This is a genomic window from Cupriavidus sp. GW821-FHT02F09 (genome assembly GCF_059421605.1).
Genome location: NZ_JBWKVH010000044.1, coordinates 1 through 55995, shown reverse-complemented (window position 1 = coordinate 55995; position 55995 = coordinate 1). Strand labels below are relative to the sequence as shown.

The 55995-nt window shown below is 59.5% G+C and carries 57 protein-coding genes and 6 pseudogenes (1 of these 63 only partly in view); 40 read left to right on the top strand and 23 right to left on the bottom strand.

Annotated elements, in window-relative coordinates:
• Positions 1-735, top strand: the 3' portion of a protein-coding gene (locus tag AC07XB_RS32245; RefSeq protein ID WP_492831294.1) for a hypothetical protein. It extends 183 nt beyond the left edge of the window; only the last 735 of its 918 coding nucleotides appear in the window; its start codon lies beyond the left edge, outside the window; the stop codon is at positions 733-735.
• A gap of 506 nt (positions 736-1241) precedes the next feature.
• Here the strand turns inward: AC07XB_RS32245 and AC07XB_RS32240 are convergent.
• Entirely contained in the window at positions 1242-1952 is a 711-nt protein-coding gene (locus tag AC07XB_RS32240; RefSeq protein ID WP_492831230.1) for an alpha/beta fold hydrolase, read from the bottom strand.
• Between the two features lie 182 nt (positions 1953-2134).
• On the opposite strand from AC07XB_RS32240, the gene AC07XB_RS32235 reads away from it, so the two are divergent.
• The gene (locus tag AC07XB_RS32235; RefSeq protein ID WP_492831231.1) at positions 2135-2971 is read left to right on the top strand and encodes an AraC family transcriptional regulator; all 837 of its coding nucleotides are present in this window, start codon (positions 2135-2137) and stop codon (positions 2969-2971) included.
• On the opposite strand, the gene AC07XB_RS32230 is transcribed toward AC07XB_RS32235, so the two are convergent.
• Positions 2961-3530: a VOC family protein gene (locus AC07XB_RS32230; protein ID WP_492831232.1), complete on the bottom strand. Its 570-nt coding sequence runs from the start codon at positions 3528-3530 to the stop codon at positions 2961-2963. The two genes, AC07XB_RS32235 and AC07XB_RS32230, sit on opposite strands and share 11 nt — an antisense overlap.
• A gap of 356 nt (positions 3531-3886) precedes the next feature.
• Here AC07XB_RS32230 and AC07XB_RS32225 point away from each other — a divergent pair, with 356 nt between their 5' ends.
• The 4 genes from AC07XB_RS32225 to AC07XB_RS32210 all read left to right on the top strand — a co-directional run bounded on the left by AC07XB_RS32225 (position 3887) and on the right by AC07XB_RS32210 (position 8106).
• Positions 3887-4885: a fumarylacetoacetate hydrolase family protein gene (locus tag AC07XB_RS32225; RefSeq protein WP_492831233.1), complete on the top strand. Its 999-nt coding sequence runs from the start codon at positions 3887-3889 to the stop codon at positions 4883-4885.
• 22 nt (positions 4886-4907) lie between these two features.
• Positions 4908-6065 carry an alpha/beta hydrolase family protein gene (locus AC07XB_RS32220; RefSeq protein ID WP_492831234.1) on the top strand — a complete coding sequence of 386 codons (1158 nt, stop codon included), beginning with the start codon at positions 4908-4910 and terminating at the stop codon, positions 6063-6065.
• A gap of 219 nt (positions 6066-6284) precedes the next feature.
• Entirely contained in the window at positions 6285-7103 is an 819-nt protein-coding gene (locus tag AC07XB_RS32215) for a Bug family tripartite tricarboxylate transporter substrate binding protein (protein WP_492831235.1), read from the top strand.
• Between the two features lie 16 nt (positions 7104-7119).
• Entirely contained in the window at positions 7120-8106 is a 987-nt protein-coding gene (locus tag AC07XB_RS32210; RefSeq protein ID WP_492831236.1) for an NAD(P)H-quinone oxidoreductase, read from the top strand.
• 753 nt (positions 8107-8859) lie between these two features.
• Here AC07XB_RS32210 and AC07XB_RS32205 read toward each other — a convergent pair.
• The 4 genes and pseudogenes from AC07XB_RS32205 to AC07XB_RS32190 all read right to left on the bottom strand — a co-directional run.
• A pseudogene (locus AC07XB_RS32205) lies at positions 8860-10344 on the bottom strand (Tn3 family transposase); the annotation flags it as partial.
• Positions 10345-10681: 337 nt separating this feature from the next.
• Complete coding sequence (locus AC07XB_RS32200) at positions 10682-12019, bottom strand: MFS transporter (RefSeq protein WP_492831237.1); 1338 nt, start codon at positions 12017-12019, stop codon at positions 10682-10684.
• A 120-nt stretch (positions 12020-12139) separates the two neighbouring features.
• Positions 12140-12817, bottom strand: coding sequence for an HAD family hydrolase (locus AC07XB_RS32195; protein WP_492831238.1), 678 nt, complete (start codon positions 12815-12817; stop codon positions 12140-12142).
• Between the two features lie 8 nt (positions 12818-12825).
• Positions 12826-13197: an SDR family oxidoreductase gene (locus AC07XB_RS32190; RefSeq protein WP_492831239.1), complete on the bottom strand. Its 372-nt coding sequence runs from the start codon at positions 13195-13197 to the stop codon at positions 12826-12828.
• A gap of 345 nt (positions 13198-13542) precedes the next feature.
• On the opposite strand from AC07XB_RS32190, the gene AC07XB_RS32185 reads away from it, so the two are divergent.
• From AC07XB_RS32185 to AC07XB_RS32165, 5 genes and pseudogenes are all read left to right on the top strand, one after another.
• The gene (locus AC07XB_RS32185; protein WP_492831240.1) at positions 13543-14085 is read left to right on the top strand and encodes a MurR/RpiR family transcriptional regulator; all 543 of its coding nucleotides are present in this window, start codon (positions 13543-13545) and stop codon (positions 14083-14085) included.
• Positions 14086-14107: 22 nt separating this feature from the next.
• Positions 14108-16039, top strand: a complete 1932-nt coding sequence (locus AC07XB_RS32180; RefSeq protein WP_492831241.1) for a bifunctional 5-dehydro-2-deoxygluconokinase/5-dehydro-2-deoxyphosphogluconate aldolase — start codon at positions 14108-14110, stop codon at positions 16037-16039.
• Between the two features lie 179 nt (positions 16040-16218).
• Positions 16219-16977, top strand: coding sequence for an SDR family NAD(P)-dependent oxidoreductase (locus AC07XB_RS32175; protein ID WP_492831242.1), 759 nt, complete (start codon positions 16219-16221; stop codon positions 16975-16977).
• 1 nt (position 16978) lies between these two features.
• Positions 16979-17806 (top strand): SDR family NAD(P)-dependent oxidoreductase, encoded by an 828-nt coding sequence (locus tag AC07XB_RS32170; RefSeq protein WP_492831243.1) that lies wholly within the window; start codon positions 16979-16981, stop codon positions 17804-17806.
• Positions 17807-17995: 189 nt separating this feature from the next.
• Positions 17996-18879 (top strand): annotated as a pseudogene (locus AC07XB_RS32165) (MurR/RpiR family transcriptional regulator).
• Here AC07XB_RS32165 and AC07XB_RS32160 read toward each other — a convergent pair.
• The 3 genes from AC07XB_RS32160 to AC07XB_RS32150 all read right to left on the bottom strand — a co-directional run bounded on the left by AC07XB_RS32160 (position 18816) and on the right by AC07XB_RS32150 (position 20824).
• Positions 18816-19007, bottom strand: a complete 192-nt coding sequence (locus tag AC07XB_RS32160) for a hypothetical protein (RefSeq protein WP_492831295.1) — start codon at positions 19005-19007, stop codon at positions 18816-18818. The pseudogene AC07XB_RS32165 and the gene AC07XB_RS32160 overlap by 64 nt on opposite strands.
• 357 nt (positions 19008-19364) lie before the next feature.
• On the bottom strand, positions 19365-20225 hold the full coding sequence (locus AC07XB_RS32155; protein ID WP_492831244.1) for a MurR/RpiR family transcriptional regulator: 861 nt from the start codon (positions 20223-20225) through the stop codon (positions 19365-19367).
• 320 nt (positions 20226-20545) lie between these two features.
• On the bottom strand, positions 20546-20824 hold the full coding sequence (locus AC07XB_RS32150) for a DUF6984 family protein (protein WP_492831245.1): 279 nt from the start codon (positions 20822-20824) through the stop codon (positions 20546-20548).
• A 1525-nt stretch (positions 20825-22349) separates the two neighbouring features.
• Between AC07XB_RS32150 and AC07XB_RS32145 the strand changes: the two genes are divergently transcribed.
• The 8 genes from AC07XB_RS32145 to AC07XB_RS32110 all read left to right on the top strand — a co-directional run bounded on the left by AC07XB_RS32145 (position 22350) and on the right by AC07XB_RS32110 (position 27503).
• Positions 22350-22625 (top strand): H-NS family nucleoid-associated regulatory protein, encoded by a 276-nt coding sequence (locus AC07XB_RS32145; protein WP_492831246.1) that lies wholly within the window; start codon positions 22350-22352, stop codon positions 22623-22625.
• Positions 22626-22975: 350 nt separating this feature from the next.
• A complete protein-coding gene (locus AC07XB_RS32140; protein ID WP_492831247.1) occupies positions 22976-23278 on the top strand; it encodes a type II toxin-antitoxin system HigB family toxin in 303 nt (100 codons plus the stop codon).
• Between the two features lie 5 nt (positions 23279-23283).
• Positions 23284-23640 carry a helix-turn-helix domain-containing protein gene (locus AC07XB_RS32135; RefSeq protein WP_492831248.1) on the top strand — a complete coding sequence of 119 codons (357 nt, stop codon included), beginning with the start codon at positions 23284-23286 and terminating at the stop codon, positions 23638-23640.
• 332 nt (positions 23641-23972) lie between these two features.
• A complete protein-coding gene (locus AC07XB_RS32130) occupies positions 23973-24644 on the top strand; it encodes a hypothetical protein (protein WP_494752815.1) in 672 nt (223 codons plus the stop codon).
• Positions 24628-25257, top strand: coding sequence for a hypothetical protein (locus AC07XB_RS32125; RefSeq protein WP_492831250.1), 630 nt, complete (start codon positions 24628-24630; stop codon positions 25255-25257). The genes AC07XB_RS32130 and AC07XB_RS32125 overlap by 17 nt, the downstream gene beginning before the upstream one ends.
• Complete coding sequence (locus AC07XB_RS32120; protein WP_492831251.1) at positions 25196-26260, top strand: RHS repeat-associated core domain-containing protein; 1065 nt, start codon at positions 25196-25198, stop codon at positions 26258-26260. The genes AC07XB_RS32125 and AC07XB_RS32120 overlap by 62 nt, the downstream gene beginning before the upstream one ends.
• 44 nt (positions 26261-26304) lie before the next feature.
• The gene (locus tag AC07XB_RS32115; RefSeq protein ID WP_492831252.1) at positions 26305-26742 is read left to right on the top strand and encodes an Imm50 family immunity protein; all 438 of its coding nucleotides are present in this window, start codon (positions 26305-26307) and stop codon (positions 26740-26742) included.
• Between the two features lie 293 nt (positions 26743-27035).
• Positions 27036-27503, top strand: coding sequence for a hypothetical protein (locus tag AC07XB_RS32110; protein WP_492831253.1), 468 nt, complete (start codon positions 27036-27038; stop codon positions 27501-27503).
• 1004 nt (positions 27504-28507) lie between these two features.
• On the opposite strand, the gene AC07XB_RS32105 is transcribed toward AC07XB_RS32110, so the two are convergent.
• Positions 28508-29032 carry a hypothetical protein gene (locus AC07XB_RS32105; RefSeq protein WP_492831254.1) on the bottom strand — a complete coding sequence of 175 codons (525 nt, stop codon included), beginning with the start codon at positions 29030-29032 and terminating at the stop codon, positions 28508-28510.
• 251 nt (positions 29033-29283) lie between these two features.
• On the opposite strand from AC07XB_RS32105, the pseudogene AC07XB_RS32100 reads away from it, so the two are divergent.
• Positions 29284-29964 (top strand): annotated as a pseudogene (locus AC07XB_RS32100) (IS5 family transposase); the annotation flags it as partial.
• 570 nt (positions 29965-30534) lie between these two features.
• Here the strand turns inward: AC07XB_RS32100 and AC07XB_RS32095 are convergent.
• Complete coding sequence (locus AC07XB_RS32095) at positions 30535-30684, bottom strand: hypothetical protein (RefSeq protein WP_492831255.1); 150 nt, start codon at positions 30682-30684, stop codon at positions 30535-30537.
• A 758-nt stretch (positions 30685-31442) separates the two neighbouring features.
• On the opposite strand from AC07XB_RS32095, the gene AC07XB_RS32090 reads away from it, so the two are divergent.
• The 11 genes from AC07XB_RS32090 to AC07XB_RS32040 all read left to right on the top strand — a co-directional run bounded on the left by AC07XB_RS32090 (position 31443) and on the right by AC07XB_RS32040 (position 40587).
• Positions 31443-31787 (top strand): hypothetical protein, encoded by a 345-nt coding sequence (locus AC07XB_RS32090; protein ID WP_492831256.1) that lies wholly within the window; start codon positions 31443-31445, stop codon positions 31785-31787.
• Between the two features lie 250 nt (positions 31788-32037).
• A complete protein-coding gene (locus AC07XB_RS32085) occupies positions 32038-32424 on the top strand; it encodes a hypothetical protein (protein WP_493688100.1) in 387 nt (128 codons plus the stop codon).
• A 97-nt stretch (positions 32425-32521) separates the two neighbouring features.
• The gene (locus AC07XB_RS32080; RefSeq protein WP_492831258.1) at positions 32522-32800 is read left to right on the top strand and encodes a hypothetical protein; all 279 of its coding nucleotides are present in this window, start codon (positions 32522-32524) and stop codon (positions 32798-32800) included.
• Positions 32801-32814: 14 nt separating this feature from the next.
• On the top strand, positions 32815-34245 hold the full coding sequence (locus tag AC07XB_RS32075) for a TolC family protein (RefSeq protein WP_492831259.1): 1431 nt from the start codon (positions 32815-32817) through the stop codon (positions 34243-34245).
• Positions 34246-34247: 2 nt separating this feature from the next.
• Complete coding sequence (locus tag AC07XB_RS32070; protein WP_492831260.1) at positions 34248-35540, top strand: multicopper oxidase domain-containing protein; 1293 nt, start codon at positions 34248-34250, stop codon at positions 35538-35540.
• Positions 35541-35606: 66 nt separating this feature from the next.
• On the top strand, positions 35607-35960 hold the full coding sequence (locus tag AC07XB_RS32065; protein ID WP_492831261.1) for a copper-binding protein: 354 nt from the start codon (positions 35607-35609) through the stop codon (positions 35958-35960).
• Positions 35961-36029: 69 nt separating this feature from the next.
• A complete protein-coding gene (locus AC07XB_RS32060; RefSeq protein WP_492831262.1) occupies positions 36030-36404 on the top strand; it encodes a copper resistance CopC family protein in 375 nt (124 codons plus the stop codon).
• Positions 36404-37348 carry a copper resistance D family protein gene (locus tag AC07XB_RS32055; protein WP_492831263.1) on the top strand — a complete coding sequence of 315 codons (945 nt, stop codon included), beginning with the start codon at positions 36404-36406 and terminating at the stop codon, positions 37346-37348. The genes AC07XB_RS32060 and AC07XB_RS32055 overlap by 1 nt, the downstream gene beginning before the upstream one ends.
• Before the next feature lie 37 nt (positions 37349-37385).
• On the top strand, positions 37386-37631 hold the full coding sequence (locus tag AC07XB_RS32050; RefSeq protein ID WP_492831264.1) for a hypothetical protein: 246 nt from the start codon (positions 37386-37388) through the stop codon (positions 37629-37631).
• Positions 37632-37676: 45 nt separating this feature from the next.
• The gene (locus tag AC07XB_RS32045; RefSeq protein WP_492831265.1) at positions 37677-38096 is read left to right on the top strand and encodes a cupredoxin domain-containing protein; all 420 of its coding nucleotides are present in this window, start codon (positions 37677-37679) and stop codon (positions 38094-38096) included.
• Between the two features lie 34 nt (positions 38097-38130).
• Positions 38131-40587, top strand: a complete 2457-nt coding sequence (locus AC07XB_RS32040; protein WP_492831266.1) for a heavy metal translocating P-type ATPase — start codon at positions 38131-38133, stop codon at positions 40585-40587.
• A gap of 30 nt (positions 40588-40617) precedes the next feature.
• Here AC07XB_RS32040 and AC07XB_RS32035 read toward each other — a convergent pair.
• The 3 genes and pseudogenes from AC07XB_RS32035 to AC07XB_RS32025 form a co-directional block, all read right to left on the bottom strand.
• Positions 40618-40761: pseudogene (locus tag AC07XB_RS32035) on the bottom strand (transposase family protein); the annotation flags it as partial.
• A complete protein-coding gene (locus tag AC07XB_RS32030; RefSeq protein WP_494752816.1) occupies positions 40760-41092 on the bottom strand; it encodes a DUF6920 family protein in 333 nt (110 codons plus the stop codon). The gene AC07XB_RS32030 and the pseudogene AC07XB_RS32035, both read right to left, overlap by 2 nt.
• Before the next feature lie 340 nt (positions 41093-41432).
• On the bottom strand, positions 41433-41846 hold the full coding sequence (locus tag AC07XB_RS32025) for a pyridoxamine 5'-phosphate oxidase family protein (protein WP_492831268.1): 414 nt from the start codon (positions 41844-41846) through the stop codon (positions 41433-41435).
• Between AC07XB_RS32025 and AC07XB_RS32020 the strand changes: the two genes are divergently transcribed.
• Both AC07XB_RS32020 and AC07XB_RS32015 read left to right on the top strand, forming a co-directional pair.
• A complete protein-coding gene (locus AC07XB_RS32020; protein WP_492831269.1) occupies positions 41845-42288 on the top strand; it encodes an aminotransferase class I/II-fold pyridoxal phosphate-dependent enzyme in 444 nt (147 codons plus the stop codon). The two genes, AC07XB_RS32025 and AC07XB_RS32020, sit on opposite strands and share 2 nt — an antisense overlap.
• A gap of 1037 nt (positions 42289-43325) precedes the next feature.
• Positions 43326-43546, top strand: a pseudogene (locus AC07XB_RS32015) (IS5/IS1182 family transposase); the annotation flags it as partial.
• Positions 43547-43781: 235 nt separating this feature from the next.
• Here the strand turns inward: AC07XB_RS32015 and AC07XB_RS32010 are convergent.
• The 6 genes from AC07XB_RS32010 to AC07XB_RS31985 form a co-directional block, all read right to left on the bottom strand.
• Positions 43782-44867, bottom strand: coding sequence for a porin (locus AC07XB_RS32010; RefSeq protein ID WP_492831270.1), 1086 nt, complete (start codon positions 44865-44867; stop codon positions 43782-43784).
• Positions 44868-44989: 122 nt separating this feature from the next.
• Entirely contained in the window at positions 44990-45328 is a 339-nt protein-coding gene (locus AC07XB_RS32005) for an NIPSNAP family protein (protein WP_492831271.1), read from the bottom strand.
• Positions 45325-45882 carry a VOC family protein gene (locus AC07XB_RS32000; RefSeq protein WP_492831272.1) on the bottom strand — a complete coding sequence of 186 codons (558 nt, stop codon included), beginning with the start codon at positions 45880-45882 and terminating at the stop codon, positions 45325-45327. Before AC07XB_RS32000 ends, AC07XB_RS32005 begins: the two co-directional genes overlap by 4 nt.
• A 45-nt stretch (positions 45883-45927) precedes the next feature.
• The gene (locus AC07XB_RS31995) at positions 45928-46908 is read right to left on the bottom strand and encodes a fumarylacetoacetate hydrolase family protein (RefSeq protein ID WP_492831273.1); all 981 of its coding nucleotides are present in this window, start codon (positions 46906-46908) and stop codon (positions 45928-45930) included.
• 32 nt (positions 46909-46940) lie between these two features.
• Positions 46941-47915 (bottom strand): tripartite tricarboxylate transporter substrate binding protein, encoded by a 975-nt coding sequence (locus tag AC07XB_RS31990; protein WP_492831274.1) that lies wholly within the window; start codon positions 47913-47915, stop codon positions 46941-46943.
• 16 nt (positions 47916-47931) lie between these two features.
• A complete protein-coding gene (locus AC07XB_RS31985; protein ID WP_492831275.1) occupies positions 47932-49065 on the bottom strand; it encodes an Ldh family oxidoreductase in 1134 nt (377 codons plus the stop codon).
• Positions 49066-49130: 65 nt separating this feature from the next.
• On the opposite strand from AC07XB_RS31985, the gene AC07XB_RS31980 reads away from it, so the two are divergent.
• The 6 genes from AC07XB_RS31980 (at position 49131) to AC07XB_RS31955 (ending at position 54538) form a co-directional block, all read left to right on the top strand.
• The gene (locus AC07XB_RS31980; RefSeq protein ID WP_492831276.1) at positions 49131-50042 is read left to right on the top strand and encodes a LysR family transcriptional regulator; all 912 of its coding nucleotides are present in this window, start codon (positions 49131-49133) and stop codon (positions 50040-50042) included.
• Positions 50043-50172: 130 nt separating this feature from the next.
• A complete protein-coding gene (locus AC07XB_RS31975; protein WP_492831277.1) occupies positions 50173-51096 on the top strand; it encodes a VOC family protein in 924 nt (307 codons plus the stop codon).
• Positions 51097-51120: 24 nt separating this feature from the next.
• Positions 51121-51993 carry an alpha/beta hydrolase gene (locus tag AC07XB_RS31970; RefSeq protein ID WP_492831278.1) on the top strand — a complete coding sequence of 291 codons (873 nt, stop codon included), beginning with the start codon at positions 51121-51123 and terminating at the stop codon, positions 51991-51993.
• Between the two features lie 22 nt (positions 51994-52015).
• Positions 52016-53506 (top strand): aldehyde dehydrogenase family protein, encoded by a 1491-nt coding sequence (locus AC07XB_RS31965; protein ID WP_492831279.1) that lies wholly within the window; start codon positions 52016-52018, stop codon positions 53504-53506.
• On the top strand, positions 53507-53905 hold the full coding sequence (locus AC07XB_RS31960; protein ID WP_492831280.1) for a DOPA 4,5-dioxygenase family protein: 399 nt from the start codon (positions 53507-53509) through the stop codon (positions 53903-53905).
• 63 nt (positions 53906-53968) lie between these two features.
• A complete protein-coding gene (locus AC07XB_RS31955) occupies positions 53969-54538 on the top strand; it encodes an NADPH-dependent FMN reductase (protein ID WP_492831281.1) in 570 nt (189 codons plus the stop codon).
• A gap of 154 nt (positions 54539-54692) precedes the next feature.
• On the opposite strand, the gene AC07XB_RS31950 is transcribed toward AC07XB_RS31955, so the two are convergent.
• From AC07XB_RS31950 to AC07XB_RS31940, 3 genes are read right to left on the bottom strand one after another with little or no spacing between them, the layout of a single operon-like run.
• The gene (locus tag AC07XB_RS31950) at positions 54693-54860 is read right to left on the bottom strand and encodes a hypothetical protein (RefSeq protein WP_492831282.1); all 168 of its coding nucleotides are present in this window, start codon (positions 54858-54860) and stop codon (positions 54693-54695) included.
• On the bottom strand, positions 54857-55201 hold the full coding sequence (locus AC07XB_RS31945) for a type 2 periplasmic-binding domain-containing protein (protein WP_492831283.1): 345 nt from the start codon (positions 55199-55201) through the stop codon (positions 54857-54859). Before AC07XB_RS31945 ends, AC07XB_RS31950 begins: the two co-directional genes overlap by 4 nt.
• Before the next feature lie 48 nt (positions 55202-55249).
• Complete coding sequence (locus AC07XB_RS31940) at positions 55250-55612, bottom strand: LysR substrate-binding domain-containing protein (protein ID WP_492831284.1); 363 nt, start codon at positions 55610-55612, stop codon at positions 55250-55252.
• 138 nt (positions 55613-55750) lie between these two features.
• Here AC07XB_RS31940 and AC07XB_RS31935 point away from each other — a divergent pair.
• Positions 55751-55889 (top strand): annotated as a pseudogene (locus tag AC07XB_RS31935) (IS5/IS1182 family transposase); the annotation flags it as partial.
• Positions 55890-55995 lie beyond the last annotated feature (106 nt).

The following is a 55995-nucleotide window of genomic DNA, read 5'->3' as shown; positions in this document are numbered from 1 at the left end:
GTCCTAACAGCCGCTCATTGTGTAAGGGGGGATTTCGCTCTGACCGCCCTAGGGATCCGGGATATCCCGCATCGCTTTGAATTCAAGCCAGCCAGTCAAAACTTCGTCATTTCTGCGGCACGAGGTGATTTCGGGTATTTCCAAGTCTCCTCCGAGCAGGGCGGGACAATCGAAGCAGGAAATAGAGTCTTTCTGAATGAGAAGTCGGTCGAGGTGCTATCTGTGGCTGAACATGCAGATTCGCGAGATTTTTACGCTCTCGCTGGCTACCCGAAGGACATGTACCGTCACAAGAATGGCTCAACAGGTTCTTCACTTTTGGTGTACTCGACAACGATGGCTGGTGGGAGGCACGCGCCGGATAGCACGTTAGATCCCGGGGCCGACACACGACGAGAGATTTTTATGTGGATTCCGCAGCAAGAGAATGTGGATACTCTCAAGGACAAGTGCACGCCAGCGGCGCTCGGCGACTTCCACGGGGCAAGCGGCGGTGGTTGGTGGGCGACAAAATTGAATCGACCCGAATGGCGAGCGACCAACGTGAAGCTAATCGGCACCCACGTCGGCTCAAATCCACAGGCGACGGATAGTGATGACGGACTGCGGCACAAATTTTCAAGGGTGTCGTTGATCGGGAATCACCTCGCACTGATTGCTCGCGACCTGCCCGCGTTACGCAGTCACATCTACGCGACCTGGCCAGCGGTAGAGGCATATGGAATCGATCCATAGGACTGTGTCGGTGCACGCTGACGATACACAGGTCGCCGCAACGCGCTGCAATCGCTGGCGCATCGCCAAGATCGAAGAGCCGATCGATGCCACGCAATAGGTGGCTACGGGGCACATGGTCATCAAGGTTGAACGAGTAGAAGAGCCTATCCTGCGATCCAACTTGCTGACCCATCATGGCGAAACCCTCGTCGAACGATGATCTCAAGGATAGATGCTGACGTTCCGTGATGCCGAGTTTTTCAACAGAATCCGAGTCCAACGGTCATTCGCCGCCACCGTCGCTCCGGCAGTTGATCGGTCTGTGCAGACTCAAGCTCCATGGCCATGATCCATGGGCCTGCCTCAACGATATGTTGACCCGCCTGCCTGCACACCTGACAGACGTATCGATGAGTTGCTTCCCCACAACTGGCATCCCGCGCCTTGAGCGCGTCCGCTCTCTCGCAAACGTCGATCGACCGACAAGGTGGCACGGCGGAACGCATGCCTGCATATGTCGAAGTTCATATTTCCATTAAAAGAAAGCGCTCAATCGAACTGGCGAGCGCCACTGGCGTTTCGTCCATCGGATAGTGCCCTGCGTTCGGCATGACCTCGATGGATGCGTCCTTGAACCAGCGAAGCGTGGTGGCTTCCATCCGCTCGAGCGTCAAGGCGGGGTCGTGCTCCCCGACGACGATATGCAGGGGAGTGGACGACTCAGACACGCGCTCGACGAAGTTAGTTTTTGCCCAGGCAACCAGGTAAGCAGCAAATGCCCTCTTGTCGGACAGCTTCATGGAGCGCATGGCCATCCCCGCCACCCAGTGCTTTGGCAAGCGTCCTCCCGTGGAGCTGTCGATGATCGCGCGTCGCGCAGCTTCATCCTCTGCCGCCGCGGAAAACAGCGACCAGATCGCTTCGTCAAACGGCATGCCGCTTGCGGGAACAGGAGTGATGGCGAATAGCCGGCCGACCCGGTGCGGTGCCTCAATCAGCACACACTGGATCGCCATGCCGCCCATTGAGTGGCCCATCAGGTGAAATCGGTCCCATCCGAGCTCGTTGGCCAGCTGCAGCACATCCTGGGCGATTTCATCCATCGTCCATTCGCCCGGAACGTCGATCCGAGCGCCATAACCCCGATAGTCGAGGTAAGCTATCGTGTAGCGGCTGCCATCGAGCAAGTCGGCCAGAGGCTTCCACGCCTGGGCGTTGCCGAACCAGCCGTGCAAACCAATGACATGGTCGGGCCGTGGCCGAGCACGAGGGCATTCAAGGTGGTCTTCAGCATGAGTTTGTCCGCGCAAGAGGATGAGGAGCAGGGTAGGGGCAACACACTGGTACCGCTATTCCTGCTGTCCGCTGGTTTACCGGATTGTCCGGACTTCAAGTCCACGCGAAGGAGAGGACAGAGATGAAAGACACAGCGCGTTCTGTGGCTGTGCAAGGCGCGTTTGGTCGCATTGGCACTCACACGACGCCGAGGGCGCTGGTTGAACATGCACACAACGAATTCAACTTCGTGTTCAAGCTCGGCGGCTCGGACACCGGATTTCGCGTAGGGCGCAAGACGTGTCAGTTGACTGATGCGTCTGCCATCGTCATCAACCCCTGGATGCCCCATGCAAAGCTGGCGAGCGAGGCAGGGCCCACCACGGTGTTCACGGTCCTGCTCCATCCCGCATGGCTGGGCGAACTGCTGAAACTGGGTCCTCTGCCGTTGGTTCGGCTATTCGGCGAACCTTGCGTGGCGCTCACCGCTGATATTCAGAGTATCGTTTTCCGACTGTCGGCATCAATGAATTCCGGTGCGCTGTTTGGCGAAGCCATGCACGAGGGACTCGTGGGTGAACTGGCGATTGCCGTCACTGATACCTATGCCGCATCCGACATGCGCACCAACTTCCATCGACGCGACCAACCGATGGACGCTCGAATCTCGCGGGCAGCGGCGCTGATCAAGGACCGGGCAAAGCAGAACCCCAACCTGAACGATATCGCCGCTCAGGTGGGTCTTTCTCGCTCGCGCTTCTTTGAGCAATTCAAAGCATGCGTCGGTGCGTCGCCGCAGCAATTCATGGATTGGGCTCGCATGGCGGTGGCCACCCGATTGCTCGCCGAGACGAAGGAGAGCGTTGCCGAGGTTTCAGACGAATTGGGTTTCGCTGCGCCCAGCCACTTCGCACGTTTCTTCGCTCAGCACATGGGCGTTCCACCCAGCGAGTTCAAGCGCGGGGTGATCAGCGAGTAGATTCATTTGATGCACGATTGCGCGCATAACCGGTCTTCGCGCCAAACAGCTTTTCGCGCTGGGACCAGTCGTGCGTCTGCTCCCACAAGGCGAGCACGTTAGGTGCCTCGGCCTCGAACTCTTTAAGGCGCTCGGGAGCGCAAGTGTTTGTCGTGAGTTCCAGACGATGGCCGGAAGGGTCAAAGAAGTAGATCGACGTGATGAAGCCATCGTGATCCGTGGGCCCTACCACGTCGAGTCCGAGCGTCTCGAAGCGAGTTTTTGCCGCCATCAGCACGTCGGTGCTCTCGACCTGGAACGCGAAGTGCTGGATCCAGTCTGGCGATGTGCGATCTTTGACGTCCCCCGGGTCGCTGGGGCATTCGAAGAAGGCGATGCAGCTACCGTCCTCCATCTCGAAAAAGATGTGGATATGAGGACTGTAAGCGCCAGTCGATGGCACATGGTCCTCGCCCATTGCATGTGAGAACTTCAAGCCCAGGACTTGGGTGTAGAAATCGACCGTCGCTCGTGCGTCCACGCAGCGGTAGGCAGCATGATGAAGTTTCTTGCAGAGCATCGTTGGTCTCCGGGTGGGGATGGTTAGTGAAGGATCCATTGGCATAGTTGCCGGTGCTGGCGACAACCTGCCCCAAGCGCGCAATTTGTCTCTGGATTCGATCCAGCATCGCCTCGCCATTGGCACTCGAGTAGCCGATGTCCAGGCCCCTTTGGACTCGGGATATGTGCACTGCAGTCTAGAAATGTTCGGCGCGCGGGCGATAACGGCTTTGTCCGGCGAGTTACCCAATCGTCCGGAATTGCACGCCCCGCAATCGGTCGGACGATTTGATCTGTTTCCGGAGCCCACGGTTAGCGCCAATTGGTCGTCGATCTCTATAGTTGCTTCGCCCACACAACGACATAGACGCACCCATGAAACTTGCTACTCTCAACAACGGCACTCCCGACGGCCAGCTAGTCGTGGTCAGCCGGGACATGCGCACAGCTAGCGCGGTGCCAACGATCGCGGCCACAATGCAAGCTGCTCTGGACCGCTGGACTCAGGTCTTGCCTGGTCTGCAGCGCGTATATGAGCGGCTCAATGCGTCGGACTGTCCGGATGCATGGCACTTCGATCCCACCGCCGTCGCTGCGCCGTTGCCGCGCGCATACCAGTTCCTCGACGGCAGCGCCTATCCGTCACATATGGCGACAGTCCGGAAGGCCAGAGGCGCCATCATGCCGGCGGGGTTCGAGACCACGCCGCTTCTCTACCAGGGAAACTCTGACCGCTTCCTGGCCCCAATTGAGCCCATCCTGCATGCGCAGGATGAAGGCTACGGCATTGACTTCGAAGCTGAGGTTGTCGCGGTGACCGGAAACGTTCCCCAAGGAACCCGTTCAGCATCGGCTCGCAGCGCGATCCTGCTGCTGGGGCTGCTCAACGACACGTCCTTGCGCGGGGTGATTCCTGACGAAATCGGCCGAGGCTTCGGCTTCATGCAGGGCAAGCCGGCGCGCACGATGGGGCCTGTGTTCATCACCCCCGATGAGGCAGGCCCGTTGTGGGACGGACGTCTATTATCCGGGCGCTATGTTTGCGAAGTCCGCGGTGAACGCATCGGCGAGCTGGACCCAGGCATCGACGCAATGTTCGGTTACGACGACCTGATTGCGCACGCGGCGCGCACGCGGGATCTGGGGGCCGGCACGGTACTCGGGCTGGGCGCCATCGCCAACCTCGACCGCCGTCGCGGATGCGGCTGCATCGCCGAGCTCCGAGCCTATGAACAGATCGAGCAAGGACAGGCGCGCACACCATTCCTGCGTTTCGGCGATGACGTCTATCTCGAGCTTTTTGCTCCCGAGGGGACAAGCCTGTTCGGTGCCATCCGCCAGCCCGTGGGGCGCTTTGTGTCCGTCTCAGGCTGACCAACATTTGGAGGACGTCATCATGTTTCAGTACTTTCCCGGCAATTACATGTGGTCCTTGGCCGTCAACCGCGCCCTGGTCAGCGGTGGGCACTTGGGAGAAATCCATTGGGCTTGCGAGCCGCTGCGTGAGGCCTCCGGCCCGGACGGACACGGCGATAACGAGGCTTGGCACCATGCCTGGCTCAAGCTCGCTCGGCAGCTCGAAGGCATCGCCAGCGAAGCTGCTAGCGCAGGGCACAAGGTCACTGCACGCGATCACTACATGCGCGCGGCGCTCTATTATCAATGGGCAGAAGCGTTCTTGAAGCCGAATGACCCGCGAGCCAAGTCGACCTTCGCGAAGCACCTGGAAGCGTTTGCACTAGGGGCTGTACGCTTCGCCCCCCAGATCGAGATCATCGAGATTCCGTTCGAAGGCAAAGTGCTGCACGGCTACTTCGTTCCGGCGGCAACCGGTGACGGCCCACGGCCGGCGGTCTTGCTCTCCGACGGTCTGGACGGCACGAAGGAAGAGATGGTGTATGTGGCATTGGCCTTGGCGCAACGCGGCATCTCGACACTGGCCATCGATCATCCTGGGCAGGGTGCAACTCTCCGGCTGTCCGGCCTGAAAGCGCGGCATGACTCGGAGGTGGCGGCAGGGGCGGCAGTGGACTACCTTGTGAGCCGCACTGATGTCGACTCGGAGCGCATCGGTATCGTGGCAGCCAGCATGGGCGGCTACTACGCGCCGCGCGCCGCTGCCTACGAGAAACGCTTCAAGGCCTGCGTCGCCTGGGGCGCCGTGTACGACTACCACAGCGTTTGGCTGCGCCGCTTCCAGGTGCAACCTGGGAAGCCCGTATCGCTTGACGTCAAGGCCGCGCTAGGCACGACGGGCGATCACATTCTGCACATCCTCGGGGTGAACAGTTTCGACGAGGCATTACGCGCACTGGAGTCGTTTCACCTGCGCGAGGCTGCGCAAGACATCCATTGCGACATCTTGATTGTGCATGGGGAAGACGACAGGCAGACTCCCCTGAGCGACGCTCAGAAGTTGTTCGATGCGATCGGCAGTACGAAGAAGACGATGCGTGTATTCACGCGTACCGAAGGCGGAGCGGCTCACGTGCAGCTAGATCGGCCGGAGCCGGCGCTGAGCCTGCTGTGTGACTGGCTGCTTGACCACCTGTGATCTCAAGCTCTCGGGGCTGGAGTCTCGCGCTTCTATTCTACATGTCATCACGGAGACACAAGTATGCAGTTTTCCCGCAGACACCTTGCCGCGGCTGTGGCCGGAGTAGTGTGGCTCCTGAGGGCTAGCGTAGCCTCGGCAGAGCCCTATCCGAGCAGGCCAATACGGATTCTCGTTCCCTATACAGCCGGAGGGGGAGTCGACCTGATCGCGAGAGCAGTGGCCGAGCCGCTTGGCAAGCGCCTGAAGCAACCCGTTATCGTCGAGAACAAACCGGGAGCCAACGGGGTCTTGGCAACTCAAGAGGTTGCAAGATCTGCGGCCGATGGTCATACCCTGGTGATTGGCGTCCCGGCCACCATTGCCATCAACCCAAGCCTTTACAAACTGAACTTCGATCCGATCAAGGATCTGCGCCCCGTGGCTCAATTGGCAATCGCCCGCTTTGTCATCGTCACAGCACCCAGTAGCGGTATCCAGTCGCTGCAACAGTTGATCGCGCAGGCGAAGGCCAATCCAGGCAAGTACAGCTATGCGTCTTATGGCAACGGATCCGCGCCCCATCTGGCAGGGCAGATGTTGACGACGACTGCCGGGGTCGATATCAACCACATCCCGTACAAAGGCTCGACAGCAGCGTTGTTCGACGTGATCAGTGGGCGGGTCAGCTTCATGTTCGATGTGGTGGCGAATGTCCAACAGCATGTGCAGGCGGGAACGCTGAAGGTCATCGCAGCAGCAGGCGAGCAGGCACCACCGCAGTTCCCGAACGTGCCCACGGCCCAGAGCGTGGTGCCCGGCCTGGCGCTGGACGGCTGGGTTGGCGTGTTCGCGCCAGTCGGCACGCCGGCGGTTGTTGTTAATCGGCTGAGCACCGAACTGAATGAGGTGCTTAAAGAGCAGGGCCTAAAGCGCAGACTCACTGACCTGGGCTTCGACGTTGTAGGAAGTACCCCGGAGCAACTGCTCGAAACCATCCGCAAGGACCACGCCACATACACCAAGGCGGTGCAGAGCGCAGGCCTTCGCAATGAATAAAGACAAAGGAGATACCATGATTGTTGTCGATGTCCTCCGCCACGGTGGCCCCGAAGTCCTCAGTGTCCAGGAGCGCCCGGAGCCCAAGCCCGCAGCGGGTGAGGTGCTGATTCGCGTGCAGGCGGCTGGCGTTAACAGGCCGGACGTCATGCAGCGCGCCGGGATCTATCCGATGCCTCCCGACGCACCGAGCGTGCCAGGTCTTGAGGTGGCTGGCACCGTGTCGGCTCTGGGTGACGGCGTGACGCACTGGAAGGTCGGCGATCGAGTCTGCGCCCTGCTCATCGGTGGCGGCTATGCGGAGTACGTTGCTGTTCCGGGAGGTCAGTGCATGCCGATTCCGGGCGGGATTGACATGGTACTGGCGGCAGCATTGCCGGAGGCCGCATTTACCGCTTGGAGCGCACTGATCGAACATGGCCGCCTGAAAGCTGGTGAAAACCTGCTCGTTCATGGGGGAACCAGCGGCGTGGGATCATTGGCCTTGCAGTGGGCCAAGCACCTGGGCGCTAAGATATTCGCAACCGCCGGCAGTGCCGAGAAGTGCAATGTGTGCCGGTCCTTGGGCGCCGACGTCGCGATCAATTACCGCGAGCAAGACTATGAGCGACTGGTCAACGAGCATACCGACGGTCGGGGTGTCGACGTCATTCTGGATATGGTGGGCGCGCCTTACTTCGCGAGGAACCTGGCGGCCATTGCGCGCGACGGTCGTATGGTCTACATTGCCCACCCAATGGGCCGAGAGCTCACGGTGGACATTGGAACCGTAATGATGAAGCGTGCCTACATCACCGGTACCACGCTTCGCCACCGGACGCTTGAGCAGAAGGCCGAGATCGCTCGCGAGATCGAGGCGACACTGTGGCCATTGGTCGCGGATGGGCGCGTGCGACCGCTGGTCAACCGCGTGTTTCCACTGCGTGACGCAGCCGAGGCGCATTTCCATCTGGAAAGTGGCGACAACATTGGCAAGATCGTTCTACAAGTCGACGGCGCGTAGGGTGTTGGCTGCCCATGTCGGCTAGTGTTTCGCCAATCGGCCAGCCGTGTTGACTTGAGGATGCTCACGGGTCTACACGGCTCTGCAAGCTCGACTTCCGACTTGTGGCGCACCATCTCGTCGCGCTTGAGTTCCCCGATACCGTGTTCGGCGCTTTTGAGGCAGCGCCAACCGGTGGCATGCGCTCGACCTGACGCAGCGGATTCTGCGCGTCGCTGCCGACACAGATCATGGCCGCATACGGATGGCTGTTCACACGCTCAAGCGCTGCGTAATAGCAGCGATCGAAGCAGTCCTTTATCATGCCCCGGTGCCCCCGTCTCCGGCGGGATACCTCGTGGCCTGGGCAATTGACGCCGACAGGCCGACAAAATTTGATCCGGTCTGATTGGCGACGCCATCTTGCGCGAGGCTAATGGGGCGACCTCGGCCTATAACGGCATACCGATCCAGGCTGCTGTCTACTGATGGGAAGTCCTGTTCCGAGTTTTATGGATTAGCGTGGTCGGGCGATGCGCCATGTTTGTCCATTTGCACCCACAGCGTGTAGCGCCGACCGCCGTGGCGAGTTGCATCGCTGGCCATCGTCGGCAAACTTGGCGAGAGCCGACGTTCAAACGACTGAGTGATCGTGTGGAGCGACGACGCTCTGTCGCCGATCTGAGCCACTGCCCGGTGCCGCATTTCAAGCAGGCTTCATCGGTCAGAGTACACGCGCCGGGCCTTGTGCCTCTCAATCCGAGAAAAGTTGGGCTATGCAGTGCGCCACTGCGACAGCGGGTCCGGTGTACTCGTCGCACTCGGCAGCAGCCGATGGGCATAGCGTGCAATCGGGAAGTCGAAAGTGCCGCGCAAGTTGATGCCTTCCAGGTGGGTCGGCGCAATCTGGCGCAGATCTTCGGCTCGCATGGCCTCCCCACCGATGGCCTCAATCGCGTCCAGCGCGCGCTACATGTGCAGAGTGTTCTAGGCCAATACGGCATTGGACAGCAAGTTCAGGGCCGACGACACCGCCGCCAGCGACGCATCGTGCCGGGTCAGTTCCAGTGGAATCTGGCCATGGTGGATGGCCCGCTGTACGGTGTGGATGGCCTCGCCGCGGTTCAAGGCGTGCTGCATTTCGTGGCGGAACGCGGGATTGGTGAAATAGTCGATCAGGAAGATCGTGCGAAACAGCCGCCCGAGATGCACGCCGGCCTCATAGACTGGTTGACCTTTCGGCGCTGCGCCGAAGCGCATCAGCGCCTGGACCACCGTGCATTGCCCGCTTTGCACCGATGCCGCGATCCGGACCAGCTCGTCCCAGGCACCTTCGATCAAGGCCAGCCGGACATCCGCGTCCGCCACCGCATCCAATTCGGCCGGGACGTCATGATCCCGGGACACATGCAGGCGGCGGTCGCGCAGGTGAGCAAGCCGCGGGCAAAGATCGAACCCGAGCAGCCGGGACAGGCTCATGGCGAAATCGGTGTAGCCATGGGTATCGACCGCCAGTTGCGCCACGTCTTCCGACCCACTCTGGCGGATGACGCCCTCGATCGCTGCGCCAGCCTGCCGCTCGTTCAGCAGGATCGGCTGGTCGTAGAAGCTGCCCCAGCGATCGCGAACATGGGTATACATGCCGATCGACGCGGTGCGTCGACGTGGATCGGCCCGTGCCTGCCAGACCGTGCGCGTGGTCTCCAACGACATCATGTCCGACGACGCCAGATCGGCACGTCCCCAATGCTGAGCGATCGGGTGCTTGTGCATGAAGACCAGGACAGCATCGGCGGCCTGGTGCAGTTTGCGCTCGTCTGCGATGCGATGCATCATCTGCCGGATCGGGCTGGACGACAACTCCGGCACCATGCGCGCGAGGTCTGCCGCCGACATCGACGTGCCGTGCGCCAGCACTGCGCGAATGTGGTTCCCGGCCCAGCAGGAGCCAGCAGAAGTGCGTGCTGCCGTCAATCTCCAGCAGGATTTCCGGCAATTGCCCACCGGGGTGCCGCTCGAACAGCGCGCGTCGCAGCGCCTCCGCGGACGCTTCCGGTTTCATTGCCGTGAGCGGATCGATATGGATCGCGCTATCGATTTTCAGTTCGCCACGCTGAGCCTGGCCAGTCCCGCATCCAAATATGCCACCACGGGCTCGAGGAATGCTTTGGCGTCCTGCGGCAGCTTGAGGTGGCCGTAGAAGTGATTACGTCGGGCTTGCCAAGCCTCGTTGGAAATCAGTAGCGCCGCCCGGCTACGGTGTCCTCGACGGACGGAAAGCGCTGTTGCAAGCTATCAGAACTGATCATTGCCATTTTTCGCCTCTACTCATAAGAACATTTCATACTGAACGGCGAATTTGCACTTGATCAGAGCCTCCGAAGCACTCCGTTGTGCAAACGCGCCCCCATGATCGCAATGAGCAGGATTCGAGTTCAGCTATCGGGGGGGGGCGAGGTTGGCGTTTACGGGCTTTCACCGCGGCTCTTCTGGCTGGCTGCGAACATCGGGCGAGTATATATGGTGTGAGTCGCAGCGGCAGATCCGGCTGCGGGCGCTGCGCGGCAATATAACCGGAGTTCGCCCACCAGCAAGCTCAAAAGGCGTCACGTGGTTCCGCAAGATCCCTTCCGGCCGTCTCCGGAGTGACGAATGTCGCGATGACACCGATCGCTGTCGCAACCATGAGGTATGCAGCGATCGGGATCCAGGAGTTGCTGAACAGCGCAAGCAGGGCGGAAGCAACCATTGGCGCAGTACCGCCAGAGAGGAGAGATCCGACCTCCTTCGACACGGCCAGGCCGGTGTAGCGGTAGCGCGAACCGAAAAGCTCGGGCATGTATGCCCCCTGGATGGAGTAGAGTCCGAGCACGCCGACGGAGATTCCGACGATCAACGCGAGCATCATCAACGTGGGTTCACGCGTGTTCAGCAGGAGCATCGCTGGAATGGTCCAGAGGAACTGGAAGATCGCAATCACCCGGTAGACGATCCGCCGTCCATACCTATCAGAAAGCCATCCCGCGAGCGGAACCGTCGCAAAGCCAATGATTGATGCGATGAAGACCGCTCGAGTGCCGATCACACGATTCATCATCATCACTGTTGCTATATAGCCCAACAAGAAGCTCTGGTAGATTGAGGACGGGGCGTTTTCAGCAATGCGCAGCCCCATGGAGGCGAAGAACGGCTTCTTGCCGTAGCGCCAAGCGTCGCCCAGCGGTGTGCGCTCCTCGACTGAAGTCTCTTCCGCAATGGCCTCGAACACGGGCGTCTCGTTCAAGTAGCGACGGATGAACAGGGCGAACACCGCGACAAAGATGCTCAGCAGGAACGGAATTCGCCAGCCCCAGTCCATCAGCCAGTTCGCGGATCCGCTCGCGAGGAGCATCCAAACGCCGGACGCGACAAGGGTCCCGGTGTTTGTGCCGATCGCCACAAAGGAGGCTACCAGCCCCCGTCTGTGCGGCGGGGCGTATTCTGTCAGGAGCACCGAGGCTCCCGCCAATTCCGCTCCAGCGCCGAAGCCTTGAACGAGTCGGAGCGCGATCAGCAGGACAGGTGCGAGGACGCCGACCTGCTGGTAGGTCGGCAGAAGGCCAATCCCGAACGTCGACAGGCCCATCAGGGCGACAGTCACAACAAGGACGAACTTGCGTCCTCGCTTGTCGCCCAGGCGTCCGAAGAAGACTGCGCCGAGCGGGCGGGCGAGGAAGCCCACCGCGTACGTGGCGAAACTGAACAACAGGCCCAGCGCCGGGTCCACGTTTGGGAAGAACAGGGAAGGCAGGACAAGCGCCGCAGCTAGTCCGTACAGCTGAAAGTCGAAGTACTCCAGGGAGGTTCCGGCCCAGCCGGACACGATCGCCCTTGCGAGCTCCCTTGGCTTGGCAGTGTAGCGGGGAGTCTCCGCGCTTGTTGTCGTCTCACTCATTGTTGTCGTTGAATTTGACATTCTCGTCCTTCTCGATTAGTTCAATAACTGACGTTATTGAATAAATCCGGCCGCTGCGCGACAAGCTGACGTTTGCACGCGATGGTCGGGGTGGTACTGCTATGCGAGTCTGTCCAGCAACTCACATAGGCTGTTGATCCGCTCAACGCGTGGGCGAAGATGGATCGGAATATCTTCCGAAGCACAGAGTGCAAATACCGTCATGCCTGCAGCCAAACCAGCCTCCATTCCCGGCAGGCTGTCTTCGACAACGGCACATTGCTCGGGATCGAAGCCCATCGACTCGGCGGCATGCAAGAAGAGCCCTGGCGCTGGCTTCCAGTGGCCGATGTCGTATGCGCTGAAAATCGGCCCCTTTATCAAAGGTAAAAGGCCACAAATATCCAATGTGAGCTCGATCTTTGCGCGCGGGCCATTCGAAGCAATGCAATACGGCAGTTTGAGATCGGCCATCACAGCCTGTGCGCCGGGGATGATTTCGAGCCGCTCGCGGAAGTACCGAGACATCCTCTTTCTCACTTGCGACACGAAGTCCTCGGGCAGGTTGTGCCCAAGACGCTGCTCGATCTCCTGGACGCAGACGGCCATGCTGATTCCCTTGAACTGCGCCTCGGCTTCCGATGCATCCATAGCGAGCCCATGTACTGCTGCCTCATCGAGAAGCGCTGCGAGTCCAAGCGGTTCGCTATCAACTAGCGTTCCGTCGCAGTCGAATATCACCGCTTTGATGCGTGCGTGCAGGCGAACTTCGTCGGGTGTACAGGCTGATGCGTTCATGCTCGTACTCAGACAGGCTGGGGATTCGTGGAAAGGTCGTAGAGAACAGCGGCACTCTTCGGCTCGCCTTCAATGACCAAATCGTGGCCAGTCATACCGGGAGCATCGTCCCTCGAGAGGAACACCCTACCGTCTGCTGCCTCGGCAGAACGACCATATGGAGTCATGGAGGTGGCGTTCACCATCCCGTCGCGGGTCAGCTTGTGATGAAGCTTCTCCATCTGGGAAGTTTCGATTGAGCTGGGCGACGCCGCGTTGACAGTAATGCCGAACGGGGCAAAATCGATCGCGCACGACTTTGCCCATGCGAGTGCACCGCCTTTCGGGGACGAGGAAATAGCGCGGTCGCCCCCCAACTCCGCCGAGTTCGATGCTTTCATCACCGACAAGCAAGCGCGCTGGAAGCTAGTGATCGCGCGTGCCCAGATCAGGCCAGAAGTCCTGAAATGAGATCGTGCCACGTCCGACTCAGGCCACCATGGATGGCCAAGACGCCAGAGTGGCCGCGTACCTTGCCGTCGCAAACCAGGTTGTCGACGCTGGCCGAATGACAGCAGCCGAACGGGAGCCAGCCATAGAGGCGTGGAGTGCAACACGATGAAAATCACAGCCACGGGCAGTGGAAACACGGCCGCTCGGCCCACTGTGGATTGCATGGAGGAAACCCCTTACGGGATGATTCTGGACAAAATGAAATATACGTTCTAATATCGTAGCAATCAAGAATGACTGTTTCGGTATTTACCCTATCCCTATCTATGGGCACCGCCATCACCTACGACGAACCGAAGGGCGCGATTACCCGCGCCTACCCGGACCTGTCCAAGAAACTGCAGCGCATCGCTCGATTCGCACTGGAGGTTCCACACGGAAGCGCGCTGGGCACCGTGGCAGCCGTGGCCGAGGCCACCGAGGTGCAGCCCTCGGCGGCGATCCGCTTCGCCAACGCGCAGGGTTTCAACGGGTTTTCCGAAATGCAGCAGATATTCCGCGACCATCTGGTCGAGCGCTCGGCCATCTACTTCGAGCGCTTCGGGCTGTTTCAGGGCGAACGGCACACTGGCCAGCGTGCACCGGCCGGCGTGTTGCACCAAGTGGTGGACGACGCGGTAGGCGATCTTGAAGATCTGGAAGAGCACATTTACGAGGCCGACCTCAAGGCTGCCGTCAAGCTCATTGCTAGCGCTAAACACATCCGTGTACGGGCACCGGCATTGGCTATGAGCACCGGTCATCATTTGGTAGAAAAAAAGCCGTCAAATCCCTGAGCCGCAAAGGAGGCCAATGACCATGAAAAACCGTGATTTCGATCTCATCTGTGTGGGCCGTGCCGCCGTCGACCTGTACGGCGAGCAGATTGGCGGCCGACTGGAGGACATGCAGACCTTCAGCAAGTACTTGGGCGGTTCGCCGGCCAACACCGCCGTGGGTTCGGCCCGTCTGGGTTTGACGTCTGCCATGCTCACCCGCGTGGGCGACGAACACAACGGCCGTTTCGTGCGCGAGACGATGGCGAGCGAAGGCGTGGACGTGAGCCACGTGGTCACTGACCCCGAGCGCTTGACCGCGCTGGTGTTCCTCGGCATCCAGGACAAGGAGACGTTTCCGCTGGTGTTCTACCGCGAGAACTGCGCAGACATGGCGATCGCTGAGGACGACTTCGATGCCGACTTCATCGCCAGTGCCACCGGCCTGCTGATTTCCGGCACGCATCTGTCGCAGCCGCAAAGCTACAAAACCTGCCGTAAAGCCGTTGCGGATGCCAAGGCGTGCGGCACGCGCGTGATCCTCGATATCGACTACCGCCCCGTGCTGTGGGGCCTGACCAGCCCGGGTATGGGCGAACAACGTTTCGTGCCGTCTGAGGAGGTCAGCACCCACATTCAGACCGTCATTCCTGAATGCGACTTGGTGGTGGGCACCGAAGAGGAAATCCACATCGCCGGCGGCAGCGCCGACACGCTCAAGGCGCTGCGCCGCCTGCGCGAGCTCACGCGGGCTACGCTGGTGGTGAAGCGCGGTCCCATGGGCTGCGTGGTGTTCGAAGGGCCCATTCCTTCCACCTTGGAGCAAGGCGTGAAGGGTCCGGGCTTCCCGGTCGAGGTGTACAACGTGCTTGGTGCGGGCGATGCCTTCATGTCGGGGTTTCTGCGCGGCTGGCTGCGTGACGAGCCGCTGGAACGCTGCTGCGCCTATGCCAACGCCTGCGGTGCCATCGTAGTGTCGCGCCACGGCTGCGCGCCGGCCATGGCTAGTTGGGAAGAGCTGCAGAGCTTCTTGCAGCACGGCTCGCCCACGCGGCGTCTGCGAGAGGATGAAAGACTCGAGCACCTGCACCGTGCCACCACGCGCACGCGCCGATGGGACGAACTTGCCATCCTGGCCTTTGACCACCGGGCGCAGTTCGAAGACATCGCCGCGAACCACGGTGCTGATCTTGACCGCGTGGCGCACTTCAAGTGCCTGATTGCCGAAGGCGCGCACCAGGGCGCGGGAGAACGCGCAGGTGCGGGGGTCATCCTGGATGGCCGCTTTGGCGAGGATGTCTTGCCCACAGTCACAGGCAAGGGCTGGTGGGTCGGACGGCCGGTGGAACTTCCGGGGGCGCGCCCGCTGGCCTTCGAGGCCGGCAACCGCTTGGCACTGGAGATGCGTTCCTGGCCCGGTGAGCACGTGGCCAAATGCCTGGTGAGCTACCATCCGCATGACGCCGAGCCCATGCGTGAGGCGCAACTCGCCAAATTGGCCGAGCTGCAAGCCGCCAGCGTGGGCACGTCCCATGAATTCCTGATCGAGGTGATTCCGCCCCGGGACTTACCTAGCGACGAAGGCACTCTGGCCGAGGCGCTGGGGCAGATCTATGCAGCCGGTATCCGGCCTGATTGGTGGAAGCTACCGCCCGGCGAATCGGGCATCGAGTGGGAGAACATCGCGCGCGTGATCGAACGCCATGATCCGCACTGCCGCGGTGTATTGGTGCTGGGCCTGGAAGCCAGCGAGGAAGCCTTGGGGCAAAGCTTTCGCATTGCCGCGCCGCATAGCGTGTGCCGCGGTTTTGCCGTGGGGCGCTCTATCTTTGCGGAAGCGGCCACGAACTGGTTCTCGGGCCGTATGGACGACGCCCAGGTAATCAGCGACGTCGCGCAGCGCTACTCGCGCCTCATCACCTTGTGGGACGACGCACGGGCAGGCGCGGCGGAAGCGGTGGCCTCCAGTAGTTAAACGCCAAAGTCCGGCGTTGCCGACACGCAGAGCGACCTGCGCTGCTACAGCGGTGGGCATGGTGGTAGGCCTGACCGGCGCCTTTGCGTCCGAATGGCCGTTCATGCCGACGTACTTGTTATTCATTGCCGTGGTGACGTTCCGTTCACACGGCCAATTTGGAAAGAGGAGCATTCTCGATGTCCGATTCACGTGACAAACCCCTTCAGGGCAAAGTGGCCGTGGTTACCGGTTCTGCCGGCACCATGGGCCTAGCGGCAGTCAAGTTCCTGCTGGAAGATGGATGTAAGGTTGCGATGGTGGACGCCAATGCGACGCGCAACCACGCGCTGGCCGAAGAGCTTGGTCCCGATACCCAGGCCTTCTCGTTCGACATCAGCGATCTGGAACAGGTGCGCATATACCACGAGGCCATTGTCGATGCCTTGGGCCCAGTCGACATCCTGCTGAACAACGCGGGCATCTTGTCCAATAACAAATCCGAATCCACTGACGAGGTGGAGTGGCGCCGCGTGCTCGGCGCAAACTTGGACGGCGCCTTCTTCCTAGCCCAGCGCGTGATTCCAGCCATGAAGCAACGGCGCTTCGGCCGCATCATCAACACCTGCTCGCTCGCCGCCAAAACTGGCGGGCTGACGGCCGGCACGGCGTATTCGGTGTCCAAGGGCGCGCTTAGCTCGCTGACCTTTTCGCTGGCGCGCGAGCTTGCACCTTTCGGCGTCACGGCCAACGGCATTTCGCCGGCCTATGTCAAGACGCCCATGATCACCGAGCAGCTCACTGAGGAGCAGCGCCAGAAGCTGCTCAAGGACATTCCAGTGGGCCGCTTCTGCGAGCCCGAGGAATTCGCACACGTGGTGCGCTTCCTGGCCTCTCCGCTGGCGGGCTTCATCACCGGCGAGGTGGTTGACATCAATGGCGGCCTGCTAATGGATTGATATGACAGATTCCAGCAAAAACACCGTCACGCCCCAGATCAACTTTGCGTCCGAGCTGCAAGGCTTGTTTGATCTCCGCGGCAAGGTAGCCTACCTGCCCGGCGGCTACGGCGGCATCGGCGAAGCTATGGCGTGGGCGCTGGCCATGGCAGGCGCCAAAGTGGTGGTGTCGGGCCGCGATGAAGCCAAGGCAAAAGCCGTGGCGCAGCAACTCCAAGCCGCAGGCCATGATGCACTAGGCCTAAGCATGGATGCGCATTCTGTAGCTAGCATCCGCGTTTCGGTGGACGCTGTCACGCAGCACTTCGGCCAGCTCGACATCCTGGTCAACTGCGTCGGCATGCAGCGCGAGCAGGCTCTGCTCGATGTGACTGAAGAGGCTTACGACGAGATGCTGCAGGTCAACTTGAAGGCCGCCATGTTCCTGGCCCAGGCCGCAGCGGAAAAACAGATCCAAGGGGGGCGCGGCGGCGCGCAGGTGCACCTGCTATCGGTGCGGGCGCAGCTGGGTTTGCGCGGACGCGGCTACTCAGCGTATTGCAGCACCAAGGGCGGCTTGGTCATGCTGATCCGCCAGCATGCGAGCGAGCTCGCTTCACACGGGATCACCGTCAACGGCATTGCGCCCACGGTGGTGAGGACCGAAATGGCGCGCCACTGGCTGGAGAACACCGAAACACGCAAGCAAGTGCTGGATCGCATACCGTTAGGCCGCGTCGCAGACCCCGCAGACGTAGCCGGCGCGGCGGTGTACTTCTGCAGCCCGGCGGCGGCTTTCGTCACGGGCCAGGTGCTTTACGTCGACGGCGGCATCACTGCCAGCCAATAAGCCGGATTCAAGCGGGCCTGGCAGCCACGGCATCTGATCCGCGGGGCGGCCTGCCTGCTTGCTTCGTGGGTGCTCTCGGTCGGGCGGGTCTTGCTCGTCTGGCAATCACTCAGGCCTTCGTGGCATCATGTCCCCTCCGACAAGCACATACAGTCTGGTAGCTTTAGATCGTCCACCTCGCGCCTTGCGTTGAGCCTATCCCAGAAGCCACCTGCATTCGTCGAGCGGTTCCTGCAGCGCATCGCACAGGAGTACGATGGCTTGAGCAAGCAACTCAAGGGCATCGCCCGCCATGTCGAGGCCCACCGCGACCACCTCGGTCTGGAGGGCATCCAGTCCGTGGCCCAGCGATGCAGCGTGCAGCCGTCCGCCGTGGTGCGTTTCGCCAAGCACCTTGGGTTCTCCGGCTTCTCAGAGATGCATCGATTGTTCCGCGAGGGGCTGACGGAGCAGATTGCGCTAGGGCGCGCCCACAACCTGCGCCTGAGCGACGCGAGCGAGGCTCGCTTGACGAGTCTCTTGCTCGAGCAGATCGCAGACGGATTCATCAAAGGTAGCATCGCCGGGATACAACAGTTGCACCAGGCTTTGGACCAGGACGCGTTCTCCCGAGCGGTGGAACTTCTGGCGGAAACGCCAGCGATCTCGATCGCCGGCTCGCGCCGGTCCTTCCCGGTAGCGGCGTACTTGGACTATGCGCTGCGACATACTGACAAGCGGATTGGCCCGTTCAGCGCGCTGGGCAGCCTGCATCAGGGGCAGTTCCGCTCGGTGCGTGCCGGCGACGTGCTGATCGCGATCTCGTTCATGCCTTACGCTGAGGAGGCCGTGCAGGTGGCGCTGCAGGCCAGGAAGCGTGGCGCGCGCCTGATCGCCCTCACCGACAGCCGCATGAGCCCGATCGCGCGCGAGTCCGAGGCCACGCTGATCATCAGGACCGCGCCACCTTCGGGTTTCGTGCGCTGACGGCGACCATGGGGCTGGCGCAGAGTCTCTTCGTCGCGCTGGCCTACTGGCTTGAGCTTTCATACCGGCTCGCAGGCACGCCGGACGGCGCGGAAGAGGCGACCTGAATGCAGCCTTTCCGGATGCGTTTGCTGGTATTGCCCGGAATGACTTTAGCGCGCAGCAGGACGTTGACGCGCACCGTCTCGTGCCACTGCTGGAGGCATGGCGGCCGGCCGGCGCGTTTGGTGAGCATATTCTGGCGATCCGACCCTAAAATCCGATCGTGCCGCGCGCGGTGCGCGCGCTGGTCCAGCACCTGCGTGAGCAGCTGGCCGGTGGCTTCTCGCGGCCGACAACCGGCTCGACAACGAGGTCCGGCTGACCGGAGCGCATCCCGTCTGCGCAGCCCGGGAGCCCAGCAACGATGCGCCGCCCCGAAGGGGCACAGGCGTCGGCCGCGTCTTGGCATCACAACGACCTGTGGCCATGCCTGTGCGCTGAACATTCGCAATGGTGCTGAGGTGAAGTCCGTAGGCCGGATACATATTTCGCGCAAACCGCGACTTTGGCTTCCACCAACGGATGAGGTCGAAATCGCGGTGTTTCATGGTCATTTGCCACCCTTGCGGCCCGTGTTTTTGGCAGCGGATCTTTCAGCCAAATGGTGGCCGGTGCTCATGACCAGCGCCTGTGCCAAGCAAAGCGGCGCCACCAGCGAGCGGAAGGGCCTGGGCGAATCGTCAGCCAGCTCGAAGCAGACCTCGGCCGGCGCTTTCAGTGGCGATAGCGGCCCGTCAGTGATGGATACCACCGGTACGCCACGGTTCGCGCACGACTTCGCCGAGTCCACCACCTCGGGGGAGTAGCTCTGGAAACTTGCCACGATCAGCAGGTCTTCGGTACCCACCGCGCGAAGGCTCTCGCGCAGCATGCCGCCCATGCCATCGAGCAGATGAGTGCGAAGGTCCAGTTGGCTCAGCGCATATGCCAAATAGCCCGCGACGGGAAAGGCACGGCGCTGTGCCAGTACATGGACGCGTTTGGCACTGGCGATGAGCTTGACAGCGGCCTTGAGATCAGCCTCGTGAACGTGCTCTTCCAGATGACCCAAATCGGCCACCGCGTCGTCAACCAGCTGGTGCAGCACGCCGGCCGGCGCACTCTTACGGATCTCCTGCCCGCCCCGCAGTTGGTCGATACGCTCACGGTAGCTGGCAGAGCGCTCCAGCAGGTGGTCGCGAAACAGCTGTTGCATCTCGGAGAAACCGTTAAAGCCCAGCGCGTTGGCGAAGCGGATCATCGCCGAGGGCTGCACCTCGGTGGCCTCGGCCACGGCAGCCACAGTGCCCAGCGCGATATCGTGCGGACGCTCAAGTGCGAAGCGGGCGATGCGCTGCAGTTGCTTGGACAGGACAGGGTAGGCGCGGGTGATCGCCTCCTTGAGATCTTCGTAGGTGACGACGGTGTCCATAGGGCGGGTGATTTTAAAAAAAAGCTCATTATATATTTAATAATAGAACATATATTTCATTTTGTCTAGGATCATCTCATAAGGGGTATCTCTCCATGTAATCCAAAGAAGGTCGTTGGAACCCATGGACGCCGCGCTCACCATTCAAGCACTGCGGGAAAAATCATGACTTTTGTATAAGGAAATGGGCTGTATGAAGGTCGGGTCCACTGCCTGGCAGCTGCTCAGCGCATCGGTAACGAAGCTGCGCGTGCCAAGGGCGGTATCCACGCGGCTGAAGATCGGTCACATCAAGAACCAGGGATGAAGTAACCCCATATTTATGGCATCATTTTTATTCGAACTGATGTGTATTTATAAATTTCAAATTCCGCGCAAATTCCCTGCACGATGTGTAGTAGGACGTGAATATCAACCCCATCTACATCCTTCCCATATAATTCAACGGGCACCCGATAACGTACTTTTGCGAATACCGGATTGGATATTTGAAGGCTTAAGCTTCCGTCATCATCAATTAGACGAACACGGCATGAGGCCAGCTGTTGTCCGATCTCTGTCGATCCCTGGCAATCCGCAGAAACCAGAAAATCAATCAATTTTTTTCAGCTAGCGAAGGATATCTATAGTCTTCGGGATTCATTAATAATAGGTTCCTATGTTTAACTTTCCGCAGGAAAGCGGATAGGCTCTAAACGTCAGATTCAAACCCCAACGTTCACGGTTCCCCAAACGCGTATTGAAGGCGAGGTTGTTCTGATTGGACGCGTCTGGAAGTTGCTCCCATTGACCGTCACAGCGGTCCTCGGCGTGCCAATAGTCGGCGAGAACCTGCTGATAGTTGGCGCCGAGCCTTGCGCGACGGTAAAGGAGTTCGAACTGGTCGCCCTGCCCGTAGGTGAAGTAACCGTAATCGGCCCGGTTGTCGCACTGGTCGGAGCCTGAACAACCAATTGGTTTGCCGAAGCCGAGCTGATGGTACCGGTCACACAGTTGAACCGGACTGTGTTCTGACTGGCAGTTGAGGAGAATCCGAGCCTGAAATAGTGACGTTCGTGCCGACAGCGCCGCTGAGTAGCGAAAAGCCAATCACCGAGACTGTCGCACTCCCTCGCCCTATCCCGGCGATGTTTCCGGCTGCGTCGTAAGCATATGTAGCCGTATTGCCGCTGTCGTCGACCACGCCCGTCATGCGGCCAGCGTCGTCATAAGCAAAGCTATAGACAGCCCCAAAACGGGTGAGTTCGCTACGAGCATGCATCCAGCAGCTGCGGTGACCACATGACCTCGCAAGCGAGCAAGTCCGAACGCAAAAATCATTCGAGCGATCATGCGATTCCCCAGATGAAAAGGCGCGAGCCGGCCTCGCCGGCACATGGGTGGCCGATCTGTACGAGAAAGAGGAAATCCGAGATGGCTACGATGGACCCGTCGCCGGCCATTCAAGCACGGCAGAGAGCTTCTGCCGGTGCAGTAGATCAGTCTTGACCCCACCTTACCTCCAGTTCTTGATTTTGTTGCTCGGTGGTCAAATCCACGTTTTGTATAGCAGACCAAAAATTGCGACGCAAGATCGCATACGCCTCTCCCTACTTTCGTATGGCATGAAGTAGAATGCCATCAAACCATACCCCACTAAATTCTCTTTGCTAAAAACATGACCATGCACTAATTATTGGAACTTGACTTGTTTGCAAATATGTCCGAACTTTGATTATGGTTTGACAAGTCGAATGATCACTCCCACCGTCAGAAAGATCGGTGTCGTCCTCGGGATCATGTTCTCCACCACCACGTTTGGCGATCAACATTGGGGAGGCTGTTCGAGCTAACCGGGCGGAATGGGCGTCGTGGGCCAAGGCCGACCGTTTCGAGCGCCGAGGCGGGGCGACGGCCACGACGCTGTACCAGCGCCATCTGATCCGCAACAGCGGAAGGTCGGCACGTGGCGCGCAGTGGTGTCGCGCGAGGCGTGGCCCGTATTTTGCAGCACCACCTTCAGCGGCCGCCGAGGGCGGCGCGGCGCATTGAGGAGGCGATACGGGCGGTGTGGAACGCCGGCAAGGCCGACTGATTGTGCGGCCCAAAATGTTGCACCTTTCCGACTCCCATAACCTGATACCTATGTCTCTTGAGATTGAGCGCACCGCGGCCATCGTGTGGATCCGTGTGCAGATGGCCAGGCACGGCCTGGCCTTGGCGGACCTGCAGGCCGCCGGCTGCTTTGCCGTCGTGGCGCCGTCGCCGCCACCACCCGCGCCGCCGCCACCACCACCCGCGCCGGCGCGCACCTACCGCAACGCCGAAGGACAGAAGTGGGACGGGCAGGGCGAGATGCCGGCCTGGCTGCAGCGGGCCGTCAACGCGGGGCAGTCGGTGGAGCATTTCCGTGCGGGATGACGTTACGCGCCCTAACAGGCGGAGCGAGCGCCGTGGGCCAAGGCCGATCGCGCCAGCGCGCAAGCCGCGCTGGCCGCCACCACGCTGTACCGGCAGATCAAGCGCTTCTTCCAGGCCTGCGTCAGCGAGCTGGACCTGGTGGATGCGCGCCGCCAGCACCCACTGGAAGCGGCACACGCATTTTTCCGAGGAACGGTGACTCCAAGTGGCGCGAGAAGCGATTTTCGTCCATTTGTGCGCAAACCTCCTCGGAACAGATGCTGAAACGGTGTGCATTACAAGTTCAAGGAGTCGATCGTGAGTGAGGATTGACGCTTGCTTTAGTCCCAAAATGGGACTACGATGCACCCATGCGAATCATTGCGAAAAAAGTCCTCCTGGCATTCTGCGAAAAGCATCCTATCGCGCGACAGTCGCTGCTGGCCTGGCATGAGGAAGCCGTAAAGGCAGTCTGGATGACGCCGCAGGACATTAAGGCAAGGTATTCGACCGCTAGCTTTGTCGGTCGGAACCGAGTGGTATTCAACATCAAGGGAAACGACTACAGGCTGATAGTTGCGATCGCCTACCGTATCGGAGTCGTCTACATCAAGTTCGTCGGAACGCATGGTGAGTACGACAGGATTGATGCTGAAACCGTCGAACTGGAGTAATCAAGATGGAAATCCGTCCAATTCACAACGAACACGACTACAAAGAAGCCTTGCAGATAGTAGCTGGCCTGGTTGATGCCGACCCAGCTCCCGGTACTCCGGAAGGAGACCGCCTGGAGGTGTTGGCCACCTTGGTAGAGCGTTATGAAGCTGAGCATTTTCCGCTCGATCTTCCCGATCCCATCGAGGCCATCAAGTTCCGCATGGAGCAGGCCGGCCTATCGGCCAGCGACATGCAACCGTATCTCGGCAACCTGAATAGAGTCTACGAAGTGCTCAATCGGAAACGCGGGCTAAGCCTTGCCATGATTCGCCGTCTGAACCGCGAGTTGCAGATTCCTGCCGAAGTGCTCATTGCCTAGGAAAAGCTGATGCAACCTGCGCCCCCCATCCTGTCGCTCTTACGACCCGCGTATGAGCCATGCCCTGGCTTTACAAGCGGATGTAGAGAGGCCGTGTGGAACCCAGCAGCCGGCCATGTCCCCCGTGGCTTCTGCGGTGCCACCGCCGGGGCGGAAGAGGTTCGCTTGGTGCTCGTGTGCGCCGAGCCAGGAGACCCCCACATCTCGGAGTCGCACGGAAGCGATGGGTCGCCTGACGGACACCTAGCATCGGTGAATAGGTACGCATGGGGATGCTTTGCGACCGGCAAAGATCTGTTCCACAGGAACGTCAGGAGATTGCTCGACCTCTGTTGGCCGGGATCTTCGTTCGAAGATCGGATGCGGAAAACGTGGATCACCGATTCCTTGGTAACGCGACGACGTTTAGCTACCGCGAGGGGGACCTGTTTGCGGTAACCGATCCGCTAGGGCGCACCGTCAACTTTTATGCTGATAGCATTGGTCGACTACTGTCCGCCGCAGATCCCCTGGGTAATCTGACGCGCTTCGACTATAACGGGCGCAGCCTGCCGACCCGACGCATCGATGCGCAAGGTAACGTGACCAGCTACGCCTATGATGCCAATGGCAAGCTGACGAGCCTGACCGACGCGCGCGGCGGGCAGACGAGCTTTGCTTATGACGCGAAGGATCGGCTCACCAGCAAGACCGACCCACTGCTGCAAATCGAGCGTTACACCTACGACGGGCTGGATAACTTGGTCCAACTGACCGACCGTAACGGCAAGATCGCCGGCTTTACCTATGATGGCTTGAACCGGCACATCTCAGCCGCGTACGGACAGACATTGGTTGGCGGTAGCCTCACGGCAGCCGACGCCACCGTCACCTACACCTTCGATGCCGGTAACCGGGTCACCCAGCTTGCAGATAGCGTCGGTGGCACGCTCACGCGCAGCCATGACGGCCGTCCGGCTCACTGGAGAGACGACCCCACAGGGCAGCGTGAGCTACGCCTATGACGCGGCCAGCCGGCGCACCAACCTCACGGTGGCCGGCCAGGCTGCGGTGAGCTATGCGTACGACAATGCCAACCGCCTGACCGGGATCACGCAGGGCAGCGCCCAGGTTGGCTTCACCTACGACGCGGCCAGCCGGCGCAGTACGCTGACGCTGCCCAACGGCGTGGTGGCCACCTATGGCTACGACATCGCGAATCAGCTGACTTCCATCAGCTATGCCAACGGCGGCACGGCACTCGGCAACCTGACCTATGCCTATGACGCGGCCGGACGGCGCACCCAGCTGGGCGGAAGCCTGGCCAATATGACCCTACCTGCGGCAATGAGCAGCGCCACCTACGACGCCCAACTGGGACGGCGCCAGCCTCACCTCCGACGCGAACGGCAACCTGACGGGCGACGGCAGGCTGACCTACACCTGGGATTCGCGCAACCGACTCAGTGCCCCTGCCGGCGGCGCGACCGCTACCTTCACCTGCGATGGTGCGAACCGGCGCAGCGGCAAGACGGTAGGCGGCGTCGCCACCGGCTTCGCTTACGATGGCCTGAATGTGGTGCAGGAGCTCTCGGGCAGCACGCCGAGCGCGAACCTACTGACTGGCCTGGGTCTTGACGAGATCTTTAGTCGCACCGATACGGTGTTCGGCGCCGGCAGCTTCATCACTGATGGGCTGGGCAGTACGCTGGCGCCTACAGATGGCCGCAGCATAGTGAAGACCAGCTACACCTACGAGCCATATGGCGCGGCCACGGCGAGCGGCGAGGCCAGCGGCAACGCGTTCCAGTACACGGGTCGGGAGAACGATGGCACCGGCCTATTCTACAACCGGGCGCGGTACTACCATCCTGGCTTCAGTCGCTTCATAGCGGAAGACCCGATTGGGTTCGCGGGGGGCCTGAATCTCTTCGGCTATGTCAACGGGAATCCACTTTCGAGAAGTGATCCGTCGGGCTTGTGGGGATTCTTTGGTGCCGTGGGCGGCGGAGGCTATCTTATCGGGGGTGGGGAAGCTTGGGCCGGCGGATACTATTCTCCAGATGGAGGGCAGTGTCGAGAATCGAAATACGGCGCTTACACCTCCACGACTGTGGGTGGAGGATTGGGTCTAGGTTTTGGCGGTCAAGTAGGCGCCTTCTTCGGAGATGGCACGAGTTCATTTGAAGGGAGGTCAGGAACGTATTCGATCACGCTCCTTGACTTTGTTGTCAGCCTGAGCTTCGGTGATGGAGGTTTCGGTGGGCTTACCGGCGTTGCCTTTGGCGTGGCGGCTGGCTTGCCGCTTCTGTGGGATGGACAACTACAGTTCTGCACTGATAGGAGAGTTAATATGATGACTCCTCGCAAGAAATTTTACATGGCTATTTCTTCGTTCTCGGCTGTATGGATTATTTGCGTATTTTCAGCTATATTAACTAAAAATGGTCTATTTATCATCCCGGTGATAATTTCGTTTTTTGTATTTGCACTGTGGAACATGATATTCTCGTGCCCTAAATGTTCGAAACCATATTTGTATAAATTTAAGGGGCCTTTTGTGTTCCCTGCATTTCTTCCTAAAAAATGTCGGTCTTGCGGATGGCAAACTGACTGCGCATACGATGATACAAAAAAGTAATGGAAAATAAAATTAGTTGCGAATATATTAATTAATTGTGACACATGAATAAAATTCCTTCGGAATCTTTAGTTCGATCTGGCCACATTATTGAAAATATATTTGGCTATTGGCCAAGCTTTCACGATGCGGAAATTATAAGTTTTTGCATAAAGAGGGAGAAAACTGATAGCCCCTCTATGACGAATGCGACAATTTCCATTCGCCATTGGGGTCAAGACAATCCTGAGTTCTCGGGAAACGAGCAAGATTGCATCATAGAATTTCTATTTCGCAATCTCTCAGATGCGAGCATAGAATTCAATGATCTGCCTGACGCTGGCTGGATAAGTGAGATCATAATCACGAAGAGTAGTGGTGGACGCATAAAATTTGATGTGGTACCGCAGTCAGGATTTAATATTATATTCTTATGCGAATCTATAGAGGTTATTGGAATATATCCTGTCGTTACATCAAGCAGGAGAATAATTAAACCATGATGTTCTACCGCTTCCTTGGTGGGTTTCCAGATTCGTTGTAACCACTATGCGAGGAATCGGGTGTTGGCCAAGGACCCTCTCGGATCCAACGCCTGATCCTCCGGCGACGTCCATCATCTCAAAGTTGACATTCCATCAAACTTTGAATTTCGCGGGCTTGGTGCGTTGCATCCACCTACGCGGCCACCAATCCCTTGGATTTGCTCAAGCCGTCGGTAAAAGCGTGCTCAGCCAACGTTTATCGAAGAATAGATTCTTACCAAGGACCACCTTCGCGCTGTGAGAACGGCGGGATGAGCGGAGTGGCTTTTTGGCAGCGCGGTTCCGAAAATTTTGAAGTGGAGGAAAAAATGAATGAATATTCCGGAAATGAGTTGCACTTAATGTTGGAAGGCAAGAAGCCACTCTCAATGTTCTATTATTGCAAGGAAATGGGGGATAGGGATATTATACCTGTCAACGATTTCCTTCCTTACGTGGAAAATGGAGTTATGGTTACGGAGGAATCTGAAATTCCCGGGGGCGGGGATGAAAATGGATTTGTAATTACCTATATTTTTTACGCTATTCGGGGGCAGGAATGGAGAATTCCCGCAATTAAGCTGGCTCTGTTGGCTCAGCAGGAAAACCTCCATAGTCCTGATGAGGGAATCGATAGAATAATTGGAATGTTGTTGGGTTACTCTAAGGATAATATAGATGACTATGTTCGCCAGGGGATATCTGTCGGTTCATATAATAAATTGCGCCGCGCGAATTAGTTCGCGTGTTTATTGAATATTTGTGATTGCGCTATAATCGGGATTGCTTAGAACGAACAACGCGTGAGGGTTTTAGACGAAAAGCTCCTATTCCTTGCGCCTGATACCAATGATTACAACTGCGTGCCGATGGTAGCCGTGATCCGGTCGCAGGTTCGCGTGCTGGCCAGCCCAAGCAGCCTGCTGACTTCATCCCGGACGTGGCCGGTAAGTAGCTGACGCCGGCAGTACGTGTTGCGCAGCACCCGCGGTTCATGTCTTCGTCTTCGAAATCGATGGCCAAGAGCGCCGCGCGCACAATCTTGCCAAAGGTCGCAAGACCGATCCGCTGCTGCAGATCGAGAGCTACAGTTTCGATGGGCTGGATGATCTCACGCGGTTGACCGCGCGCAACGGTAACATCTCCAGTTTTACCTATGACGGCTTGAACCGGCGTGTTTCCAGCGCCTATGGCCAAACGCTGGTAGGGGGTAGCCTTTTACGGCACCCGACGCCACACTCGCCTACACCTACGACTCAGGCAATCGGGTCACGCAACTCGTGGACAGGTTAGAGCGAACACGGATCACCCTCAGCGGCGGAACCTCATATTCGTTATCCATCATGCTTGCGTCCGCAAATAGTGGTTGCGGACGCAAGCCTGCCCAATCTCTGCCGCAAATGCTAGGTGGGCTCAATTTCGCGCTTACTGTTCGTTTGACATATGGGGCACGCCTCGCCCGCGACCAGCGCGCTCTACAGCAAGGCTGGCGCGCGCCGGCGGCGGACCGAGATTGGCAAGCTGTTTTCGCGGGCGCGAGAATAGGAAAAAAAAGGGCGCTGTGGCGCCCTTTGCTGAATCCATTGATTGAGAAGACTTTAGCGGCCGCGTAACGATTTCGCGATGCAATCGATAGCCTTGTCGCGGATTACTTCGACCGTGGCTTCAGTGAGGGTGCATTCGCTGTCCATCGCCACTGGCGTAGCTGATGACGCTATGAAACCAATGAATTCGCCCGCTCAGCTTAGTGAGTCTTAATTGACCACATATCCACCACGGCTGTATCCGAAGATGAAGAGCTCCATTCAAAATGATATCTTATATTATCTCTACCTTGAAAGTACTGGCCGCCTAAGCTATTTCTTTCGGAAAGCTGTTTCGAACCACACCACCAGTTGTTTGATGCAAAATTGCTACCCTGACCAACGAATAAGTCATACCAGTCGCCACCCAGCTTAATCTGAAAGCCAAAGGTAAAATTTAGCTCCTTGGGTGTGCTGAAATCATCCAAATAATCGTTCGGATAGCTAAGTATTTGATGCGAGCCACCACAATTGTTCAAAAATACATCTCGCGGTGAATTGGACTTCTTTCTTCCAGAACTTAGCGTAATATCCCAATAATCTATCATCTCGCTGCTGATCGTCGGGCGCTCGGTAAATGGTTGGTCTTTTGTAACAACCGTTGACCCTGAAATATATTGAACATCTTCAATAATCCTCCCACTGCCCTGGTATAAGCGGAATGTGTTGTCCCAAAGTTTTGTCATCTTTAGCTTACCTCCTCTCCTTTGCCATTTTTAGCGTGGTGCTTGGGTTCTGTGGAGTGAACTCGCACCGGTCGCTCATACAGTGGCGTCGCCTGATGCAGCTCGGCCGACAAATCGGCGGAAACCGCATCATGATGTAGCTCTCTCCATTGTCGGATAGTGACTTACATCATTACCTAGAGCGTATTATGCACTTTTTTCCGAAAACGTAGTCTGATGGGGATGACAAGCGCAGACCGTATCCCACTGATATTTCGGGCGATGAATGGAGTTTCGCGGCGTCCTATTTGACGCTGATGGACGAAAAAGCGCCACAACGCAAGCATGACTTGCGGGAGCTGTTCATTGGACTGCGATGGCTGGCGAGAACGGGGGCATCGCGGCGCATGTTGCCGCACGACCTTCCGCCGTGGGAGGCGGTGTACCAGCAAATGCAGCGCTGGCTCAGGGCGGGCTGCTTCGAGGCGATGGTGCATGACCTGCGCTCGGTACTGCGAGTCGCGCAGGACCGGCAGGGCCAACCAAGCGCGGTGATTCTCGACGGACGCACGCTCCAGTCCACGTGCGAGAGCGCGCCACGAGCCGGCTGCGACGGGTACAAGCGCAAGCGAGGAAGCAAGGTGCAAATGGCCGTGGATACGTTGGGCAACTTGCTTGCCGCGAAGGTGACGCCAGCCAATGAGCAGGAGCGCGCTTAGGTTCGGGCACTGGCGCAAGCGGTTCAGTGCGTGACAGGCCAGACCGTCAAGGTAGCCTTTGTTGACCAGGGCTACACGGGCGCCGAACCAGCGCAGGCCGCACGCGATGACGACATTGATTTGCAGGTCATCAAGCTGTCCGAAGCCAAGAAGGGCTTTGTCTTGCTGCCTCGCCGCAGCTTCGGTCAGGCAAATCGATTCCGCCGACTCGCACGTGACTACGAGCGTTTGCCGGACGCCCCAATGCATCACCGGAAATCCATTCACCAACTCCATATTCGAAGCAACTGGGAGCGTTGCCGCACCAGGCGCATATAGTTCTTGCGCAGGTAGCCCTGACACAATATCAGCGGAAATCGTGTAGCCCTTGATGGAGTTCTCGCACGAACGAATACGGCCGTGCGCTAAGAGTGCACCCAAGAACGGAGCGATCCACACCATGGCGACATAGCGTCCCCTGTGATGGAAATCTGCTTCGGTCCGAAGGACTTTATGCGTTACCCATACATTTACCGCTACCAGGCAGAGTAGGACGATGACCAATAGCATGAGCACTGTCGGATGCGGAGCAAAGGGCATTGTCATGTTGGCTACCCAGTCGCGTAAGATGAGGCGTAGTCAAAGTGACTCTATCTCGGCCACCGCTTCCGGCGTTGTCATCAGTTGTGCGGTCCGCTGGCATTGCCGGTTCAATCTGAGATTATGCAATCGCGCCCTGCGGGCCGCGATGGGGCGGCTGCGTAGGACCTGGCCCCGGTACGCCAAGGAATCGAGAACGCCGTAAGCCGTTAGCGTATCGTTCGCTTACAGCCCGCGCCGCCTGCCGCATCCATATAGCTGATCGGAGTCCAAGCGCCCGATCTCGCGCCGCACGCGGATCTCGATGCCCAAGATAACGCCGGCGGGCAGCTTTCCCAGGAACGGGTTTTCAGGAAGAAAGGCGGTTGCCAGCATGCGGTAGCCGTCGAACTGTTATGAGTATTGCGAGCAACAAGCTCTATCCAGCATTTGTAACCGGGGCTGAGAACGATTGCCAATCGCTAATCTCCAGCCGTGCGGCGGCCACGCCGGGCCGCAACTAACCATCCACGACTGCCTCTGGACGGTCTTGAGCCAGGGGCCGCCCATCAACGAAGCCACGGTGCGTTCTGCGTTCTGGAGCTGTCTCAACCTCTGCCGGCCTCCATCTGCGAAACGAACATGGTAGTCAGCGGCGTGAGAGTTCCAGGCGACTTCTAACGTTGTATGCCCGCGCGCTCTAGGTGTTGGCGTAGGGATGAGGCCGTGTGGTGCTTTGCGCACGTGATACGCTGTTGCAACGCTATCTGGCACCGACATCACGGATGTCGTTCGGGTCTCACTGGCATCCGAAGGACTGTTTCGTCAGAAACTCTTGGCAGTCTGTGCTGCCACCAGAACAGGTTTGATGTTAGTCAAGCTTTGATGGGCATATGCGAGTAGATTAAAAGGCACGCGCCATCGCATCTTAGATACCCACATGTGAGAACGGCACCATGTCAAAAAATCTATTTGCCCCTATTCTTGTCGCGGCTTCAGCGTTCATCTGGACTCCGCTAGCGTTTTCGGCAAGCCCGCAGCCAGCTGATGCTTTGCATGACCATAGCCATGGGCAGGCTGCCACGACTGCACCGCCGAAGGGTGCGGCACGGAAGAGTTCAGCACCGAAGGAAGCCGCACAGAGGAATCCCGACATGGACGCGCAGATTGCACATATGCGTGCGCTGCACGAACGGCTGTCGAGAGCCAAGACGCCGGAAGAGCGTCAGGCACTGATGGCGGAGCAGGCTAAGGTGATGCAGGAGAGTATGGCAATAATGCACAGCACGATGCCGACGATGCAGGGTCGTGGCGCCATGCACGGCAACATGCCGATGAACCAGGCAGACATGGCAGAGCACATGCGCATGTGTCATGACCTGATGGGCCAGCATATGGAGATGATGCAGGAAATGCTGCAGACGATGATGGACCGACAGGGGATGAGTGGCGGCATGATGGACGGACAGGGGATGGGCGGCGGCATGATGAAGCCGTAGTAGCTCGGTCTGCTCTGGGTAATGTTGGCTAATTGACCTGCCCAGGGGGCGACCTTCGATGACCGGTCGAGGGCTGCTCCCCCATAGACCTTCCCACTATGGCAGGGTCAATGCTTTTTCCGTTAACGGGCAAGTTGTGTCTTGCAGGCGACTCCTATTGGAGCGGCAGCGCGCATCCGCTAAACTACGAGTCTGCGGCCACAAGGCTGCTATCGCCCCGATGCTTCGACTCGTCACACGTTTCCTTCTCTTGCTCCTGATTGCAGCGCTTCCGCTGCAAGGGGTGACTGCGGCCACGATGATGGTAAAAGGCGCGACGCAGGCTTACGCGAGCGCAGTGCGGGTGCAGTCTGCGGTCCATGAAGGCGTCATCACAGTCTCGTCCGATGAAGACGACGACCACTGCATCGCGCACATGAGCGATGCGGATATTAAGCAGCAGGGCAAATCTGGAAAGCATGCAGGTCATGCGTGCCCAGGCTGCGCCGCTTGTTCGCTTTGCTCGGTCGTCCCCTATGCATTCCCTCTTTTTGTTCACCTTGATAATGCGCCAGCACAGGTTCCTTCGAGCCTGATGGACGCCTTTGTCAGTCACATCCCGGACGCGCTCCAGCGTCCGCCTGCCTCGGTCGTCTGATGCCCTAGGTGCGTCCATTTTTTGGGCGCTCCCATCGTGCGTTGCCCAAATTTGTGGCTAACGCGGCACTCAAAACTCCGCACTCACAAGGTTTGACATGTCTCTGACACGCATGCTGGCTGGCGCCAGCCTGGCGGCCGTCTGGGCGTCCGTCTATGCGCAGGCGTCGTCGCCGCGACCGGACCCGTTTGACCCCAACGCGCCCACCACCACGCTCACGGTGCCTCGCACCTTCGATGAATACGTTCCCTACAGGGAGCCGAAGGTGATGCCTTGGAAAGACACCAATGCCGCTGTCTCGCCGGCGCCCACTGGGCCTGAGCCGGTCCGCTCCATGCCGGCGGGGCCGGCCGACCACTCGGACCACAAGATGTGATGCAAGGACTTGCAATGTCAACTAGAACAATACAAGCCTTGAGGCTCGGCGCATTGGCGCTGGCCGCTTCTGTGTTCCTGGGCGGTTGTGCCCGGTTCTCAAAAGACGGCGGTTTCGATTCCGTGTCCTCGGTTGCAAAGGAGAGGCTCGGCAAAGACGTCGCTTGGGTCAGGTCGGAAGAGGACCAGGACAGCGTTTACAAACGCTCGCAGGAATTGCTTGCGCAGCCTTTGACGATGGATGGCGCAGTACAGCTGGCGCTGCTCAACAACCGAGGATTGCAGGCCACCTATGCCGAACTTGGCATCTCCGAGGCTGATTACGTGCAAGCCAGCCGCTTGCCAAATCCAGGTTTTACTTTCAGCCGCAAGCACGCAGGGAACGACCTGTCGATTGAGCGGACCTTTACTCTCGCCTTCTTTAACGTCTTGACTCTGCCCTTCATCTCCCAGATTGAAGGCAAGCGATATGAGCAGACGAAGCTATTGGTGGCCAATGAGACGGTGAAGGTCGCAGCCGAAGCGCGCAAAGCGTACGTCAACGCCGTCGCGGCACAGCAGTTTGCGCTGTACGCCGGGCAAGTAAATGAGAGCGCCGAAGCGGGGGCAGAATTTGCCAAACGCCTGGCGGCTGCCGGCAACTTCAGCAAGCTCGACCTGGCGCGCGAGCAGGCGTTCTACGCCGATACCGCCGGGGCGCTTGCGCGGGCCAGGCGTCAGGCCATCTCCGACCGGGAAAAGCTCATTCGTGCCATTGGATTGTGGGGCACCGGAGCGAATTTCACGCTGCCAGACCGTTTGCCGGACCTGCCAAAGGAACGGCCAGAACTCGGCGAGCTTGAAGGCTACGCCATGCAGAGCCGCCTCGATATTCAGGCCGGCAAGCTGCAGACGCAGAGCGTCGCTTCGTCGCTCGGACTAACCAAGGCCACACGCTTTATCAACGTCCTGGACGTGGGATACCTGCGCAACAGTCTATCGAATACACCGCCTGAGATAGGTTACGAAATCAGCGTGCAGATTCCGCTGTTTGACTGGGGAAGCGCCCGTGTGGTGCGTGCCGAAGCGGTATATATGCTCGCTGTAAACCAACTCGCGCAAACGGCAATCAATGCGCGCTCGGAAGTTCGCGAGTCCTATGCGAGCTACCAGACCAGTTACGACATCGCCAAGCACTACCGCGATGAAGTCGTGCCGGTACGCAAGGCCATCGTTGATGAAATGATGCTCCGATACAACGGCATGCTGGCCAGCGTATTTGAGCTTCTGGTCGAAACGCGCACGCAGGTGGACGGGGTCAATACCTACATCGGCAGCCTTCGCGATTATTGGGTGGCCGAGACGGACCTTCAACTCTCGCTTGGGGGCGCGCTCCCCGTGCAAGGCGAGCCGGCAGCCACGCCACAGAACAAACAGATGACCGTGCCGAACGGACAAGGACAGTAACCATGGTTTCCCGTCGACAATTCCTACAAGGCTCCGGTGCCGCCATGCTCGGCGCCGCCGTGGTGTCCAAAGCCGGTGCCGCATCGCTGCCGGAAGCACCTCTGCAATCCGGTGCCGCCACGCAGCCTCCACGCCTTCCTTCATCGGGCCGACCCTATAACCCCGTGGTAACGCTCAACGGCTGGACGTTACCCTGGCGCATGCGCAATGGCTGGAAGGAGTTTCACCTCATTGCCGAACCGGTCGAGCGTGAATTTGCACCAGGGATGACAGCCCATCTCTGGGGCTACAACGGGCAGAGCCCGGGTCCGACCATCGAATGCGTGGAAGGGGACAAGGTTCGCATTTTTGTGACGAACAAGTTGCCTGAGCACACCACGGTTCACTGGCATGGCGTCATCCTGCCTTCCGGTATGGATGGGGTGGGTGGACTGTCGCAGCCGCATATCAAACCGGGCAAGACCTTTGTTTATGAATTTGTCATGGGCAAGTCTGGCACATTCATGTATCACCCCCATTCTGACGAAATGGTACAGATGGCGATGGGCATGATGGGTTTCATCGTCGTGCATCCGAAAGACCAGCTGTTCATGCGAGTCGACCGCGACTTCGTGTTCCTGATGTCGGCCTACGATATCGACCCGGGCTCGTACACGCCGCGCGTCGCTACCATGACCGAATTCAATATGTGGACGTGGAACAGCCGCGTGTTCCCCGGTATCGACTCGTTGCCCGTGCGCCTCGGCGACCGTGTGCGTATCCGTATCGGCAACCTCACCATGACGAATCATCCGATTCACCTGCATGGGGTCGACTTCGAAGTGACCGGCACGGATGGCGGCTGGGTCCCCAAGGCCGCTCGCTGGCCTGAGGTGACGGCCGACGTTGCTGTCGGGCAGATGCGCGCGATTGAGTTCGTGGCCAACAATCCCGGTGACTGGGCTTTCCATTGCCACAAGTCGCATCACACCATGAACGCCATGGGGCACCAGGTCCCCACCATGATTGGGGTCAAGCAGAAGGACCTTACCAAAAAGATGAACAAGCTTGTGCCCGATTACATGGCGATGGGAGAAGCCGGTATGTCTGACATGGGGGGAATGGAGATGCCATTGCCAGACAACACCTTGCCAATGATGACCGGGCAGGGTCCCTTCGGTCCGGTTGAGATGGGCGGCATGTTTACTGTCGTCAAGGTGCGCGAAGGGCTGGGACGGAATGACTACAAGGACCCGGGTTGGTACAAGCATCCCAAGGGGACAGTTGCCTACGAGTACACCGGCGAACTGCCGTAACGCTGATTTCAACGGGCCGGAGCATGTCCGGTTCACGTCTATCGTTCAACTATTGGAGTAAGAGTCATGAAGAAGGGATTTGCATCGATTGTTGTTGGCTTGGCAATCGCGTGCTCGGCCTCCGCATTCGCGGTCGCAGGCGACATGGGCAACATGGACATGAGCGGAAGCCCCGCTCACAAGGCAAGCTCAACCGCCTCGAGCATGTCGCACGGTGAAGTCAAGAAGGTCGATACCTCTGCCGGGAAGCTCACCATCAAGCATGGTCCGCTGGAAAACCTCGGGATGGAAGGGATGACGATGGTCTTCAGGGTCAAAGTGCCGGCGATGATTGCGCAGGTAAAGGTTGGCGACAAGATTGACTTCATTGCCGAGGATTTGAATGGTGCACTGACCGTTACCAAGCTTCAGGTGCAGTAACCAGTTCTGCGAAGTGCGGCCGGCTCCCGGCCGCCTTAGCTTGCCCCAGACCATAGAGGAAAAATACACATGAAAGCACTGACCCAGAAAACGCTGATGGGCCTCGCGACCGCCGCCGCCATCGGACTGTCGCCCGCCATCGCATTCGCACACGGCAAACTCGAAGGCGCAGACCCGGCTGCGGGTAGCACGGTTGACGCGCTGGCGGGGCCAATTCGACTGACGTTCAATGAAGACCTGGAGCCGGCATTCAGCAATGTGAGCGTTGCCGACGCCAGCGGCACAGTCGTTAGCAAGGAGAAAGCCGAAGTGGACTCGTCGAATCCGCGTGTGCTGACGGTTGCTGTCCCGAAACTGTCGTCGGGTTCCTATGCCGTGCACTGGACCGTCATGACGCACGACGGGCACAAGGTCAAGGGCGACTATAAATTCATGGTGAAGTGATGAATGACGGTTTCCTTGGCATCTTGCGGCTTGCATTGACGGCACTGCAGAACCTCAGTTTTGCCTTGCTCGTCGGTACCTTGTTGAGCGAGCGCTGGCTGGCTCGCTCCCCGTCGCCGTGGCAAGCCGATGTCAGCCGACGGTTGGTGCGGGCATTCAGGGGCAGTGCCATCGTTGCGCTGCTGTCGGGCGTACTCGCCTTCTGGATACATTGCGCGCTGATGAGCGAGTCTTCGCTGGCTGACGCCTGGCCGGCGGTGCGCTCAATGCTCTCGGAAACGGAATTCGGTCGCGCTTGGGGTATTGGGGCTGCCTTCATGCTTTTTGTCACCCTCGTTTCGTTCTTCCCTTGGACCGGAAGAGCCTTTGGCTGTCAACTGGCTCTGTGGCTGGGGCTTGCTGGTTTTGCACTGAGCCGGAGCCATTCCGGCCATCCCGTGGACGCCGGAGTTTTCAGCCTGCCCGTTTGGGCCGATTGGATTCATCTTCTGGCCGTTAGCACCTGGGTTGGCATCGTGTGGGTCGCCGCGTTCATGGTGGCGCCGAAGATAGCCAAGGCTCCGCAGAGTGACCACCAGAACGATGCGTCTTTCATTCAATCGCTATCCGATACGGCCACGTACGCGCTCGTCGCGCTCGTCGTTACTGGGGCCTATAACGGGTGGCGGGCCGTGGGTTTACCGGGCAATTTGCTCGACTCATTGTACGGTCAGTTGCTGACGTTGAAGCTTGGTCTCGTGCTGGTTGCTGTGGCCCTCGGTGGGCACAATCGGTTCTTTGAGATGCCTCGCTTGTTGGCTTCGTTGCATAGCCGGCCATCAGTGTCTTCTGCTCGTTACATTAAACGCTTCGCCACCGTCCTGCATGTGGAGTCTTGTGTGCTTGGAGGCGTCTTGGTCGCCGCTGCAGTGCTGGTAGCGAGCCCGCTGCCAGGTACGACCTAAGGTTGTCCGGCATTTTTGCAATCGGGCATCACTCGAAGTGAAGTTCAATGAACTATCGAAAAAGCTCCAACTGACTGCCTTTGTCGCTGTCACAGCGCTGTCAGGTGTGGTGTTGGCAGCTGGCGACCAGCCTGTATGGTGGCACAGCCATGGGCACGGTGGTGGTGGAGTGACAGCTTTCGGTAAGGCGGGCGACCCGAAGAAAGTGAGTCGGATTGTCAATGTGGACATGATCGACGACATGCGCTTCACCCCCGCGGTGATTACGGTGAAGAGAGGATAGACCATTCGCTTCAACGTCAAGAACGCAGGGAAAGAGAAACACGAGATGGTGCTCGGGACTGAAGGCGAGTTGAAGGAGCGCTATGAGATGCAGATGCAAAGAATTGAGCATGCAGAGGTTAACGCTATTACGCTTGACGATGGCAAATCCGGTGTTCTCATCTGGCAGTTCACCAAGTCCGGTACGGTGCCATCCGCTTGTCTGCTGCCTGGCCACTATGACGCCGGAATGAGAGCAAGGATGAAGGTGATTCAGAAGATTGGTATGACCATCTACATGGCTGCGATGCTTGGCTTAGTTGGCGTTGCAGCTCACGCTCAAGCCGCCCAGGGTAGCGAAGAGAAGAGCATCTCTATTGCTTCCACTGAGTGCATGTCCGAAGGGGAGCTCAAGAAATCCGACGCGTCGGCCGGGAAGCTGACCAGAGCATGCGAGGCTGGCGACAGCGAACAGAGAATATGTTGACGCACTAAGCGACGAATAACCTGGAGCAGTTCAGATGAGTGACGAACTCGGTAAGGATAGGGCCTCCCACGGTCATCATGCGGGCGGTGTGCAGTCTCTGGGTGAGGAGCACGACCATTGTTCTCATCAGACACACGGGAATTCCAGTGCTTCCGCGCCTGAAGACCACGTGGGGCATACGCACAGCCATGGACACGCCTCCCCCGGCCCGACGACACAACTGAAAGACCCGGTCTGCGGCATGTCGGTCACGGCGGATTCGCAGTTCCATAGCGAACACGAAGGGGTTCGCTACTTCTTCTGCAGTGAATCGTGCCAGAAGAAGTTCGAGGGGGAACCTCTGAAGTATGTCGCTCCCGCATTGGCCGACTCGGTTTCCGCCACCGCAGAGGGTACTATCTATACTTGTCCGATGCACCCGGAGGTTCGTCAAGATCACCCGGGAAGCTGTCCAAGGTGCGGCATGACACTGGAGCCGATAATCCCAGGTCTAGACGAGGAGGAAAATCCAGAACTCGTCGATTTCAGTCATCGCTTCTGGTGGACGCTCCCGCTGACGGTCGTCGTGTTCATTCTGGCGATGTTCGGGCATCAGCTTCACCTGATGGAAGTGTCCACCCAGAGTTGGGTGGAGCTGGTTCTTGCTACCCCCGTGGTCCTCTGGGCGGGCCTACCGTTCTTCCAGCGCTGCATGCGGTCATTCGTCAATCGCAGCCCGAACATGTGGACGCTGATTGGGCTTGGCACCGGCGCCGCGTATCTCTACAGCGTGATTGCGACGGTCGCTCCTGGACTCTTTCCCGAGACTTTTGCTGCCCACGGTCGAATCGGTGTGTATTTCGAGGCCGCTGCCGTCATCATCTCCCTTACGCTGGTTGGCCAGTTGTTGGAGCTGAAGGCACGGTCGCAAACGTCGGCTGCTATCAAGTCGCTGCTCGGCCTGGCACCAAAGACGGCGCGACGCATCAATGTGGATGGCACCGAGGAAGACGTGCCGCAGACACACGTCCATGTTGGGGACACGCTTCGCGTACGGCCAGGCGAGAAAGTGCCGGTGGACGGCGTTGTGATTGAAGGCGCGAGCTCGCTGGATGAGTCAATGATTACCGGGGAGCCGATTCCTGTTACCAAGCGAGTGGGTGACCATGTCATCGGCGCGACGATGAACACGTCCGGTAGCTTGGTCATCAAATCGGAAAAAGTTGGCTCTCAGACCGTGTTGTCGCAAATCATTCAGATGGTCGCACAGGCGCAACGCTCCAAGGCGCCGATGCAGAGGATGGCGGATAAGGTCGCGGGAGTGTTCGTTGTCGGGGTAGTAGCAGTTGCGCTCCTGACTTTTTTCGCGTGGGGCTTCTTCGGCCCGGAGCCGAGTTGGCTGTATGGCCTCATCAATGCTGTCGCTGTGCTCATCATCGCATGCCCGTGTGCGCTTGGACTCGCCACGCCGATGTCCATCATGGTGGCAAGTGGCAAGGGTGCGTCGAACGGTATTCTGTTCCGTGATGCGGCTGCCATTGAAAATCTACGAAGGGTGGACACGCTGATTGTCGACAAAACCGGCACCCTGACTGAGGGCCGTCCCACGTTCGAGCGGGCGATCGGCACGAATGGTGTCACGGAAGAGGAAGTTCTGCGGTTAGCCGCAAGCCTAGACCAGGGCAGCGAGCATCCTCTTGCCGCCACCATTGTTGAGGCGGCTCGCCAGCGCAATCTGGCACTCGAGAAAGCAGAGAACTTCGAATCTGGCACGGGCATCGGGGTGCGAGGGATTGTTGCGGGCAGGAAGCTAGCACTCGGCAACACGGCGCTGATGCAAGCCGAGGGAGTCGGTACCGATTCCCTTGCCGGCGATGGTGACCCCCTACGCGCTCAGGGCGCCAGCGTCATGTATCTTGCCGTCGACGGAAAGTTAGCTGGGATTCTCGCCGTGTCAGACCCCGTGAAACCCACTACGCCGGAGGCGCTCGCCAGGCTGAGAGAGGTGGGCATCCGGATTGTGATGGCCACCGGGGACGGCGTGGTGACGGCAAAATCCGTGGCTGCAAAGCTGGGTATTGGTGAGTTCCACGGCGAGGTGAAGCCGGCCGACAAGCTGGCGCTGGTCTCGAAGTTCCAGGCGGAAGGTAGAGTTGTTGCGATGGCCGGCGACGGCATCAACGACGCGCCGGCGCTCGCGAAGGCCGATGTGGGCATTGCCATGGGCACGGGTACCGATGTCGCAATGAACAGCGCTCAGGTGACCCTTGTCAAAGGGGACCTGCGTGGCATTGCCCGCGCGCGGGAGTTGTCAGAGGCAACAATCTGGAACATGAAGCAGAACCTCGGATTTGCCTTTGTCTACAACGCCTTGGGTGTACCGCTGGCGGCAGGGGTCTTGTACGCTTCTACCGGTTGGTTGCTATCCCCCATGATAGCTGCGCTGACGATGAGCCTCAGTTCTGCCTCGGTAGTCTCGAATGCATTGCGACTGCGGAAGGCGAAGATTTAATGTATGCGTGCCGGTGCGGGCTAGAGCGTGTTATGCACTTTGAAGAATGGGTGCGGCATGTACGAGCATGAGCATAGCGAAAACAACGAAATGCAAACCGGCCAGGGTTTCGGGAAAATGCTCGTAGGCGCGTGCGAGTCGGCGGACTCGATTTGCCCAGCCGAAGCTGCGTTCACGCGCGGAGGACGCCATTGCCGCCGACATAGGCATCGTGGACGCGTACCGTCAACCCCGGCGCAATCCCAATCTGTGCGTCCCAAACGAAGCCCGGTCTTCGGGTCACTCCCCGTTGTTGCGACGTGAATGGCTTCCAATTTTCGCCTTTTTGGCCCAGGTTGAAGGTGCCGATGTGCCCCACCATCGCAGCACTGATGATGCGTTGGACATCCTCCAACACCGCACGGAAGCCGCGCTGTACCGGCGAGGGAATGCCTTCGAGTTCACGTGCATCGTAGTACGATGGGCTCGGCGGCAGGCGGGCTGCTTCCAGACGATTCAGTAGCATCCGAGTAGCTTCAGCCCAGCGCGCATTTCCAAATGCCGTAAGGCCACGTGCTACCGTCGCCAGCACCGCAAGTGCGATGATCAGACCGGTGATCCGCAGCATTTGTGCCCCACTATTGACGGCACGCCAGACTAGACCATCACGGCTTGCACTGGTCGTTGCATGGACAAGGACATCCTCGGCCCGAGGCCGAAGCGGACCACCAGATCGGGGCGGTGGTTCCTCAAGCTGAACGTTGTGGCGGGCTTCGATGGGATCGCCCCGATCTCACAAGCGAGGCCGGCAAGACGGACTTCCGCCTACTGGTCTACGGCCGCGTCCTGGATGCCTCCTTGGCGGCTCAGCAGGTGACGAGATCCGTATGGCCAAAGCCCTTGGAGTAGTCGAGCACGGAAATGACTGTCGGAGTTACCCGGAATATGCGGACATCCTCCGGAGTCGGCATTGGCATTGGCAACGGAATCTGCTCGGGATACTTCAAGGGGAGCATATGCAAGATTTTCTTCGCCTCACCCCGATCGGTTGCCAGTTGCGCGTGCGCCGCCATGGACAGACCGGTAATCGCCATCATATCCGGCGTGTCGTGATCGATCGTCAGCGAGACACGATCATCTCGTGCCAGATTTGCCGCCTTTTGGCTGCCCAAACCACAGAGGAAGTAGAGGGTGAGCCCCTCGTTTCGCAACATCGTCGCGGCAAACGCCAAGCACTGGCTCGTAACGCGTTCAGTGTCGAAGTTCTTGGGGCCGGACATGCGGGTGGCGATCGCCGTGGGTGATGCGTTGACCGTGGCGCGGATCGCACGCGCGCAGGCGTATGCGATGGGCTGGGTCAGTTCGCTGCTACAGCGGCTCGTAGGCGGCATGCTTCAGCAGCCGGCCATTCTGTCGCTAGTTCGGGACGCCGGGCGCGTCTATCGGCACCGCTATACCTACATGCAGAAGGCGCTGCGCGACATCGGTATCGAGACAGGCGGCACCGCCGGCTTCAATATCTGGGTGCCTTGCTCGGACGAGGCTTCTGTCGCGCAGAGCCTGCTCAGCAGCGGCTGGCGTATCCGCACCGGCACGGATTTTACGCTGGAGAGCGCGCCGGGGTTTCGCGTGACGACCGCTGCGCTAGATAAGAACGCCGTCGATGCTTTCGTGGCTGCCCTCGCCAGTGCGTTGACCAGCCAGCCGCAATCACTCGCCTGACGCCCCCCTCCCACCCGACAAGCAGCGCTGCCTGGACCGCACCGTGTCTCCACACACCTGGCGAAGGCCGGGAAGTGCTAGCGGCGCCGGCCGCGGGATTGAACAGCTCGTCGGACGGCATGTGCTTCTCCGTGCCAATGAAAGTAAGATCGGTATTGGAGCGCACTGCACATATCCCATTCAGTTCAGCCCAGATAGGCTCCACCTAATGCGGTCCGCCTCGGTTGACGATCGAATAGCGCGCGCTGAACGCCTAGTTAGGCGCGAACCGGTACGCGTTCCAGCATGAATGGCAGGTCGAGTTCTCGAAGCACACTATGCGGGACGAGCGAACCGGCCGCCCCCGGTATAGAACATTCTCACAGGGCAGCGTCCTGCTGGCGCTAGGACTTCCGGACGGTAGCCATCGTTTCGCGTCGGGCCCGCGCGCACCAGTGAACGAGACGAACCGACCCAGGCCCGTGACGATATCTTTCGAGCGCAATATCATCGAAGCGCTCGAGTTTGAGGCGCTGGCACGGGAGCGATTGGTAGCTACCGCGGTCGGTCTCCCGGGCGGCTTCTCGCATGGCTAGTAATCGAGTGCCTCAATCTTACGCGTGTGCATCATGCCGGCCCAACCGCGTTTCCGCGAGGGCCGATGAGGCCGATCCGCATCGATCGGGGCGCGGGAGATTGTGTCCGCGATCGGTATGCATCCAACCTCACCACCCCATCGGATCCAAGCCCTTACGCCGTCCTCCTTGCACAAAGCGGACGGCAGTGCCGACAATTCCTTTCGTAAAGGGACGATAAAAGCGCGCCCTAGGCGACAGGTTGTCACGGCCCAACAAGATGTCTGAGATCGGGAAGCTCCTGTGGCGTTTCGGTGAAGCTATTGTGATAAGGCAGAGGATTTTTTGCGCAGCGGAGACGGCGCAATGGTCGGCAAGGGCGCGCGGTGCACGCCCCGTCTTCACTGCGCAAAAAAAGTCTTTGAGCTAAACCGCTCCACGGGCAGTGGTGTCGATGGGCATTGAATCGATGCGTCTGCGGGGGCCATTGACGCCATTGCGAAAGTAGCAGGCGCGAATGGAAGAAGTCCAGCGGCTTATCACTGGCGCTCACTCATTGAGGCCTTGATTTACTGCCTCAAGACGCTCGCAATTGCCTGTGGGCGCGCAAGGTCGGCTCCCGGGCGATCGAGGTAGCGATCCGCGTGGGCGTGCTCAATTGCATGACGACGCTCGCCCGCCCTCATTCCGTCCGTATCGCGTGAATTCAAGATCAGAGCGGCACCTCTGTCTTCAACTCGATTTATGCAACAAGGTCCATAAGCGTCGACACTGAATCGCGCTGCCTTCGGATGAAGAAGTATGCGGGGGAGGCCTTCATAGATATGCCGGTAGATCGCGCCCCGCACACGAATGCTCGTACCCCTTGGAGACTGTTCGAATAGGCAAGGGGCAATGCTCCAAAGGCCCTCTCTTGAGTGAGGGGGGGAGGCCAATGCGCTAGAACGCGTGGCGAATACCTATGACGGCGCCCAGCTGATTGCTCCCGGGCGGCGTATTGCCGAAGCCAGAGCCTGCGGAACTCAGCCCAAGATTCGAGGAGCCCTTATTTTTTGTATAGCCCGCAGTAATGTAGGCATCGGTGCGTTTAGATAAAGTGTACTTGGCCATGGCAACAAACAGCCATGGATCGGCGGAGGTGTTCTTGAAGTCCTGATAGTACGCGGCGATCCCGATGGAAATCGGCCGCTTCAGCTGCCAGATAAGGCCAGTCCACCAGAGGTTGGAGCCCTGATTCGCGGCACCTTGGGGCGCACCCGCTAGTACTGCGCCATCGTATGCTCGAGCCCAGCGATATCCTAGGAACGCCTGCAGAGAATGCCACCTATACGTACCTGCAGCCACTGCGCGGCGGGTTTTTGCATCCGGATTAACGGTCAAGGTGCCTATATTGACCTCATCATACACCGCACCGAGCGCAAATGAACTGCTGGAATAATTCAACCGTACACCGTACTCGCTGCCGAGCTTGCTGTTGCCTGGAACTTCACTGCCATTGGCAACGCTACTGTCATAGCCAAAGCTGTACATCGCGGAGGCAGTGAGTCCACCGAACGTACCGATGTACTTTGCGGTGTTATCCGCTCGCCCAACGAAAGCAACATCGTGGGTGATAACTGAGTACTTCGGTGCCAGCAGCATCGGTTCAAAGTTGGCGCTGAAGTCGAAGATTAGGTTCTGCTGACGACCGAAGAGCACTCGCCCCAACGCGCCATCCAGACCAACATACGCGGAGCGCCCAAACAACCTGCCCCCTTGTGCGGATCGGCCTGTATCGGTGTCGAATCCACTGTCGAGGAGGAAGACCGCTTTCAGCCCCGATCCAAGATCTTCCGTCCCACGCAGACCCCACCGCGAACCCGCAACGTTACCGGAACTCAATCGCACGACATCTCCTCTAGCGGTCTGACGGTTGGCGTACTCAATCCCTGCATCAACCACACCATAAAGTGTGATGTTGGTTTGTGCAGCAGCCGAGGCTGCTGCGAGCGCCCCCGCCGTCAAAGCGACTAACTTTCCTTTCATTCGACTCCTCCTAATAATAGTTGTGCGTCTCAATAGTTGGAAACTTGAATATGTCCTCTTCCTTCCCTTTGGTCGAATTGACACATGACCTGGAAAGTCAGGTATCGGGGAGCCTCACCCAGTCAGTGTCGGGTGGGATAAGGCGACGGCGCAGCTGGCGTGAAGGCAGCATGGAGCAGAATCTTGCCTGCTGCCACCATCAGGCCTGCCGGCCGGGCCAGCCATTCCTTCCACCTCCCGTCAGCAGCAGGGCGGTCCGTGGGGCGCATCCGGTCCGCGAAGCTCTCAAATCTGCAGAGATGGACCACCTGATTGAGCGGCCTGATTTCCGTGTAGTGGCGGCCCAACCAGCGCCCAGGCATTCGACGTGCACGTCTACACCATGTTCGCCGTACAAACGGATGAATTCGCGCAGATTCCGGGGGCAACTGTAGATGTTCGAATTTCGAGCAGAATTTCACGTTGTTCCTTCGATACGCGCATAGCCGGACTTTGCACCGAACACCTTTTCTCGCTGCGACCAGTCATGGCTCTGGGACCACAGGTCGAGTACCCTTGGCGCCTCGTGCTCGAACTCCTTGAGCCGTTGCGGCGGACACGTGCGGGCGGTCAACTCGAGTCGGTGCCCCGATGGATCGAAGAAGTAGATCGAGAGAATGAAGTCATCGTGGTTAGTCGGCCCAACGACTGTCAGGCCCTTGGCTTCCAGCTCCGCCTTCGATCGCGAGAGTACCTCCGTGTTCTCGACCTCGAAGGCGAAGTGCTGGATCCAGTCGGGCGAATCCAGGTCCTTCATATTGCCCGGGTCGCGCGGACACTCGAAGAAGGCGATGTTGCTGCCATCTTCCATCTCAAAAAAGATGTGGACGTGGGGGCTGAACTGGCCCGTTGACGGCACATGGTCTTCCCCCATTGCGTGCGCGAACTTGAGGCCTAGCACCTCCGTATAAAAACGTGTCGTCTCGACCGCGTCCTTGCACCGGAATGCTGCATGATGCAACTTCTTGCAAAGCATGACTCTCTCCCGCTGGTGATTGAACTGGTTGGGGCAGCTGGCGCGTTACCGCTGCTGTATCTGCTGCTCGATCGCGCCGAACACTGATTGACCCGCGGAATCCAGTATCTCGATGTGGATCGTGTCGCCGTGGCGCAGGAACGGCGTCTTCGGCGAGCCGGACTCGAGCTCCTCGTCGAAGCGGGCCTCTGCTACACACGCATAACCCGTCTCCTGGTCTTGGTTTGAGACTGCGCCGGCCCCCACGATCGTGCCCGCGCTCAAGCTGCGTGTGCGAGCGGCGTGTGCGATTAGTTCTGGATATGTAAAGAACATGTCCTTGCCGGTATTCGCATTGCCCATCCGGCCGCCATTCAAGCAGGATATGATCGGCAGCGAGAGTTTCTTACCATCCCACGCCTTGCCCAGTTCGTCCGGGGTCACTGCCACGGGAGAGAACGAACTGGTCGGTTTGGCTTGAAGGAATCCGAAACCCTTGGGTAGTTCCGTCCGGGTCAGTGAACGCAAGGTATAGTCGTTCAGAAGCATGATCAGCTTGATGTGGGGAACGGCCTCGGTGGCGGTGGTACCCATCGGCACGTCGTCGGTCACCACGGCGACCTCTGCCTCGTAGTCAAGTCCGAGATCTTCCGCCGGGCAGACCATAGGATCGCGAGGACCATCGAAGCGATCCGAGAGGCCCTGATACATCAACGGATCGGACTTGTAGTTTGGGGGCATTGCTGCGCCCCGGGCTTTGCGGGCCTTCTCCATGTGGTGGAGATAGACGGACCCATCGAGAAACTGGAACGCTCGCGGGAAAGGGCTGGCCAGCGCGCCTATATCGAGGTTGAAGGCATCCAGACAATCATTCTGCTGCAGCCGCGCTGATACTTGCTGCAGGAGTGGTTCGCAACGATCCCAATCCTCGATCGCCTGCTGCATCGTCGCGGCGATGGCGGACACCTGCACGGCACGGGTAAGTTCGCGATTGACCACGACGAGGGTGCCGTCGCGTCCCCCAATCTTCAAGCTTGCCAGTTTCATCTCCAATCCTCACTGTTGGGAATTTCTGAATGTCACTCGCGCACGTAGTTGGCAGTACGCACGACGCCATTCCATCGCATCACATCGCGACCGACCTGGGCGTTCATCTCTTCGGGCGTCGAAGGGCGCGCCTCGCCCGCAACCGCCGCTTCGATCTTTGCTTTCAATTCCGGGTTAGCCAGGAGTGTCCGTATCGCCTTGTTCAGGCGCGTCACTACCGGCTCTGGAGTTCCTTTTGGTGCCAAGAAGCCGAGCCAGGTGCGCACGTCAAATCCGGGAACGCCGCTTTCGGCGATCGTAGGTACTCCGGGGAATGCAGCCCATCGGTCGCTCGACGTCACGGCCAAGGCACGGAGGCGGCTGGCGTCGCCATACGTCTTGAATGCAGCGGCCGACAAGAGAGCCACGGGGATGTCGCCGGCCAGCAGCGAGTTTGCGAGATCTGCCTCTCCCTTGTAGGGCACATGCAGTAGCCGAATATTCTCCGCAGTCTGCAGAGATTCCATGGCCAGATGCTGCGTCGTACCCACCCCGGCAGAGCCAAAAGCTATCGAATCTGGCTTTGTCTTCGCCATGTCAATCAGGTCACGAAACGTTTTGGCTGAATGGTCGGGACGCACCGCGAGCACGAAGCGATAGTTGACCACCATTGACACCATCTGGAAGTCTTTGACCGCATCGAAGGGCGGCTTCTTGTATACCGCGTTCGATACGGCATGTCCTCCCGTCACGAGGCCAATCGTGTAGCCGTCCGGGGTCGCGCTGGCGACAGTCTTCGCAGCGATGTTGCCGCCGAAGCCCGGTTTTGTCTCCACGACGAACGGAGCCTTTAACTCCTGTGTCATCGACTGGGCGGCAATGCGCGCGACCACGTCCGCCGCGCCCCCGGGCGGAAAGCCGTGAATGATGCGGACGGGGCGACTCGGGTAATCGTTCGCCAATGCCGGCCCTGCGGCGGCGAAGACAGTGGCAGCAAGCAGGGCCCGGATGATCGTGTTGCGGAACATGGTACTTGTCTCCTGCTCATGAAGAAAGGGGGGGGAGTCCGAGCTCATTTGCGACGCGCGTGAGCGCCCGCAGTGTCTGGTCGGATAGGGGGACTCCTGTGCTGCGGCGTCGGACCAACAGTGTGTTGCCTCGTTCTCCCGGAGCGTGGATGCAGTCGACGCCTTCGGCTCGTGGCAGCGCCGTGATGGCGGAGGCAAGCACGTCCACTTGCAGGCAGAACTCCTGTGGATCGCCAAATCCCGCCGGGTCGACGGCTATGGCCAGGGCATTCATCGGGCGAGCGGGGTCGAAGGCGCCCTGCAACGCTGGGGCGACGAGCGGCCGACGGACGAACAGGCTCGTGAGGCACTCGATCATCAGTGACAGCCCCGCGCCCTTCGCGCCTGCCATAGGTGAGAGGGTGGTGATCGCGGATGGATCGGTCGTCGGCTGGCCCGCATCGTCGAGTCCCCAGTCGTGCGGAACGCTTGAGCCTTGCTGCCGCGCCTGAAGTATCTTTCCCATCGCGACATTCGACGTGGCGAAGTCCAGGACGAGCGGGGCCGCATCTTTGCGGGGCACTGCGATCGCCAGCGGGTTCGTCGATACCGCCGCAGAGCGTGAGCCGGGGTAGGCCATCATCGGCTGGGAAGCGCTCATCGTCAGTGCGATCATCCCTTGGCTGGCAGCCGCCTGTGCGAAGTAACCGATTGCGCCGCAGTGGGTGAGGTCCCTCACTGCGCACCAGCCGACTCGCAGCCGACGTGCCCGGTCTACTGCCAGTTGCATCGCCGCAGTCATCGCCACCGGGCCGGGGCCGAACCCTGCGTCGAGAACCTGCAAGGCTCCGTCGTCGGCTGTCACCGACATCTTTGCGCGCGGGTTGATGTCACCCTTTCGAATGTGCTCCACGTACGAGGGGACACGCAGCACGCCATGGGATGACACTCCGCGAAGGTCTGCCCACACTAGCACTTCAGCCCAGGTTCGCGCTTGTTGCTCTTCAACGCCGAGGGCGCGAAAGACTCGCGTGGTGAATGCCAGCAAGTCTTCTGGCAGAATAGTCTCGGAGGTACGTGGCTGCTGCACGGCTTGTCTCTCTTTCGAACCGGCGGTTGCGCAGGATGGCTTGCCGTTGACACGGATTATGTGCCGGTCGTCGTCAGCCATGCTTCGAAGTTTTGCGCGAGGTCGCAGCTTCGATAAGAATTCGGTAACTCAACGCGGATGACTGCATGCATCTCGACCCTAAGCACCTGGTGCAACTGCACACGATAGTGGAGCTAGGATCCTTCGCGCTTGCCGCGGAGTATCTGTCTCTGACTCAACCGGCCCTGAGTAGGAACATACGGTTGCTCGAGGAGCGTGTCGGAGCGCGCCTGCTGCACCGCGGCAGGCACGGCGCTACACCGACGGAGCTGGGACGGTTGTTAAGTGCGAAGGGTCGCGTGTTGCGCGAGTTGCTGGACGAAGCAGGAAAGACGGCATCTGCAATTCGTGCGGGGGAACTGGGCCAGTTGCGGCTGGGGCTCTCGTTCGGCGTCGCGAGCGAATTCCTGGCTGAGCCGATCGGTACCTTCCTGCAGAAGGTACCGAAGGCTTCGGTTCAAACGACGGTGGGGCCCACGCCCCTGTTGCTTGATCGGCTCGGAGAGGGAGAACTGGACCTCGTCGTCGGTGGAGTCCAGCTGGTTCCCGAGAGCGCCGGCATCGAATTCAAGCCGCTCATAGCCAATCGGCTCGCCGTGGTTGCGCGCGCCAAGCATCCGTTCGCCAGTCGCGGCCGCGGGTCGCTGGACGCACTTCGCGCCGCCCGCTGGATTGTGCGGCCCAAGACCGATCCCTTGCAGGTCGACATCGCGAGCGCGATGACGTCCATTGGTCTGACCTACGAAAACGTGGCACTGGAGACTCCTACCGAGGCGCTCGCGCTGGCCATCCTGGCCCGGACCGACCTACTGATGCTCGTGCCGTACGCAACGGCACAGAGTTTCCTCTCCACAGGAAATTTCGTCGAGATCGCAGTTCCGATCGATATTCCACTGCGGCCGCTTGGGGTGGCGCAGCATGCCGATCGTACCAGCGGCCCGACCGTGCGAGCATTTCTGGAAATACTGTGGGCCTGGGCGCAGCTGAAGTCTGGCTGAACGCCGATGCATGCATGCGTCTTAGCTTGCAATTTTCTTATGGAAGGCCGTGGTACGCCTAATCTGTTGATTGGACCGAGCGGGGGACGGGCAGTACATTGTGCTCACCCCAACAAGCCGCTTTGCCCACATGGCCATTCAGAACATCCAACACTTTGCACTGACCGTGCCCGACCTGCTTGTTGCGCAAGCTTTTTATCGCGACTTTGGGCTCGACGCCGTCGAGCGCGACGGACGCCTCGTCTGCCGCTGCTTCGGGCGGGACCAGGACCAGGTTGTGCTGGTCGAAGGCCCGCGCAAGCGCTTGAACTACGTCAGCTTCGGCACTGACGAGGAGGGGCTCGGGGAAGCCATGCGTCGGCTCGAGTCGGCATCGGTGAAGATCATCGACCCGCCGCGCGACGTTCGTGGTGAAGGTCTGTGGTTCCGTGACTTCGACGGCATGCTCACTAACCTGCGCGTGGCTGCAGAGGCCCCCTGGGACACCAATTCCCGCGTAACCTTCAATACTTTGCAGGCCCGGCGCGCCCGAGCTGGTAGGACGGAGTTGATCGAGGAGCGCCCGGTGAAGCCCCGGCGGCTCGGCCATATTGTCACTTTTTCCTCTGACCCATTCCGGAAGGTGGACTTCTACAACCGGATGTTCGACATGAAGCTGTCGGACCGGGTGGCAGATTTCCTGAGTTTCTTGCACGCAGCGAACGGCAGCGACCACCATGTGATTGCGTTCGGCAAGTCGACGACCTACGGTCTGCACCATGCCGGGTTCGATGTGGGCAGCAGTGACGAAGTCGCTGCCGGCGGCCAGATCCTCATGGACAAGGGCTACGTGCCATCCTGGGGACCCGGCCGGCATTTCGTCGGTTCCAACGCTTTCATGTATGTGCGAGACCCGTGGAACAGTCTGCACGAGTACTTCGCCGACATCGACTACATCGGCAGGGGTCACCCGTGGGAACCCAGTGACTGGAAGGAGGTCGGCACGCGCAGCATTTGGGGCGCTCCCGAACCGCGTGATTTCGCGACCAATTTCGAGGCCATCCACCTTCGCTGAATGATGGTGACGCGGAGATATTGCATGCGTACGAAAGTAGAGATTCCTTCTGACGGGCTGAAGCTAGCGGGTGTCCTTGATATTCCGGAAAATTATGTCGCCGGCACCCGCAGACCGGCAGTGATCGTGCTGCACGGATTTGGCGGCAACAAGGATGGCGTGACACACGTAGCTGAGGCGGATTTTTATCGCCGGCTAGGCTACGTGGTACTCCGCATGGACATGCGTGGATGCGGAGACAGCGAAGGTATTCGCGGTCGCATCCTGTGCCACGATCAGGTGGCTGACACGCGGAATGCCTTAACGTGGCTCGCTGCCCGCGAGGAAGTCCTGCCGCGCGCGGTCTTGGTCAGCGGGCAGAGCTTTGGCGGCGCCATTGCGCTCTGTGCAGGAGCAGTGGACGAACGCTTCGCTGCCGTGGTTTCGATAGGGGGCTGGGGGAACGGCGAGCGGAAATTCCGTGGCCAGCACGCATCTCCCGAGGCCTGGAGACAGTTCTCAGCATTGCTAGACGCCGGTCGTCGTGCGAGGCAGGAAGGTCGGTTGATGACGATCAGCCGATGGGACATCGTTCCGGTGCCAGAGGAGAAGCGCAAGAACTTGCCGGCCGGCGCGATCATGGACTTTCCCGTGGAAAGCGCGCTGAGCATGCATGACTTCAAGGCGGAAGAAGTCGTCGCTTTCATCTCGCCCCGGCCTCTGCTTATCGCACATGGGGCGGCCGATTCCGTGACCCCAAACGAACAGGCGCTTGAGCTTTTCCGGCGAGCTGGAAAGGGAGCTGAGTTGCTCGTCCTCTCCGGCATGGACCACTTCCCATTCGTCGATGAGAATCTGCGGCTTCAGCGGCACTTGGAAGGCTGGCTGTGCCAGTATTTTCCGCCGAAAGTTTACTGAGAAAGCGCACACAGGAGACTCAATGTCCAATTCTTTTTCCCTTCCGCGCTCCGTTGGCGAGTTCCTCGCCCGCTCACACTCGCAACTTGTCGACGGGGCATGGGTCGAGAGCACAGGCTACGGCCGCATCGATGTGCTAGACCCCGGGACCGAACAGATCCTGACGACTGTGGCGCGCGGAACGTCAGAAGACGTCGAGCGGGCGGTTCGCGCCGCGGACGCTGCGCTGAGACGGCCGGTATGGCGGGAGATGAACCCGACCGCGCGCGAAGCCATGCTCCACCGATTCGCCGATGTGGTCGAAGCACACGCGGACGAACTTGCCCTGCTCGAGTCGCTGGACGTCGGTATGCCGTTGGCGGCCGCGCGGCATTTCGCAGTCGAGAACGTGGTCGCCACGATGCGCTACATGGCCGGCTGGCCAACCAAGGTGGCGGGCAGGAGCTTCGATGTCGCGCCTCCTGGCAGCCTGGAACGGATGCTGGCCTTCACGGTGCGTGAACCGGTCGGCGTAGTGGCGGCGATAATTCCGTGGAACACGCCCCTGATGATTGCCACCTGGAAGATCACGCCTGCGCTTGCGGCCGGTTGCACCGTCGTTCTCAAGCCCTCCGAAGTGGCCCCGCTGACCTCACTGCGGCTAGGTGAACTCGCCCTGGAGGCGGGACTCCCACCGGGCGTTCTGAATATCGTGACCGGTTTCGGAACGGAAGTGGGGGACCAACTGGTGCGCCACCCGTGCGTGAAGAAGATCTCGTTTACCGGCTCCAGCCGCGTCGGCAAGGAGATACAGAAGGTCGCCGCGGATCCGCTCAAGAAGGTTACGCTGGAAATGGGCGGCAAGTCGCCGGTGATCCTGCTCGACGACGCCGATCTAGATCGTGCACTGCCACAGATTGCCCAAGGTGTCTTCGCCAACAGCGGACAGACTTGTGTCGCGGGTTCCCGCCTCTACGTTTGCAAGGACATCCTGGAAGAGGTCGTCGCCAAGCTCACTTCCATCGTCCAGAGCCAGCGGCTGGGCCACGGGCTTGATCCGGAAGTCACGCTCGGCCCGTTGGTATCGCGCGAGCAGCAGGAGAAGGTGCAGAGCTACATCGAGAACGCTAGGACGGAATGCGCGCACGTCATCGAGGGGCCGGGACGCGCGGGCCCCGGATATTTTGTTCCGCCCACTGTACTGGTGGGCGTGCACCAGACGTCGCCAGCCGCGCGGGAAGAGATCTTCGGTCCCGTGCTCGCCGTCATCCCTTTCGAGCGAGAGGATGAGGTCCTCCCGCTCGCCAACGACAGCGAGTACGGTCTCTCCTCCTATGTGTGGGGCAAGGACATTACGCGCATCTTGAACCTTGTGCGCGGTCTGGAAGCAGGAAACGTGTTCGTGAACGCCAGCCCTTTCCCGGACCCCAAGCTCCCGTTTGGCGGCATCAAGCAGTCGGGCATTGGCAAGGAAATGGGACAGGAAACCGTCGAGCAGTACCTGGAAACGAAGTCCGTCGTGATTGGCGCCTGAATGAACCCGAATTCCTCTGTTCCCATCTACCATCCACGCGTCATCAGCGGTTATCACGCGCACGTCTACTTCGACGAGTCGTCCTGGCCGGCGGCGAATGCGCTCTACGACTTGGTTCCCCGGCTGTTCGCTGTCTCTATGGGCGGAGTACTCGACCATCCATTCGGCCCCCACCCGAAGCCGATGTACCAGATCTCCTTTGCGCCGGAGCAGTTCGAAGCGTTCGTTCCATGGCTGATGCTGAACCGGCTCTGCCTGAGCGTTCTTGTCCATCCGCTGCTGAACGACGAGGTGCTGGAACATAAGTTTTTTGCGTTCTGGCTAGGAGAACCCCTTCCGCTTAGGCTGGAAGGTCTGCGAACGTTCCAAGCCGGCGACGAAGTACGCAATCCCTGGTAGGTGACCGCCAACAGCGACTGCGTTTGAGCGCACTTTCCACCATCCCACGAAAGAGGAAAAACCATGAACAAGCTTGATGTCGTCGGATTCTGCGGCAGCCTGCGTGCTGGCTCGCTGAACCGCCTGGCCCTGAACCTAGCGGGCGAACTGATGCCCGAAACAGTGCAAATGGATACGCTGGACTGGCGCGAAGTTCCCATCTTCGACACCGACGTGCTGGCGAAAGGCTTCCCGCCCGTCGTCCAGGCTCTGCGCGAGCGCATCCGGCGCGCCGACGGGGTTGTGATTGCCACGCCGGAGTACAATTTCTCGATCCCTGGCGGCTTCAAGAACCTGCTCGACTGGCTAAGCCGAGGCGACGACCAGCCGCTCGCGGGCAAGCCAGTTGCCATACTGAGCGCCTCACCCGGCCCGTTGGGCGGCGCGCGCGTTCAGTATGACCTGCGGCGCGTGCTGCTGTTCGTGAACTCCATGGTTCTCGCAAAGCCCGAAGTGTTCATGGGTATGGCTGCCGCCAAGTTCGATTCCACGGGGAAATGCACCGACGAGGCTACAAGGAAGTTCGTCGGCGCGCAGATGACGGCATTCGAGAAGTGGATCCGTGGCGTTAAGGCCATGCACCTAGTGGGCTGAGCGATTCAGCGCCATCGGAACGAAAGTGAGGATGGTGCTTTCCTTTCCACGGCGGTCAACAGGGGGCAAACGAAGACTTGGTTGTCCTCACTCTTCCGAGTCGATCATATTGTGCGATGAAAGAGGCGTGGTATTGCGTTGCCGGGCCGTCTAATCATGGGCCTGTCCGACACTTCGAAATTGGCTGAGAGCCGGCCGGACGCTGGCCGGGCGTGGACAGCACCAGGACGCGGCTGGCGCCCAGCGCCTCGATCTCGGCGCCGAACTGGCCCAGCGCGCCGGCGCCGAATACCACGTGCTGTGGATGGCTTTGATAGGTCACAACTTGCCCGCCGCGGACGAGGCACGCGCACGATGGGCCTTGCGCCACTCGGGTGGCCCTGACGCGGGCGTACGACGATCGCGCTGCCGCCCGATGTCGCTGAACAGCTGCGTGACGAAGTCGATGAACAGTCGCACATGCGGAATGCGCCGGACGCTGGGTGGATAGAGCAGATTCACCGGCGGCACATCGGGCTGCTGCCAATCAGCCAACGCGGGCACTAGTGCGCCGGTGGATAGCTCCCTGCCTGGACGCTGATGCCAGTCCAGCAGGCGCACGATGCCGGCGCCTGCCGCAGCGACATTGATCACCATGTCCCGGTGCGCGTTGTCCGTGAGCAACCAGCCTCCTACGGGAGCCGAGACCCGTTCATCCCCCTTGTGGAAGTCTCATCCATCCATCAATGTTCCGGTGTTGCCGCGGACCGCCAGACACTGGTGCTGTTTCAGCTCACGCGGATGTTGCGGCACTCCGCGTGCGGCCCAATACGCGGGAGCAGCGCAGACCACAAAGTTTGCGGCGCCTATCTGACAGTGGACGAGATTGCCAGTGTGGTCAGGCCAGTCCAGCACGAGGACCACATCGACGCCTCGACACACCTCGACGTTGGTGTCGATGAGATAGCGCATGTCGAGCTGGATGTCCGGGTAGAGTGCGTTGAACCGGGGGAGTACCGTGGTTAGGCATTGCTGGGCGATCACTGGCTGGACGCCGACGACGACGGTGCCACGCGCCCGCGAGTTGGCGGACATGGCCAGCTGTTCCGCCTTGGCCAGGATGGTCAGCGCGGGCTGGCATGCCTCTAGGGAAAGACTAATTAATCAGCGCGGCAGTCATCGTTGAGTGGCTTGTAAGCGTTGTCATGTGCATGCCCAAGAGATGAATCGAAGATGAAGCGACAGATCAGTTTTGCGGAGGCGGAAAGCCACGGCAAGAAGCGGGTGACGCGCCGCGAGCGCTTCCTGACGGAGATGGAAAGCGTGGTGCCGTGGTCGCGCCTGATTGCGGCGGTACGAGCCGTACTACCCTAATCTTACAGTGTCATAAAAAATAGTGCGTTATATGTGCTTCTAATTCAAGGTGGAAGTGCATGAGTACAAGCGACCGATTTGCGGAGTATATGAACTACTTGGCA

Excerpts from the sequence above, each read along its gene's own strand:
- AC07XB_RS31995 (WP_492831273.1), bottom strand. The coding sequence starts at position 46,908 with ATGAAACTGGCAAGCTTGAAGATTGGGGGACGCGACGGCACCCTCGTC.
- AC07XB_RS32065 (WP_492831261.1), top strand. The coding sequence starts at position 35,607 with ATGAAGAAGGGATTTGCATCGATTGTTGTTGGCTTGGCAATCGCGTGC.
- AC07XB_RS31960 (WP_492831280.1), top strand. The coding sequence starts at position 53,507 with ATGAACCCGAATTCCTCTGTTCCCATCTACCATCCACGCGTCATCAGC.
- AC07XB_RS31965 (WP_492831279.1), top strand. The coding sequence starts at position 52,016 with ATGTCCAATTCTTTTTCCCTTCCGCGCTCCGTTGGCGAGTTCCTCGCC.
- AC07XB_RS32140 (WP_492831247.1), top strand. The coding sequence starts at position 22,976 with ATGCGAATCATTGCGAAAAAAGTCCTCCTGGCATTCTGCGAAAAGCAT.
- AC07XB_RS32040 (WP_492831266.1), top strand. The coding sequence starts at position 38,131 with ATGAGTGACGAACTCGGTAAGGATAGGGCCTCCCACGGTCATCATGCG.
- AC07XB_RS32210 (WP_492831236.1), top strand. The coding sequence starts at position 7,120 with ATGATTGTTGTCGATGTCCTCCGCCACGGTGGCCCCGAAGTCCTCAGT.
- AC07XB_RS32175 (WP_492831242.1), top strand. The coding sequence starts at position 16,219 with ATGTCCGATTCACGTGACAAACCCCTTCAGGGCAAAGTGGCCGTGGTT.
- AC07XB_RS31955 (WP_492831281.1), top strand. The coding sequence starts at position 53,969 with ATGAACAAGCTTGATGTCGTCGGATTCTGCGGCAGCCTGCGTGCTGGC.
- AC07XB_RS32070 (WP_492831260.1), top strand. The coding sequence starts at position 34,248 with ATGGTTTCCCGTCGACAATTCCTACAAGGCTCCGGTGCCGCCATGCTC.
- AC07XB_RS32185 (WP_492831240.1), top strand. The coding sequence starts at position 13,543 with ATGACTGTTTCGGTATTTACCCTATCCCTATCTATGGGCACCGCCATC.
- AC07XB_RS32095 (WP_492831255.1), bottom strand. The coding sequence starts at position 30,684 with ATGCTGGCAACCGCCTTTCTTCCTGAAAACCCGTTCCTGGGAAAGCTG.
- AC07XB_RS32230 (WP_492831232.1), bottom strand. The coding sequence starts at position 3,530 with ATGCTCTGCAAGAAACTTCATCATGCTGCCTACCGCTGCGTGGACGCA.
- AC07XB_RS32010 (WP_492831270.1), bottom strand. The coding sequence starts at position 44,867 with ATGAAAGGAAAGTTAGTCGCTTTGACGGCGGGGGCGCTCGCAGCAGCC.
- AC07XB_RS31990 (WP_492831274.1), bottom strand. The coding sequence starts at position 47,915 with ATGTTCCGCAACACGATCATCCGGGCCCTGCTTGCTGCCACTGTCTTC.
- AC07XB_RS31975 (WP_492831277.1), top strand. The coding sequence starts at position 50,173 with ATGGCCATTCAGAACATCCAACACTTTGCACTGACCGTGCCCGACCTG.
- AC07XB_RS32090 (WP_492831256.1), top strand. The coding sequence starts at position 31,443 with ATGGACGCGCAGATTGCACATATGCGTGCGCTGCACGAACGGCTGTCG.
- AC07XB_RS32220 (WP_492831234.1), top strand. The coding sequence starts at position 4,908 with ATGTTTCAGTACTTTCCCGGCAATTACATGTGGTCCTTGGCCGTCAAC.
- AC07XB_RS32200 (WP_492831237.1), bottom strand. The coding sequence starts at position 12,019 with ATGAGTGAGACGACAACAAGCGCGGAGACTCCCCGCTACACTGCCAAG.
- AC07XB_RS32190 (WP_492831239.1), bottom strand. The coding sequence starts at position 13,197 with ATGAAAGCATCGAACTCGGCGGAGTTGGGGGGCGACCGCGCTATTTCC.
- AC07XB_RS32235 (WP_492831231.1), top strand. The coding sequence starts at position 2,135 with ATGAAAGACACAGCGCGTTCTGTGGCTGTGCAAGGCGCGTTTGGTCGC.
- AC07XB_RS32195 (WP_492831238.1), bottom strand. The coding sequence starts at position 12,817 with ATGAACGCATCAGCCTGTACACCCGACGAAGTTCGCCTGCACGCACGC.
- AC07XB_RS32105 (WP_492831254.1), bottom strand. The coding sequence starts at position 29,032 with ATGACAAAACTTTGGGACAACACATTCCGCTTATACCAGGGCAGTGGG.
- AC07XB_RS32000 (WP_492831272.1), bottom strand. The coding sequence starts at position 45,882 with ATGCTTTGCAAGAAGTTGCATCATGCAGCATTCCGGTGCAAGGACGCG.
- AC07XB_RS32025 (WP_492831268.1), bottom strand. The coding sequence starts at position 41,846 with ATGTCCGGCCCCAAGAACTTCGACACTGAACGCGTTACGAGCCAGTGC.
- AC07XB_RS32115 (WP_492831252.1), top strand. The coding sequence starts at position 26,305 with ATGAATAAAATTCCTTCGGAATCTTTAGTTCGATCTGGCCACATTATT.
- AC07XB_RS31980 (WP_492831276.1), top strand. The coding sequence starts at position 49,131 with ATGCATCTCGACCCTAAGCACCTGGTGCAACTGCACACGATAGTGGAG.
- AC07XB_RS32075 (WP_492831259.1), top strand. The coding sequence starts at position 32,815 with ATGTCAACTAGAACAATACAAGCCTTGAGGCTCGGCGCATTGGCGCTG.
- AC07XB_RS32110 (WP_492831253.1), top strand. The coding sequence starts at position 27,036 with ATGAGCGGAGTGGCTTTTTGGCAGCGCGGTTCCGAAAATTTTGAAGTG.
- AC07XB_RS32160 (WP_492831295.1), bottom strand. The coding sequence starts at position 19,007 with ATGCTCACCAAACGCGCCGGCCGGCCGCCATGCCTCCAGCAGTGGCAC.
- AC07XB_RS31970 (WP_492831278.1), top strand. The coding sequence starts at position 51,121 with ATGCGTACGAAAGTAGAGATTCCTTCTGACGGGCTGAAGCTAGCGGGT.
- AC07XB_RS32180 (WP_492831241.1), top strand. The coding sequence starts at position 14,108 with ATGAAAAACCGTGATTTCGATCTCATCTGTGTGGGCCGTGCCGCCGTC.
- AC07XB_RS32080 (WP_492831258.1), top strand. The coding sequence starts at position 32,522 with ATGTCTCTGACACGCATGCTGGCTGGCGCCAGCCTGGCGGCCGTCTGG.
- AC07XB_RS31985 (WP_492831275.1), bottom strand. The coding sequence starts at position 49,065 with ATGGCTGACGACGACCGGCACATAATCCGTGTCAACGGCAAGCCATCC.
- AC07XB_RS32060 (WP_492831262.1), top strand. The coding sequence starts at position 36,030 with ATGAAAGCACTGACCCAGAAAACGCTGATGGGCCTCGCGACCGCCGCC.
- AC07XB_RS31940 (WP_492831284.1), bottom strand. The coding sequence starts at position 55,612 with ATGTCCGCCAACTCGCGGGCGCGTGGCACCGTCGTCGTCGGCGTCCAG.
- AC07XB_RS32055 (WP_492831263.1), top strand. The coding sequence starts at position 36,404 with ATGAATGACGGTTTCCTTGGCATCTTGCGGCTTGCATTGACGGCACTG.
- AC07XB_RS32225 (WP_492831233.1), top strand. The coding sequence starts at position 3,887 with ATGAAACTTGCTACTCTCAACAACGGCACTCCCGACGGCCAGCTAGTC.
- AC07XB_RS32045 (WP_492831265.1), top strand. The coding sequence starts at position 37,677 with ATGGTGCTCGGGACTGAAGGCGAGTTGAAGGAGCGCTATGAGATGCAG.
- AC07XB_RS32145 (WP_492831246.1), top strand. The coding sequence starts at position 22,350 with ATGTCTCTTGAGATTGAGCGCACCGCGGCCATCGTGTGGATCCGTGTG.
- AC07XB_RS32135 (WP_492831248.1), top strand. The coding sequence starts at position 23,284 with ATGGAAATCCGTCCAATTCACAACGAACACGACTACAAAGAAGCCTTG.
- AC07XB_RS32170 (WP_492831243.1), top strand. The coding sequence starts at position 16,979 with ATGACAGATTCCAGCAAAAACACCGTCACGCCCCAGATCAACTTTGCG.
- AC07XB_RS32155 (WP_492831244.1), bottom strand. The coding sequence starts at position 20,225 with ATGGACACCGTCGTCACCTACGAAGATCTCAAGGAGGCGATCACCCGC.
- AC07XB_RS32020 (WP_492831269.1), top strand. The coding sequence starts at position 41,845 with ATGCGGGTGGCGATCGCCGTGGGTGATGCGTTGACCGTGGCGCGGATC.
- AC07XB_RS32030 (WP_494752816.1), bottom strand. The coding sequence starts at position 41,092 with ATGCTACTGAATCGTCTGGAAGCAGCCCGCCTGCCGCCGAGCCCATCG.